This is a genomic window from Roseibium sp. AWQ4_290 (assembly GCF_056160985.1).
The window spans coordinates 57672-115342 of sequence record NZ_JBSWYG010000003.1; the positions used below are offsets into that span (position 1 = coordinate 57672).

General features: G+C 60.6%; 47 protein-coding genes (2 of these 47 cut by a window edge). 35 read left to right on the plus strand and 12 right to left on the minus strand.

The features are described 5' to 3' along the window. From zapE to ACXAH0_RS04045, 10 genes are all read left to right on the plus strand, one after another. A protein-coding gene (gene zapE / locus ACXAH0_RS04000; protein ID WP_475189513.1) for a cell division protein ZapE crosses the window boundary here: on the plus strand, nucleotides 1-203 show its 3' portion. The gene continues 955 nt to the left of window position 1, outside the view; the window shows 203 of its 1158 coding nt (coding positions 956-1158); its start codon lies beyond the left edge, outside the window; its stop codon occupies nucleotides 201-203. Nucleotides 204-376: 173 nt separating this feature from the next. Continuing rightward, on the plus strand, nucleotides 377-1339 hold the full coding sequence (gene mdh / locus ACXAH0_RS04005) for a malate dehydrogenase (RefSeq protein WP_475174193.1): 963 nt from the start codon (nucleotides 377-379) through the stop codon (nucleotides 1337-1339). 75 nt (nucleotides 1340-1414) lie between these two features. Continuing rightward, nucleotides 1415-2614 (plus strand): ADP-forming succinate--CoA ligase subunit beta, encoded by a 1200-nt coding sequence (gene sucC / locus ACXAH0_RS04010; RefSeq protein WP_475174191.1) that lies wholly within the window; start codon nucleotides 1415-1417, stop codon nucleotides 2612-2614. Beyond that, entirely contained in the window at nucleotides 2614-3522 is a 909-nt protein-coding gene (gene sucD / locus ACXAH0_RS04015) for a succinate--CoA ligase subunit alpha (protein ID WP_475174190.1), read from the plus strand. The genes sucC and sucD overlap by 1 nt, the downstream gene beginning before the upstream one ends. Nucleotides 3523-3722: 200 nt before the next feature. Continuing rightward, nucleotides 3723-6710 (plus strand): 2-oxoglutarate dehydrogenase E1 component, encoded by a 2988-nt coding sequence (locus ACXAH0_RS04020; protein ID WP_475174187.1) that lies wholly within the window; start codon nucleotides 3723-3725, stop codon nucleotides 6708-6710. Between the two features lie 70 nt (nucleotides 6711-6780). Further along, the gene (odhB, locus tag ACXAH0_RS04025) at nucleotides 6781-8292 is read left to right on the plus strand and encodes a 2-oxoglutarate dehydrogenase complex dihydrolipoyllysine-residue succinyltransferase (RefSeq protein WP_475174186.1); all 1512 of its coding nucleotides are present in this window, start codon (nucleotides 6781-6783) and stop codon (nucleotides 8290-8292) included. Between the two features lie 145 nt (nucleotides 8293-8437). Next, the gene (locus ACXAH0_RS04030) at nucleotides 8438-9052 is read left to right on the plus strand and encodes a LysE family translocator (RefSeq protein WP_475174184.1); all 615 of its coding nucleotides are present in this window, start codon (nucleotides 8438-8440) and stop codon (nucleotides 9050-9052) included. A 50-nt stretch (nucleotides 9053-9102) separates the two neighbouring features. Continuing rightward, nucleotides 9103-9861 (plus strand): SDR family oxidoreductase, encoded by a 759-nt coding sequence (locus ACXAH0_RS04035; RefSeq protein ID WP_475189289.1) that lies wholly within the window; start codon nucleotides 9103-9105, stop codon nucleotides 9859-9861. Nucleotides 9862-9905: 44 nt separating this feature from the next. Then, nucleotides 9906-11309: a dihydrolipoyl dehydrogenase gene (lpdA, locus tag ACXAH0_RS04040; RefSeq protein ID WP_475174178.1), complete on the plus strand. Its 1404-nt coding sequence runs from the start codon at nucleotides 9906-9908 to the stop codon at nucleotides 11307-11309. A 302-nt stretch (nucleotides 11310-11611) separates the two neighbouring features. After that, complete coding sequence (locus ACXAH0_RS04045) at nucleotides 11612-13117, plus strand: hypothetical protein (RefSeq protein WP_475189290.1); 1506 nt, start codon at nucleotides 11612-11614, stop codon at nucleotides 13115-13117. A gap of 2 nt (nucleotides 13118-13119) precedes the next feature. Here ACXAH0_RS04045 and ACXAH0_RS04050 read toward each other — a convergent pair whose 3' ends face one another. Next, entirely contained in the window at nucleotides 13120-13548 is a 429-nt protein-coding gene (locus ACXAH0_RS04050) for a MerR family transcriptional regulator (RefSeq protein ID WP_475174173.1), read from the minus strand. Between the two features lie 81 nt (nucleotides 13549-13629). Between ACXAH0_RS04050 and ACXAH0_RS04055 the strand changes: the two genes are divergently transcribed. After that, the gene (locus ACXAH0_RS04055) at nucleotides 13630-14298 is read left to right on the plus strand and encodes a cation efflux transmembrane domain-containing protein (RefSeq protein WP_475189291.1); all 669 of its coding nucleotides are present in this window, start codon (nucleotides 13630-13632) and stop codon (nucleotides 14296-14298) included. A 77-nt stretch (nucleotides 14299-14375) separates the two neighbouring features. Here ACXAH0_RS04055 and ACXAH0_RS04060 read toward each other — a convergent pair whose 3' ends face one another. Both ACXAH0_RS04060 and ACXAH0_RS04065 read right to left on the minus strand, forming a co-directional pair. Next, nucleotides 14376-14606, minus strand: coding sequence for a hypothetical protein (locus tag ACXAH0_RS04060; protein ID WP_475189293.1), 231 nt, complete (start codon nucleotides 14604-14606; stop codon nucleotides 14376-14378). A gap of 124 nt (nucleotides 14607-14730) precedes the next feature. After that, nucleotides 14731-15135: a serine/threonine protein kinase gene (locus tag ACXAH0_RS04065; RefSeq protein WP_475174163.1), complete on the minus strand. Its 405-nt coding sequence runs from the start codon at nucleotides 15133-15135 to the stop codon at nucleotides 14731-14733. A 147-nt stretch (nucleotides 15136-15282) separates the two neighbouring features. On the opposite strand from ACXAH0_RS04065, the gene ACXAH0_RS04070 reads away from it, so the two are divergent. After that, the gene (locus tag ACXAH0_RS04070) at nucleotides 15283-15786 is read left to right on the plus strand and encodes a GNAT family N-acetyltransferase (protein WP_475174160.1); all 504 of its coding nucleotides are present in this window, start codon (nucleotides 15283-15285) and stop codon (nucleotides 15784-15786) included. Between the two features lie 13 nt (nucleotides 15787-15799). On the opposite strand, the gene ACXAH0_RS04075 is transcribed toward ACXAH0_RS04070, so the two are convergent. Together ACXAH0_RS04075 and fsa are read right to left on the minus strand one after the other, a co-directional pair. Next, nucleotides 15800-16759: a tyrosine recombinase XerC gene (locus ACXAH0_RS04075; protein ID WP_475189294.1), complete on the minus strand. Its 960-nt coding sequence runs from the start codon at nucleotides 16757-16759 to the stop codon at nucleotides 15800-15802. A 123-nt stretch (nucleotides 16760-16882) separates the two neighbouring features. Beyond that, nucleotides 16883-17536, minus strand: a complete 654-nt coding sequence (gene fsa, locus ACXAH0_RS04080) for a fructose-6-phosphate aldolase (protein ID WP_475174155.1) — start codon at nucleotides 17534-17536, stop codon at nucleotides 16883-16885. A 299-nt stretch (nucleotides 17537-17835) separates the two neighbouring features. Between fsa and ACXAH0_RS04085 the strand changes: the two genes are divergently transcribed. From ACXAH0_RS04085 to ACXAH0_RS04115, 7 genes are all read left to right on the plus strand, one after another. Further along, nucleotides 17836-20031 carry a primosomal protein N' gene (locus tag ACXAH0_RS04085; protein WP_475174154.1) on the plus strand — a complete coding sequence of 732 codons (2196 nt, stop codon included), beginning with the start codon at nucleotides 17836-17838 and terminating at the stop codon, nucleotides 20029-20031. A gap of 346 nt (nucleotides 20032-20377) precedes the next feature. Then, nucleotides 20378-20938, plus strand: a complete 561-nt coding sequence (locus tag ACXAH0_RS04090; RefSeq protein WP_475189297.1) for a F0F1 ATP synthase subunit delta — start codon at nucleotides 20378-20380, stop codon at nucleotides 20936-20938. Beyond that, entirely contained in the window at nucleotides 20938-22467 is a 1530-nt protein-coding gene (gene atpA, locus ACXAH0_RS04095; protein ID WP_475189298.1) for a F0F1 ATP synthase subunit alpha, read from the plus strand. The genes ACXAH0_RS04090 and atpA overlap by 1 nt, the downstream gene beginning before the upstream one ends. Nucleotides 22468-22500: 33 nt before the next feature. After that, entirely contained in the window at nucleotides 22501-23385 is an 885-nt protein-coding gene (locus ACXAH0_RS04100; protein ID WP_475189299.1) for a F0F1 ATP synthase subunit gamma, read from the plus strand. Nucleotides 23386-23510: 125 nt separating this feature from the next. Beyond that, entirely contained in the window at nucleotides 23511-24935 is a 1425-nt protein-coding gene (gene atpD / locus ACXAH0_RS04105) for a F0F1 ATP synthase subunit beta (protein ID WP_475174147.1), read from the plus strand. A gap of 94 nt (nucleotides 24936-25029) precedes the next feature. Then, nucleotides 25030-25437 carry a F0F1 ATP synthase subunit epsilon gene (locus ACXAH0_RS04110; protein WP_475174145.1) on the plus strand — a complete coding sequence of 136 codons (408 nt, stop codon included), beginning with the start codon at nucleotides 25030-25032 and terminating at the stop codon, nucleotides 25435-25437. Nucleotides 25438-25757: 320 nt separating this feature from the next. Then, nucleotides 25758-27668, plus strand: coding sequence for a methyl-accepting chemotaxis protein (locus ACXAH0_RS04115; protein WP_475189302.1), 1911 nt, complete (start codon nucleotides 25758-25760; stop codon nucleotides 27666-27668). A gap of 141 nt (nucleotides 27669-27809) precedes the next feature. On the opposite strand, the gene ACXAH0_RS04120 is transcribed toward ACXAH0_RS04115, so the two are convergent. The 7 genes from ACXAH0_RS04120 to ACXAH0_RS04150 all read right to left on the minus strand — a co-directional run bounded on the left by ACXAH0_RS04120 (nucleotide 27810) and on the right by ACXAH0_RS04150 (nucleotide 36714). Then, nucleotides 27810-30422 carry a PAS-domain containing protein gene (locus ACXAH0_RS04120; RefSeq protein WP_475174139.1) on the minus strand — a complete coding sequence of 871 codons (2613 nt, stop codon included), beginning with the start codon at nucleotides 30420-30422 and terminating at the stop codon, nucleotides 27810-27812. A 673-nt stretch (nucleotides 30423-31095) separates the two neighbouring features. Beyond that, entirely contained in the window at nucleotides 31096-31302 is a 207-nt protein-coding gene (locus ACXAH0_RS04125) for a hypothetical protein (protein ID WP_475174136.1), read from the minus strand. Between the two features lie 304 nt (nucleotides 31303-31606). After that, nucleotides 31607-33232, minus strand: coding sequence for an NTP transferase domain-containing protein (locus tag ACXAH0_RS04130; RefSeq protein WP_475189303.1), 1626 nt, complete (start codon nucleotides 33230-33232; stop codon nucleotides 31607-31609). Further along, on the minus strand, nucleotides 33229-33927 hold the full coding sequence (locus ACXAH0_RS04135; protein WP_475189306.1) for an XdhC family protein: 699 nt from the start codon (nucleotides 33925-33927) through the stop codon (nucleotides 33229-33231). Before ACXAH0_RS04135 ends, ACXAH0_RS04130 begins: the two co-directional genes overlap by 4 nt. Nucleotides 33928-33931: 4 nt before the next feature. After that, complete coding sequence (locus ACXAH0_RS04140) at nucleotides 33932-34561, minus strand: LysE family translocator (RefSeq protein WP_475189308.1); 630 nt, start codon at nucleotides 34559-34561, stop codon at nucleotides 33932-33934. Between the two features lie 15 nt (nucleotides 34562-34576). Next, entirely contained in the window at nucleotides 34577-34942 is a 366-nt protein-coding gene (locus tag ACXAH0_RS04145; RefSeq protein ID WP_475174127.1) for an XdhC family protein, read from the minus strand. Between the two features lie 161 nt (nucleotides 34943-35103). Then, nucleotides 35104-36714: a phosphoenolpyruvate carboxykinase gene (locus tag ACXAH0_RS04150; protein ID WP_475189309.1), complete on the minus strand. Its 1611-nt coding sequence runs from the start codon at nucleotides 36712-36714 to the stop codon at nucleotides 35104-35106. Nucleotides 36715-36839: 125 nt separating this feature from the next. Here ACXAH0_RS04150 and ACXAH0_RS04155 point away from each other — a divergent pair, with 125 nt between their 5' ends. The 16 genes from ACXAH0_RS04155 to ACXAH0_RS04230 all read left to right on the plus strand — a co-directional run. Next, a complete protein-coding gene (locus ACXAH0_RS04155; RefSeq protein WP_475189311.1) occupies nucleotides 36840-37241 on the plus strand; it encodes a hypothetical protein in 402 nt (133 codons plus the stop codon). Between the two features lie 7 nt (nucleotides 37242-37248). Further along, nucleotides 37249-37947: a response regulator transcription factor gene (locus ACXAH0_RS04160; RefSeq protein WP_029064229.1), complete on the plus strand. Its 699-nt coding sequence runs from the start codon at nucleotides 37249-37251 to the stop codon at nucleotides 37945-37947. A gap of 186 nt (nucleotides 37948-38133) precedes the next feature. After that, nucleotides 38134-39951 (plus strand): stimulus-sensing domain-containing protein, encoded by a 1818-nt coding sequence (locus ACXAH0_RS04165; protein ID WP_475174121.1) that lies wholly within the window; start codon nucleotides 38134-38136, stop codon nucleotides 39949-39951. After that, entirely contained in the window at nucleotides 39948-40490 is a 543-nt protein-coding gene (locus ACXAH0_RS04170; protein ID WP_475189313.1) for an HPr kinase/phosphorylase, read from the plus strand. Before ACXAH0_RS04165 ends, ACXAH0_RS04170 begins: the two co-directional genes overlap by 4 nt. Before the next feature lie 117 nt (nucleotides 40491-40607). After that, the gene (locus ACXAH0_RS04175; protein ID WP_475174117.1) at nucleotides 40608-41012 is read left to right on the plus strand and encodes a PTS sugar transporter subunit IIA; all 405 of its coding nucleotides are present in this window, start codon (nucleotides 40608-40610) and stop codon (nucleotides 41010-41012) included. An 8-nt stretch (nucleotides 41013-41020) separates the two neighbouring features. Continuing rightward, entirely contained in the window at nucleotides 41021-41305 is a 285-nt protein-coding gene (locus ACXAH0_RS04180; RefSeq protein WP_475174115.1) for an HPr family phosphocarrier protein, read from the plus strand. A gap of 99 nt (nucleotides 41306-41404) precedes the next feature. Then, on the plus strand, nucleotides 41405-42742 hold the full coding sequence (locus tag ACXAH0_RS04185) for a class I SAM-dependent methyltransferase (RefSeq protein ID WP_475189315.1): 1338 nt from the start codon (nucleotides 41405-41407) through the stop codon (nucleotides 42740-42742). Nucleotides 42743-42944: 202 nt separating this feature from the next. Continuing rightward, entirely contained in the window at nucleotides 42945-44333 is a 1389-nt protein-coding gene (gene ahcY / locus ACXAH0_RS04190) for an adenosylhomocysteinase (protein ID WP_475174111.1), read from the plus strand. Nucleotides 44334-44662: 329 nt separating this feature from the next. Continuing rightward, nucleotides 44663-47086: a PAS domain-containing sensor histidine kinase gene (locus ACXAH0_RS04195; RefSeq protein ID WP_475189317.1), complete on the plus strand. Its 2424-nt coding sequence runs from the start codon at nucleotides 44663-44665 to the stop codon at nucleotides 47084-47086. An 11-nt stretch (nucleotides 47087-47097) separates the two neighbouring features. Further along, nucleotides 47098-48621: a tRNA (adenosine(37)-N6)-threonylcarbamoyltransferase complex ATPase subunit type 1 TsaE gene (tsaE, locus tag ACXAH0_RS04200; protein ID WP_475189318.1), complete on the plus strand. Its 1524-nt coding sequence runs from the start codon at nucleotides 47098-47100 to the stop codon at nucleotides 48619-48621. 41 nt (nucleotides 48622-48662) lie between these two features. After that, nucleotides 48663-49397 (plus strand): nucleotidyltransferase family protein, encoded by a 735-nt coding sequence (locus ACXAH0_RS04205; RefSeq protein WP_475174107.1) that lies wholly within the window; start codon nucleotides 48663-48665, stop codon nucleotides 49395-49397. A 7-nt stretch (nucleotides 49398-49404) separates the two neighbouring features. Beyond that, nucleotides 49405-52548 (plus strand): double-strand break repair protein AddB, encoded by a 3144-nt coding sequence (gene addB, locus ACXAH0_RS04210; protein WP_475174105.1) that lies wholly within the window; start codon nucleotides 49405-49407, stop codon nucleotides 52546-52548. Beyond that, nucleotides 52545-56069: a double-strand break repair helicase AddA gene (addA, locus tag ACXAH0_RS04215; RefSeq protein ID WP_475189321.1), complete on the plus strand. Its 3525-nt coding sequence runs from the start codon at nucleotides 52545-52547 to the stop codon at nucleotides 56067-56069. The genes addB and addA overlap by 4 nt, the downstream gene beginning before the upstream one ends. A gap of 85 nt (nucleotides 56070-56154) precedes the next feature. Continuing rightward, nucleotides 56155-56475 (plus strand): thioredoxin, encoded by a 321-nt coding sequence (gene trxA / locus ACXAH0_RS04220; RefSeq protein WP_475174102.1) that lies wholly within the window; start codon nucleotides 56155-56157, stop codon nucleotides 56473-56475. 247 nt (nucleotides 56476-56722) lie between these two features. Next, nucleotides 56723-57376: a nucleotide exchange factor GrpE gene (gene grpE, locus ACXAH0_RS04225; RefSeq protein WP_475189324.1), complete on the plus strand. Its 654-nt coding sequence runs from the start codon at nucleotides 56723-56725 to the stop codon at nucleotides 57374-57376. Between the two features lie 85 nt (nucleotides 57377-57461). Beyond that, nucleotides 57462-57671, plus strand: partial view of a trimeric intracellular cation channel family protein gene (locus tag ACXAH0_RS04230; RefSeq protein WP_475189515.1) — the beginning only. It continues 402 nt past the right edge of the window; the window shows 210 of its 612 coding nt (coding positions 1-210); its start codon is at nucleotides 57462-57464; the stop codon falls past the right edge of the window.

The window sequence follows — 57671 nt, forward strand, 5'->3', positions numbered from 1 at the left end:
AGGCCAAACGCTTCATCACGCTGATCGATGCGCTTTACGACAACGGCATCAAACTTGTGATCTCGGCCGCGGCCGAGCCGCCGGATCTCTATGTCGCTGAAAGCGGTACGGAAGCTTTTGAATTTGACCGGACGAGTTCGCGGCTGATCGAAATGCGGTCGGAGGCATATCTCGCGGGAGAGAAAAAGGATATACACGCCTAGGTCTGCATTCCCTATACAGGAAGTATGCAGGCGGGAAGAAATGAAAAAATTCGCCGCCTTGCTCGCAATATTCTTTTGGCGAGGTTGCGCGGGGGCGGCAAAGGGAGTAGTGCCATCCGCAGTCATCAGCGGATGGCATCAAGTTCCATCTTACGTAAAGGGAAACTTTCGATATGGCGCGGAACAAAATTGCCTTGATCGGCTCAGGTCAGATCGGTGGCACGCTCGCTCATCTGGCAGGTTTGAAGGAACTGGGGGACGTCGTTCTCTTCGACATTGCGGAAGGTGTTCCGCAGGGCAAGGCCCTGGACCTTGCCGAGTCTTCCCCGGTGGATGGATTCGACGCCAAGCTGGCCGGTGCCAACAGCTACGAAGCCATTGAAGGCTCCGACGTTGTCATCGTGACCGCCGGGGTTCCGCGCAAGCCCGGAATGAGCCGCGACGATCTTCTGGAAATCAACCTGAAGGTCATGGAACAGGTCGGTTCCGGCATCGCCAAACACGCTCCGAACGCCTTTGTCATCTGCATCACCAACCCGCTCGACGCGATGGTCTGGGCCCTGCAGAAATTCTCCGGTCTGCCGAAGAACAAGGTTGTCGGTATGGCCGGGGTGCTCGACAGCGCCCGCTTCCGCTATTTCCTGGCCGAAGAATTCAACGTCTCCGTTGAAGATGTCACGGCCTTTGTTCTGGGCGGCCATGGCGACACGATGGTGCCGCTGACCCGCTACTCCACCGTAGCCGGGATCCCGCTCACCGATCTGGTCAAGATGGGCTGGCTCACGGCCGAGCGCCTTGAGGAGATCGTTCAACGCACCCGCGATGGCGGCGCTGAAATCGTCGGCCTTCTGAAAACCGGCTCCGCGTTCTACGCCCCGGCCTCCTCCGCCATCGCCATGGCCGAGAGTTATCTGAAGGACAAGAAGCGCGTTCTGCCGGCTGCTGCCGCTCTCGATGGCCAGTATGGCCTGAAGGACACCTATGTGGGCGTTCCGGTTGTCATCGGCGCTGACGGGGTTGAGCGCATCATCGAGATCGACCTGCAGGGCGACGAAAAAGCCAATTTCGACAAGTCTGTCGGCGCCGTCGACGGCCTGGTGGAAGCTTGTAAGAAAATTCAGCCGGCACTGGCCTAAGCGCTGGCTGTCTCGGACTAGAAACGGCCGGTGCTTCATCCATGAAGGGCCGGTCCTCCGACAACGGGGAAACACATGAACATTCATGAATATCAGGCCAAGGCGGTCCTCAAGGAGTTTGGTGCTCCGGTCGCCGAAGGTGTGGCGATTTTTTCCGCTGATGAAGCGGAAGCGGCAGCCAAGAAGTTGCCCGGACCGCTCTGGGTCGTCAAATCCCAGATCCACGCCGGCGGGCGCGGCAAGGGCAAGTTCAAGGAACTTTCCGAAGATGCCAAGGGCGGTGTCCGCCTGGCCTTCTCGCTGGAAGAAGTGACGGCCCACGCCAAGGAAATGCTCGGCAACACCCTGGTCACCAAGCAGACCGGTGACTCAGGCAAGGTTGTCAACCGTCTCTATATCGAAGATGGTGCTGATATCGAGCGTGAGCTCTATCTCTCCATTCTGGTGGACCGCAGCGTCGGCCGTCCGGCCTTCGTCGTCTCTACCGAAGGCGGCATGGACATTGAAGCCGTTGCCGAAGAGACCCCGGAAAAGATCATCACCTTGCCGATTGACCCGGACACCGGTGTCACCGAAGCCGATGCTGCCAAGCTGTGCGAGGCCCTGGAGCTGACCGGTGCGGCTGCTGAAGACGGCAAGACGCTGTTCCCGATCCTGCACAAGGCATTTGTCGAAAAAGACATGGCCTTGCTGGAAGTCAACCCGCTCATCGTTATGAAGGACGGTCACCTGCGCGTTCTGGACGCCAAGGTCTCCTTCGACGGCAATGCGCTGTTCCGCCATGACGACATCATGGCCCTGCGCGATGAAACGGAAGAGGACGCCAAGGAAATCGAAGCGTCCAAATACGACCTCGCCTATGTTGCCCTTGATGGCGATATTGGCTGCATGGTGAATGGCGCGGGCCTGGCCATGGCCACCATGGACATCATCAAGCTCTATGGCGCGGAGCCGGCCAATTTCCTTGATGTGGGTGGTGGTGCCTCCAAGGAGAAGGTGACGGCCGCCTTCAAGATCATCACGTCCGATCCGAACGTGAAGGGCATCCTGGTCAACATTTTCGGTGGCATCATGCGTTGCGACGTGATCGCGGAGGGCGTTGTTGCAGCCGTCAAGGATGTCGGGTTGCAGGTTCCGCTCGTTGTGCGCCTGGAAGGCACCAATGTTGAGCTTGGCAAAAAGATCATCAACGAAAGCGGTCTGAACGTGATCGCCGCTGACGATCTCGACGACGCTGCCCAGAAAATCGTGAAAGCCGTGAAGGGGGACGCGTAATGTCCATCCTCGTCAATAAAGACACAAAAATCATCGTTCAGGGCCTGACCGGCAAGACCGGTACGTTCCATACGGAACAGGCGCTTGAATATTACGGCACCAGGATGGTGGCCGGGGTGCACCCGAAAAAGGGCGGCGAATCCTGGTCCTCCGGTCTGGAAAGCGCCGCCGAGCTGCCGATCTTCGCCTCTGTCGGCGAAGCCAAGGAAGCCACCGGGGCCGATGCGTCCGTGATCTACGTTCCGCCGGCAGGCGCAGGCGCTGCCATTATCGAGGCGATTGAGGCGGAAGTTCCGTTCATCGTCTGCATTACCGAAGGCATTCCGGTGGCCGACATGGTCAAGGTGAAGGCCAAGCTGGAGAAATCCAACTCCCGCCTGCTCGGCCCGAACTGCCCGGGCATTCTGACCCCGGAAGAGTGCAAGATCGGCATCATGCCGGGCTCCATCTTCAAGAAGGGCTCGGTCGGTGTGGTCTCCCGCTCCGGCACGCTGACCTATGAGGCGGTCTTCCAGACCTCCAATGCCGGCCTCGGCCAGACAACGGCTGTCGGCATCGGCGGTGACCCCGTCAAGGGAACGGAATTCATCGACGTGCTGGAAATGTTCCTGGCTGATGATGAGACCCAGTCCATCATCATGATCGGGGAAATCGGTGGCTCTGCGGAAGAAGAAGCGGCCCAGTTCCTCAAGGACGAGGCCAAGAAGGGCCGCAGCAAGCCGATGGCAGGCTTCATTGCGGGCCGCACGGCACCTCCGGGCCGCACCATGGGCCATGCCGGTGCCGTGATTTCCGGCGGCAAGGGCGGCGCTGAAGACAAGATCGCGGCCATGGAAGAAGCGGGCATCAAGGTGTCACCGTCTCCGGCTAAACTCGGCGAGACGCTTCTGGAAGTCTTGAAGGGCTAAGGGCAGAGGATTATGTGCCTTTTGCGACGGAAACTGTTTACGTTTCCTATTGCATGATGACAGGATGGGTTGCGGCGCCCCGGGTGCCGTAACCATTTTCGCGGGGCCGGAGATTTTACCGGCCATTGTAGGGAACCGGCCGCGGGTCTTTTGCCGACCCGCCAAAACGAAAAGGGCGGAGCAGCCCTCCGCTAAAGGACATGGCACGGCAGGAAGCGAACAACGTATTCGCACTGACGTCGTTGCTTTACGGCGCCAACGCAGCCTATATCGAAGATCTCTACGCGCAGTACAAGACCGATCCGAATTCGGTCGATGCCGACTGGCGGGATTTCTTTGCAGCCTTTCAGGACGAGAAAGACGCGGTTCTGAAGGAAGCCCGCGGGGCTCCTTGGAAACGCGCGGATTGGCCGATCGAAGCCAATGGCGATCTCGTCAACGCCTTTGACGGCAACTGGGGCCCGATCGAGCAGAAGCTCGGCGACAAGCTGAAAAAGAAGGCCGAAGCCAAAGGCGCGCCGATGTCCGACGCCGAGGTCCATCAGGCTACCCGGGATTCGGTCCGGGCGCTGATGATGATCCGCGCCTACCGCATGCGCGGCCATCTGCATGCGGATCTTGATCCTCTCGGACTGGCCGGCAAGGGCGATCACGAGGAACTGCACCCCTCGTCCTACGGCTTTACGGAAGCTGACTGGGACCGCAGGATCTTCATCGACCATGTTCTGGGTCTGGAATATGCCACCATCCGGGAGATGCTGGATATTCTGAAACGGACCTACTGCTCGACGCTTGGCGTCGAGTTCATGCATATTTCCGACCCGGCGGCAAAGGCCTGGATTCAGGAACGCATCGAAGGTCCGGACAAGCAGGTTGCCTTTACCTCAGAAGGCAAGAAGGCAATCATGAACAAGCTGATCGAGGCCGAAGGCTTCGAGAAGTTTCTTGACGTCAAATACACCGGAACCAAACGTTTCGGCCTGGATGGCGGGGAAGCGCTGATCCCGGCTCTGGAACAGATCATCAAGCGCGGCGGCCAGATGGGCCTGAAAGAGATTGTGTTCGGCATGGCTCACCGGGGCCGCCTGAACGTTCTGTCTCAGGTTATGGGCAAGCCGCACCGGGCCATCTTCCACGAATTCAAGGGCGGCTCCTATGCGCCCGACGAGGTGGAAGGCTCTGGCGATGTGAAATACCACCTGGGCGCGTCCGCTGACCGCACCTTTGACGGCAACAATGTTCACCTGTCCCTGACGGCCAACCCCTCCCACCTGGAAATCGTCAATCCGGTGGTGCTGGGCAAGGCACGCGCAAAGCAGGATCAGCTGGCAGCCGCACAGGACGGGTCGTTCATTGATACGACCGAGATCGACCGGGGTACGGTTCTGCCGCTGCTGCTGCATGGCGATGCGGCCTTTGCGGGCCAGGGGGTGGTTGCCGAGTGTTTTGGCCTGTCCGCGCTGCGCGGCCACCGCACCGGCGGCTCGGTCCATGTGATCATCAACAACCAGATCGGCTTCACCACCAATCCGCGCTTCTCCCGCTCCTCGCCCTATCCGTCTGATATGGCCAAGGTGATCGAGGCGCCGATTTTCCATGTGAATGCGGACGACCCGGAAGCGGTTGTCTTCGCGGCCAAGATCGCCATCGAATACCGCCAGACCTTCCATCGTCCGGTGGTGATCGACATGATCTGCTATCGCCGCTTCGGCCACAATGAAGGCGATGAGCCGGCGTTCACGCAGCCGATCATGTACCGCAAGATCCGCAAGCACGCGACGACGCTGCAGCGCTACTCGGAGCGCCTGATCAAGGAAGGCGTGCTCGGCCAGGAAGACGTTGACCAGATGAAGGCCGACTGGCGCAAGCACCTGGATGGCGAATTCGAGGCGGGCCAGGCATTCAAGCCGAACAAGGCCGACTGGCTGGACGGCAAATGGGCCGGGATGAAACGCGCCGATGACGAGGAAGATCCGCGCCGGGGCGAAACCGGTCTGCCGATCGACGAGTTGAAGAATCTCGGCCGGGCACTGACCCATGTGCCGGACGGCTTCAACATCCACCGCACAATTGCGCGCTTCATGAACCACCGGGAGCGCATGATCGAGACGGGCGAGGGCATCGACTGGGCCACCGCCGAGGCGATGGCCTTCGGCTCGCTGCTGAAAGAAGGCCATCCGGTGCGCCTGTCCGGCCAGGACTGCGAGCGCGGCACCTTCTCCCAGCGCCATTCCGTGCTCTATGATCAGGAAGACGAAAGCCGCTATATTCCGCTCAACCATGTGGGCGAAGGGCAGCAGCGCTATGAAGTCATCAACTCCATGCTGTCGGAAGAGGCCGTGCTTGGCTTCGAATACGGCTATTCGCTGGCAGAGCCGCGCGCGCTGACCTTGTGGGAAGCCCAGTTCGGGGATTTCGCCAACGGCGCCCAGGTCCTGTTTGACCAGTTCATCTCCTCCGGGGAGCGCAAATGGCTGCGCATGTCCGGCTTGGTCTGCCTGCTGCCCCATGGCTATGAAGGTCAGGGGCCCGAACACTCGTCTGCCCGTCTGGAGCGTTATCTGCAGCTGTGTGCGGAAGACAATATGCAGGTGGCGAACTGTTCGACCCCGTCCAACTACTTCCACATCCTGCGCCGCCAGCTGCGCCGAGACATCCGCAAGCCGCTGATCCTGATGACGCCGAAATCGCTTCTGCGTCACAAGAAAGCGGTGTCCAAGCTCGACGAACTGGGGCCGGACACAACGTTCCACCGGCTGTTGTGGGATGATTGGGGGCCGAACCTCAATTCCGAAGGCAAACTGGTGGCGGACGACAAGATCCGCCGGGTCGTGATGTGTTCGGGCAAGGTCTATTACGACCTTCTCGAAGAGCGTGAAAAACGCGGCATCAACGATGTCTACCTGCTGCGTGTGGAACAGCTTTATCCGTTCCCGAAAAAGGCTTTGATGCTGGAACTGGCCCGCTTCCCGCAGGCCGAGATGGTCTGGTGTCAGGAAGAGCCGAAGAACATGGGCAGCTGGTTCTTCGTTGAATCCTATATTGAATGGGTCCTGGAGCAGATCGATGCCAAACACAAGCGCCCGCGTTATGCCGGCCGCTCCGCAATGGCGTCCACCGCAACGGGATTGATGTCCGTACATCTGGCTCAGTTGCAGGCATTCCTAGAAGAAGCTCTGGGGAACTGAGCACATCTTTCTGGAGGGCCTTCGGGCCCTCTTTCAAAAATTGGCCGGGTAATTTTAAGAGAAGGCGACCATGGCAACCGAAATCCGCGTGCCCACTTTGGGTGAATCCGTTTCCGAAGCAACTATCGCGCAATGGTTCAAGAAACCGGGCGACGCCGTCAGCCAGGACGAGCCGCTGGTAGAGCTCGAAACCGACAAGGTGACGGTGGAAGTGCCGGCGCCGACCGCCGGAACCCTGGAAAGCATCGTGGTCAAGGAAGGCGATACGGTTGAAGTCGGCGCCCTTCTCGGCCAGATCGCAGAAGGCGCGGGTGCCGCAGCTGCCGCGCCGGCCAAGAAAGAACCGGCCAAGGAGGCTGCTCCGGCAGCCAAGGCCGCCCTGGTCGATGTGTTGACCCCAAGCGCAGGCGAATCGGTGACTGAAGCTGAAGTCGGCGAGTGGAGCGTCAAGGTTGGCGATGTGGTCAAGGCGGATGACACTCTGGTTGAACTGGAAACCGACAAGGCGGCGCAGGAAGTGCCCGCACCGGTTGGCGGCACGGTTGTGAAGATCGCTGCGGAGACCGGAGCAACCGTCGAGCCGGGTGTCCTGCTCTGTCAGATCGATCCGTCCGGTGCCGCAGCAAGCGCCGCACCGGCCGCGGCCAGCGCACCGGCCCCTGCTGCTGCAGCACCGGCTGCAAGCGGCTCGGCTATGCCACCGGCGCCCTCCGCCTCCAAGATGATGGCGGAGAAAAACCTGTCTGCCGGCCAGGTCGCCGGGTCCGGCAAACGCGGTCAGGTTCTGAAGGAAGACGTGATCAACGCAATTGCGTCCGGCGCAACGGCCTCCGCGTCTGCTCCGGCACCGGCGCTGCGCGGCCCGGTGGCAGCGGAAGACGAAGTGCGCGAAGAGCGTGTGCGCATGACCAAGCTGCGCCAGACCATTGCGCGCCGCCTGAAAGACGCCCAGAACTCGGCCGCCATGCTGACCACCTACAACGAGGTGGACATGGGCCCGGTCATGGAGCTGCGCAAGCAGTACAAGGAGCTGTTTGAGAAGAAGCACGGCGTCAAGCTTGGCTTCATGGGCTTTTTCACCAAGGCGGTGACCCATGCGCTGAAAGAGATCCCGGCGGTGAATGCCGAGATCGACGGCACGGACATCATCTACAAGAATTTCTGCCATATCGGCGTGGCTGTCGGCACCGACAAGGGCCTTGTGGTTCCGGTCGTGCGCGATGCCGACCAGATGTCGATTGCCGAAGTCGAGCAGGAAATCGGCAATCTCGGCCGCAAGGCCCGGGACGGCAAGCTGGGCATGGCCGACATGACTGGCGGCACCTTCACCATCTCCAATGGCGGTGTCTATGGCTCGCTGATGTCCTCTCCGATCCTGAATGCCCCGCAATCGGGTATTTTGGGCATGCACAAGATCCAGGAACGCCCGATGGCTGTGAACGGCCAGGTGGTGATCCGCCCGATGATGTATCTTGCGCTCTCCTATGACCACCGGATCGTTGACGGCAAGGAAGCCGTGACCTTCCTGGTCCGGGTCAAGGAAAGTCTGGAAGACCCGCAGCGTCTGGTCCTGGATCTTTGATCCGCAGGGCAGTTCCGGCAAAAGCGGATCCCGGGTTCGGATGCGGAATTGCCAAATGACAAAATGTTGGAGCAGTCCACAGGCTCTGATCTGAACGGACTGCTCCATCGGATCTGAAACGTGCAACCCAGGGGGGCGCCGGATCATGAGCCTGGAATTTCTGATGACCGCCTTGATCGTGGTGCTGGTTCCCGGAACCGGCGTTGTCTACACGGTGGCGGTCGGGCTCGGAGGCGGGCGGCGGGCCTCAGTTGCGGCGGCTTTCGGCTGCACCCTCGGCATCATTCCGGCCATTCTGGCCGCCATCATTGGCCTGGCGGCCCTGTTGCACACCAGTGCGCTGGTGTTTCAGGCGGTCAAGTTTGCGGGCGTCGCCTATCTGCTCTATCTCGCCTGGCAGACCTTGAAGAACCGGGGCGCGCTGGACCTGAAAGAGGACCGGCAGGCAGGTCGCTCCCTGGCGGCGACGGCGCGGACCGGTTTTCTGATCAATATTCTAAACCCGAAACTGAGCGCTTTTTTTCTGGCCTTCCTGCCGCAATTTATCAGTCCGGCCGCAGCCAATCCGGCCCTCGACATGGCCATGCTCGGAGCGGTCTTCATGGCGATGACCTTTGTCGTTTTTGTGGTCTATGGCCTGTTTGCCTCGCTTCTGGGGGATCATGTTCTCAAAAGCGAGACGGTGCTGGTCTGGATGCGGCGGACCATTGCGGCCACCTTTGCAGGTTTTGGTCTGCGTCTGGCCCTGGCGGATCGCTGAGAGGAGACGGCAGGTGATCAGACCCATATCAAAAAAGGGCCGGGGAGCGCATGTCTGAGAAGGTTGTCATTGTAACCGGCGGCAGCCGGGGAATTGGCGCCAGTGTGTGCCTGAAACTCGCCGCGCCCGGAACAACGGTCCTGGTCAATTACGCGTCCAATGCGGCTGCGGCGGCAGAGGTCGTATCCGGTGTGGAAGGCCGGGGCGGCAAGGCCATTGCTGTTCAGGGCAATGTCGGCTCAGAGGCTGATGTGCTGCGGCTTTTTGAAGAGGCGGACAAACACGGCCCGTTGACCGGGCTCGTCAACAATGCCGGTGTGGTCGATGAGGCGGTTCGTGTGGAAGACATGAGCCTGGAGCGTCTGACCCGGATCTTCAGCATCAACCTGACGGGCTCGTTTCTCTGCGCCCGGGAAGCGGTGCGGCGCATGTCGACCCGCCAAGGCGGGACCGGCGGCAGCATCGTCAATCTGGGCTCAGCCTCCTCCAAGATCGGTTCGCCTGCGCAATATGTCGACTATGCCGCCTCCAAGGGGGCCATCGATACCATGACGGTTGGTCTCGCACTGGAAGTGGCTGGCGAGGGCATCCGCGTGAATGCGGTCCGGCCCGGCATCATCGATACGGACATTCATGCGTCCGGCGGCCAGCCTGACCGGGTTGCGCAAATGGAAAGCAAGTTACCCATGAAACGCGCCGGAACCGCCGAGGAAGTGGCCGACGCGATTGTCTGGCTCATGTCCAGCCAGTCCAGCTACACAACCGGAGCCATTCTGGATGTGAGCGGCGGGCGGGCGATACTCCCGTAATTCAGAAACTGGATTAGAAACAAAAGAGGCAAAGGCGACCTAAAATGTCCCAATATGATCTTGTCGTCATCGGAACCGGCCCGGGGGGCTATGTCTGCGCGATCAAGGCGGCCCAGCTGGGCCTGAAAACCGCGGTGGTGGAAAAACGTTCTACCCTTGGAGGAACCTGTCTCAATATTGGCTGCATTCCCTCCAAGGCCTTGCTCTATGCCTCCGAAATGTTCGAGGAAGCCAGCCACGGATTTGAGAAAATCGGCATCAAGGTATCCAAGCCCAAGGTCGATCTGCCGGGCATGATGAAACACAAAAGCGATGTGGTTGATGCCAATGTCAGCGGCGTCGCGTTCCTGATGAAGAAGAACAAGATCGATGTTCACACCGGCACCGGCAAGATCCAGGGACCGGGCAAGGTGGAAGTTGCCGCCGAAGACGGCACGTCCAGTGTTCTGGAGACGAAGAACATCGTGATCGCCACCGGCTCGGATGTCATGCCGCTGCCGGGCGTTGAGATCGATGAAAAGCAGATCGTGTCCTCCACCGGCGCTCTGGAGCTGGAAAAGGTGCCGGGCAAGCTTGTGGTTGTCGGTGGCGGTGTCATCGGTCTGGAACTGGGGTCTGTCTGGAACCGTCTGGGCTCCCAGGTAACCGTGGTGGAATTCATGGACAAGATCCTCGGGCCGATGGACGGGGACGTCTCCAAGAATTTCCAGCGCATGCTGAAAAAACAGGGCATGGACTTCAAGTTGTCTTCCAAGGTCACCGGCGTTGCGAAGAAGGGCAAGGGCCTGGCTGTCACGGTGGAGCCGGCCAAGGGCGGTGAGCCGGACGTCATCGAAGCCGACATCGTTCTGGTTGCCATCGGCCGCCGGCCTTATACGGAAGGGCTCGGCCTGGAGACCGCCGGTGTGGCACTTGATGAGCGCGGCCGGGTGCAGATCGACGCCCACTACAAGACCAACGTGGACGGGATCTATGCGATCGGCGACGTGGTCGCCGGTCCGATGCTGGCGCACAAGGCCGAGGATGAAGGCGTTGCCATTGCCGAAATCCTTGCAGGGCAGGCCGGTCACGTGAATTACGACGTCATTCCGGGTGTCGTCTACACCCATCCGGAAGTGGCCTCAGTCGGCAAAACGGAAGAAGAGCTGAAAGCAGCCGGGGTTGAGTACAAGACCGGCAAGTTCAACTTCTCCGCCAATGGCCGGGCCCGTGCCATGAACCAGACCGACGGCTTTGCCAAGGTTCTGGCCGATGCAAAGACCGACCGGGTGCTCGGCGTTCACATTGTCGGCTTCGGCGCCGGGGAAATGATCCACGAAGCGTCGGTTCTGATGGAATTCGGCGGCTCGTCTGAAGATCTCGGCCGCACCTGCCACGCGCACCCGACCATGTCGGAAGCGGTCAAGGAAGCCGCCCTGGCCACTTTCGCCAAGCCGATCCATTCCTGATCTTCGGTCCTCGCGGATCGGAATGTCTTGAAAGGCGCTGCAAGTCTCTGGCTTGCAGCGCCTTTGCCTTGTAAAGGGAAAGCGAACGGAAGCCATCAGACTCAGGTCTTTCGACGGAGGTGATCAGATCGGTTCCAGTTGTACTTTCCTGGCGTTTAAGCGGGATCTACCTTCGCTTTGAAAGTCTCCTTTTGCCGGAAGTCATCCAATGCGATAGACCGCTAAAACGTCTTGTCCTTTTTCAGCCTCTTTGGCCGAGGGCCATGGCAGTTCTTTAAAGATGCGTGGGGCGCGCAATGCACATGAAATCAAACGGACGTATGACCGCACACATGGCGGGTCTTTGGGGGCTGTTCTGTATCGGATCAGCCTTGGTGTTCTTCTGGCCGAGCCATACGATTGCCAATATAGATGACCTGTTCTTTGTGCCCTGGGCCACGGAATATGCAGCCACAGGTGAGCATATCAATCCGTTGCTGGCCATACAGTTTCCAGGGCTGGAGAATTATCATCTCTACACCCGGTTTCATCTGATCCTGTCCGGCTTGTTCCTGGAACTTTTCGGGGTCAGCAGGCTGACAGTGATTGCCTATGAGTATGTGTGTTTTTTATCGACCGCCCTTGCCTTTTCAGGCTTGTGTCTGGCAATCCGGTTGCCCAAAGCGGCCATAATGGCCCCCCTGCTCTTCGCGCCAATGTATGTGGTGGCAGGTTTTCGGCTCGAGACCACCGCCTGTATTTTTTGGATGTTTGGCCTGTTTATGCTGTTTCTCGCAGCCCGCTTGCAGGATCACGGAGAAACAGAGCTAAGGGTCTCCGGTGTCAGAACGCTCGGCAAATTTATGCTTGCGTTTGCACCCTTGGCCTCACCGGCTGTCTTCGCCTGGAGCCTCGGCGCTATCTTGGCGCATGATTTGTGGCAGCTTTATTCCCGCAAGCTCGGGTTTGGCCGCTTCATTCTTGAAAATGGGATCGCCCTCCTTCTGGGCCTGCTGGTCTTTTCGCTCAGCATTGAGTTTCAGTATCGCGACTTTTTTGGTCAGCTTGTCTTCCATGCGGCGAGGTCAACCGGGCACGGCATCAATGACGAGGCGCTGCTCCGGGCTGGGATTTTTGCCGCGACAGGACTGATCCTCACAAGGTGGTCGCGTGCGGCAGCGCTGCTTTGCCTGATGCTGGCGGCAGGGCAGGGGCTGGGAGCGTTCCTGCATGACAAGGCACTGGCCAGGAACCTTGCGGCCAGTGCCGTCTTTCTGGTGGCGCTTGATGCGGTCACGGCAAAGCGCTTCCAGGCGCTCGCCTATGGGATTTACGGTCTGGTTATCCTCGTGGTGTCAGCCAACTTCCTGCTGTTTTACCTGCTGTCCGGCACCGCCCCGGGCCGGGACCTTGCGCTCAAGGATTATCAGCATGATGTCGCGGCCCACAAGCGCGTGTTCATCGATGAAACCATGGCGCATCACTATCTGGACCATCAGACCCGCGATGCAATTGCCTGGACATGGGGACGCAAGTTTCCCCTTGCCCGGGCCGAAAAGCTGAGCGAACTGAACCCTGGGGAGGTCTGGTATCTCAGCCCCTATACCTTGTTCGGATATCTCAAGGGGCATACGGCCATTGCCGATGCGGTCAAGGCCGGCGGTATAAGCTACCGGCATACCCCGCAGTTGCCCTGTGTCATGGGCCGTCAGTCCTGCCGGCTTCCGGCCGAAGGCTGGACCATGCTGCGGCTTGAGCGCACCGGCGGCAGTGTGCAATTGAAGGACTATTCAACAGGCCGCACCATTCAGCTTCCCGAAGGGTCCTGACCTCAGGTTTTGTTGTGGTTATGGCGGCACAAGCTGTGATCGCCGAAGGCCTTGAGCACGTTGCAATCTGTCATGGTGTGTGTGCCCTTGCAGCTGGCTGCGATGCGCTCAAGTTCGGCTTCCAGCTTTTTCAGATAGGCAATACGTGCCCGCACCGCCACCAGCTGATCGAGCGCAATGCGGTCTGCCTCCTGGCACGGCATATCTGGGTGCCGGGAAAGGTCAATCAGCTCCCGGACAGCTGGCATAGGCAGGCCGAGATCCCGGCAATGTTTGATAAAGCCGAGCCGGTCCCGGTCTGCCTCCCGGTAGCGCCGCTGGTTGCCTTCGGTCCGCACAGGCGTGTCAATCAGGCCTTCTTTTTCATAATAGCGGATCGTGGGGACCTTCACTCCGGTCTGTTTCGACAAGTCTCCGATTGAAAAATCCATAAAAGCCTCTTGAACCTCTAGCCACTATAGGGATTAGAAGGCCTGGCAGACAGGAAATCAAGATGTTTCAAGGAGACGGACATGGGCGCCTGCTGCGCAAAATCCCACGGGTCATTTGATGGAATGTCCAGGGACTACCGCCGCCGTTTGTGGCTGGTGATTGGCTTGAATGCGGTCATGTTCGCAGTGGAGATGGCTGCCGGTCAGGCTGCCGGCTCAAAAGCGCTGCAGGCGGATGCCCTGGATTTCTTCGGCGATGCGCTGACCTACGGGGTATCCCTTGCGGTGATTGGGACCTCGCTGAAAACCCGGGCAACGGCTGCTCTGGCCAAAGGGGTCAGTCTGCTCTTGATGGGGGCATGGGTCGCCGGTTCCACGCTCTATCAGGTTTTTGTCCTGGGCGTGCCCCAGGCCGCAGTCATGGGATCCATCGGTTTTCTCGCCCTTGCGGTCAATCTGGCCAGCGTGGTGCTGTTGATGCGCTACAAGGACGGGGATGCCAATGTGCGCTCTGTCTGGCTCTGCTCGCGCAATGACGCCATCGGCAATGTGGCAGTGATGGCTGCGGCCATGGGCGTATGGGGCACGGCAACGGCCTGGCCGGATCTCATCGTGGCAGGCCTAATGGCAGCATTGTTCCTCTCCTCCGCGCTCCAGATTCTCGGTCAGGGACGAAAGGAATACCGGTACAAGGCCGATCATCCGGCGCCTCTTGAAGACCAGGAGATCATCCCATCGGGGCCGATCTGACAGTGTCTTTTTGAGAGGCACAAAAAAGAACCGCTGCCGAAGCAGCGGTCAATGGATTGGAGCGTTAGAAACTTGGATTACTCGGCAGGCGGCCCGGAAGGCGCCTGCAGAATGGTCTGTTCCTCCACGACCGCCTGACTGAGGTCATTGGTCGCGATGGAAATGTCCGTTTCGACGTTTGGAACTGGAGCCGTTTCCGCAACGGTCATGTTCTTGTCGGCCTTGGCAGTTTTGTCCCATGGGCACGCAGTTGCCGGAGCAATGGCAAAGGCGCTCAGGGTGAGGACTGCCGTAAAAGTGCTGGTCATGCGCATCTTAAGCCTCCATCGAATGTCGCGGGGTACTGTCGCGACACTGATAAAGGTAAAGCAAAACTGAAATCCGGCAAGGAAAAACCGGGTGAAGATTGATACCAAGGTTAAGATCAGTGCTTCACTGGCGGTTAAGGTTAAAGGTTTGTTGCGTATTTGGCTCTGACAAGTCGTTGATTACGTTGACGACATGGGTGTCCAGAACGTCGCCGAAAGCTCTGAGCGTGATCTTTTTGCTGCTCAGGAAGCCGATCAGAAGAACGACGATCGCGCCGTCCGAACGCAGCTCCGCATCGGTCCAGCCCCATTTGCAGTCCCGTGGAATACAGGCGGTAAACGCCCGGACCTTGATGTAAACCCGCTCGTTCTCACATTTGCTGCGCACTTCCACCCGGCTGATTTCCTTGGGCTTGGCCTCCGGATTGACCCAGACCCCGTCTTCGGGAAGCGGGCAATAGATGCGTTCGGCCTGGGAGGGGGCCACAAGGAGGAAGAACAGGCTGGCTGCAAGGATCACGATACGCATTGAAGGTCTCCAGCGAAAGCTTGCTTGCGGTGCCTGTCCGAGGCGCTTTTTCCGGTCCTCTGCGGGATCCGGTTGCAGGTATTTTATATACTTGCCGATGGAATATTCGCCTTTAGCGATTCGCATTCAATCGAAAGTGTCCCGGTCATGCACTCACTCACCACGGAGCAGCTTGTGCTGCGCCCGCCAGAGCATAGCGACTTTGAGGTTTACAAGTCGTTTTTTTCCGATCCGGACGCCTCGCGCTTTTATGGCGGTCCGTTGCGGGCCGACCAGGCCTGGCGGGGTCTGGCGGCACATCTGGGGCACTGGCAGTTGCGCGGCTATGGCATATGGATGATTGTCCTGAAAGACAGTGGCGATCCGGTCGGCGGCTGTGGCTTTGTCTGGCCGCAGGGGTGGCCACGGCGCGAACTGACCTGGTGGTTGCTGCCGCAAGCGCGGGGCCGGGGTATTGCCGTGGACGCCTCGCGCGCCGCCATCCGCCATGCTTATGACCAATATGGCTGGGCGCTTGTGGAAACCCATATGAAGGACAGCAATATCGCCGCGAAAAAACTGGTGCAGAAGCTGAACGGCCGGGAGATTGCGCGCGAAACCTTCCCCGATGGCGAGATCCGCTCTGTTTATGCGCTGCCACGGCCTGACTGAGACCCGCAGCTCCTTACCGTCTCGGATGCGCCTTGTCATAGGCGGCCAGCAAGTGGGCGGAATCGATTTCAGTATAAATCTGTGTCGAGGAGAGGCTTGCATGACCGAGCAGCTCCTGAATGGTGCGCAGATCCCCGCCACCGGCCAGAAGATGCGTGGCAAAGGAATGGCGCAGGGCATGCGGGGTCGCAGTGTCGGGCAGGCCGAGCGCGCCGCGGAGCTTTTCCATGGCCAGCTGGATCATGCGCGGGTTGAGCGCTCCGCCCCGGGCGCCCAGGAACAGCGGCCCGTCCGCAGAGACCGCATAGGGGCAATGTTTGAGGTAAAGGGCAATGGCCTCGCAGACGGCGGGCAGGATCGGCACGATGCGCTCCTTGCGGCCTTTGCCGAGAATGCGCAGGGTCTTTGTGCCAGGCGTTGGCGCCATGCGTCCGGTCAGCGAAAGCGCCTCGGAGATCCGCAGGCCACAGCCATAGAGCAAGGTCAGCACTGCGGCATTGCGCGCTTCAATCCAGGTCTCGCTTTCCAGGGCCAGATCGCCGCTGGTCACGTCCAGTGCATCCTTGGCCGACACCGGCTTGGGCAGCGAGCGGGCCTGGCGCGGCGGTCGCACCGCATCGGAGGCAGCCGCATTCACCTCGCCGCGCCGCTCCAGAAACTTCAGGAACGAACGGATGCCGGCAAGCCCCCTGGCAAGTGACCGGCTTTGCACCCCTTGTCTGCGGCGGGACGCCAGAAACCCCCTGAAATCGGCAGGCCGGAGTGCAGCAATGTCTTCCAGGCCGGGGGCACCGCCGAGATGCATAGTCAGGAAGCGCAGAAACTGCCGCAGGTCCCGGTCATAGGCGAGCAGCGTCTTGTCCGACAGGCGGCGTTCATCCGACAGATGATCCAGCCACAATCCGACCCGGTGGTTCAGGTCCGGCAGAGCGGTCACAAGAAGATTGGACATGTCGGATGCAGTCGGGCTCATGAGGGGAGTTTAGGACACCGGCCTGTACCGATTGGTTAACCGGCCCACCATAGCAAGACTGCCCACAAAAAACGGCCCGGATATGGTCCGGGCCGATCCTGTTCTGTTGGTCTGATGACAGACTTAAAGAATGCTCTGCCCGGTCTTGGCCCAATCGGCCAGGAAGGCGTCCAGGCCCTTGTCTGTGAGGGGGTGCTTAACGAGGCCCTTCAGGGTCGCTGGTGGGACCGTTGCCACATCTGCGCCGATGATCGCGCATTCCTTCACATGATTGGCGGTGCGGATCGAGGCGGCCAGGATCTCGGTATCAAAGCCGTAATTGTCATAGATCACGCGGATTTCGCGGATCAGTTCCAGGCCGTCGATGTTCATGTCGTCAAGGCGCCCGATGAACGGCGAGATGTAGGTCGCGCCAGCCTTGGCCGCCAGAAGGGCCTGGTTCGCGGAGAAGCACAAGGTAACATTCGTCTTGGTGCCGTCTTCCGTCAGCAGCTTGCAGGCTTTCAGTCCGTCGAAGGTCAACGGCAACTTGATGACCACATTGTCGGCAAGTGCCTGAAGCACTTCGGCTTCTTTCATCATGGTGTCGAAATCGGTGGCGGCCACTTCAGCCGAAACATCACCGTCTGTGATCTCGCAGATCTCGGCAATCACTTCCTTGAAATCGCGGCCCGACTTGGCAATCAGGGACGGATTGGTGGTGACGCCGTCAAGGAGACCGGTGGCTTCCAGTTCCTGGATTTCGGCGGTGTCGGCCGTGTCGACGAAGAATTTCATGCCTGTCTACTCCTTGTAAGGCACCCGTATCAAAGCACCCGTCCGGTCTGCTGCCGTCTGCCGGTCTTGCCCGGTCAGGCGGAAGCAAAAATTTGCGCGGTGAGCCGCGCTCTCTTTACCCTAGGATGATGACAAGAAGAACCCCTGATTCTCCGGTGGATGAAATTCCTGTGGTGCGTCCCGCAAATGCCGCAGGGCTTGATTGCTGGTCCTTGCCGGGCAAACCTGCACCGGATTATGAAACCAGCCTGCCGGATGGCACCGGGACCTGCCCTGACATTTTGGAGACCTGAAAATCCGTGCTGTTTGACGATCCCGATCCTCAGGAAACGATTGCCAGCGTGCTGGTGCCCGTCGCCATTGCGGGAGCCTATACGTATAAAGTGCCGGCCGGCCAGACGGTGGTTCCGGGGACAATAGTCAAGGTGCCGCTAGGGCCCCGTGAAGTTATCGGGGCCGTTTGGGACATTGAGCCGGATGCGGCGATCAACCCGCAAAAGCTGAAAACGATTTCCCGCATCTATCAGGAGACGCCGCCGCTGGATAAGGATCTGCGCCGGTTTGTCGACTGGGTGGCCAACTGGACCCTCGGCGCGCCCGGCATGGTGCTGCGCATGGTGCTGCGCTCAGAAGAGGCCCTGGCGCCGGAAGCGCCGGTGCCCGGAGTGCGCCGGATCGAAGGGGCTGAGCCGGACCGGCAGACGGCGGCGCGCCGGAAAGTGCTGGAGACGATGGCGGACGGCATGGCCTGGACCAAAAGCGGCCTGGCCCATGCGGCCGGGGTGTCGGCTTCCGTGATTGACGGTTTGATCCAGCAACAGGTGCTGGAGGTGATCTCCATGCCTGCGGCCCCGCCGCCGCCCAGGCCTCAGATCGATTTTGCGAAGAAAGACTTGACGCCAGCCCAGCAGGCGGCCGCCGGAAGCCTGATCCGCAGTTTTGACGCAGGCGCAGGCGTGTCGCTGATTGATGGCGTGACAGGGTCGGGCAAGACCGAGGTCTATTTCGAGGCGATTGCAGAAGCTCTGCGCCGGGACCAGCAGGCGCTGGTCCTGATCCCGGAAATTGCCTTGACCGAGCAGTTCCTGCGCAGGTTCGAACAGCGGTTCGGGGTCTATCCCGCCGAGTGGCATTCTGAAATCACGCCAAAAACCCGGGCGCGGGTCTGGCGTGGTGTCGCTTCCGGCGATGTGCGGGTGGTGATCGGCGCCAGATCGGCCTTGTTCCTGCCCTTCCGCGAGCTGGGGCTCATCATTGTTGATGAAGAACATGATGCGGCCTTCAAGCAGGATGACCGGGTGCCCTATTCGGCCCGGGACATGGCAGTGGTGCGCGGTCATATTTCCAGGTTTCCTGTTGTTCTGGCGTCCGCAACCCCTTCTGTTGAAAGCCATGTCAATGCGGAAACGGGCCGCTACAGCCTGGTTGAATTACCGGAGCGGGCCTCCGGGGCGGAGCTGCCGGATTTGAAGGCCATCGACATGCGCATGGACGGTCCGGAGCGGGGGCGCTGGCTGGCGCCGCAGCTGGTCCATGCGATCAAGGAGACGTTTGCGGCTGGCGACCAGTCCCTGCTTTTCTTGAACCGGCGCGGCTATGCGCCGCTGACCCTGTGCCGGACCTGTGGCCACCGGTTTCAATGTTCGCATTGCAGCGCCTGGCTGGTGGAGCACCGCTTTCAGAAGAAGCTCGTTTGCCACCATTGCGGCCATGTGGAGCCGGTGCCCCAAAGTTGCCCGTCCTGCCAGAGCAAGGACAGTCTGGTGGCCTGCGGTCCCGGGGTTGAGCGGGTGGCGGAGGAGGTCTCCGATCTTTTTCCCCAGGCGCGCACGCTGGTCCTGTCCTCCGACCTGCCCGGAGGGCCGGAACGGCTGAAACGGGAAATGAAGATCGTGGAAGAGGGCGGTGCCGACATCGTCATCGGCACCCAGCTGGTGGCCAAGGGGCATAACTTCCCGAAAATGAAACTGGTCGGTGTCATCGATGCGGATCTGGGCCTGGCCCATGGGGATCCGCGCGCGGCGGAAAAGACGTTTCAATTGCTGGGGCAGGTGACCGGCCGCGCAGGCCGGGTCACCGGCGGCGGTGTCGGTTATTTGCAGACCTATAACGCAGAGCATCCGGTCATCAAGGCTCTTCTGTCGGAAGACAAGAAGGCCTTCTATCAGGCGGAAGTCGAGGCCAGGCGCGCGGCCGGCCTGCCGCCATTTGGACGGCTGGCCGCCTTGGTGGTGTCCGGGCCGGACAAGGGCTTTGCCGAAGGGTTTTCCAGGGCCCTGGCGCGGGCGGCGCCGCATGATCCGGCGGTCACCTTGCTGGGGCCGGCGGAAGCCGCCCTAGCCATGGTCCGGGGACGGCATAGATACAGGCTGCTTGCCATGGCCCCACGCCAATTCGATCTTCAGTCCTATTTGCGCCATTGGCTCAGCGCAGGTCCGAAGCCGTCTAAAGGTCTGCGGGTTCAGGTCGACATCGACCCGCAGCATTTTTTGTAAAACCGGTTTGAACGCTACGGAATCAGGTGTCCCACCGCTCGGTTTTGAGGGCTGCAAGCTGGAAAGACACGGGCTTTCTGGCGAAGTTTGGCGCGATTTCGCAGCCAGGGCGGCAGGCCCGCAAAGGGGATTTGAGGCGTGGGCTGCAAAAAACTCCCAAAAATCGGCCAGAACAGTCTTTTGGCGAAGTTGCACACGGTGAAACCCTGTGCTAATTGAGGCGCGGCTTTGGGGGGATCGGCTTAACCGTCATACCTTCTGACCTTGAAAAAGATCATTATTTTCAAAGTTTTGCGGGCGATTGCCGTTCCGTGGGCTTGAAAAAACGTCAGAGAGCACGGACCTGGTGACTGATAACGTATCTCTCGTATCCGGTGTGGCACAGCGTTACGCGTCCGCCCTTCTCGACCTTTCGGAAGGCGATGGCGTCACGGCTGACGTGGAGCGGGATCTGACTGCTTTCGAAGGCATGTATGCTGAAAGTGAGGATCTCGTCCGTCTCGTGAGAAGCCCGGCATTCAGTGCAGAAGAGCAGCTTGCGGCGCTCACAGCACTTCTTGACAAGGCAGGCATCTCAGGTCTTGCCGCAAATTTTGTGAAGCTGGCCGCCCGCAACCGGCGCCTCTTCGTTCTTCCCGACATGATCAAGGCATTCCGCGCGCTGCTTGCAGACAAGCGCGGTGAGGAAACTGCAGAGGTCACCTCCGCAGCCGCCCTGTCCGACGAGCATGTCGCTGCCCTGAAAGAGGCTCTCTCGGCTTCAACGGGCAAAACCGTAAACATCGCAGCGAAGGTTGATCCTGCCCTGATCGGCGGCCTTGTGGTCAAAGTCGGGTCCCGCATGGTCGACACGTCTCTGCGTACCAAGCTCAATTCACTCAAGTTCGCGATGAAAGAGGTCGGCTGATGGATATTCGGGCCGCGGAAATCTCCGCAATCCTCAAGGACCAGATCAAGAGCTTTGGCCAGGAAGCCGAAGTTTCTGAAGTTGGTCAGGTGCTCTCCGTCGGTGACGGTATCGCCCGTGTGTATGGTCTGGACAAGGTCCAGGCCGGTGAAATGGTTGAATTCCCGGGTGGCATCAAGGGCATGGCCCTGAACCTGGAATCCGACAATGTCGGCGTCGTGATCTTCGGCTCCGACCGTGACATCAAGGAAGGCGACACCGTCAAGCGGACCGGAGCCATCGTGGAAGTGCCGGTCGGCAAGGGCCTTCTGGGCCGCGTTGTTGACCCGCTCGGCAACCCGCTGGACGGCAAGGGCCCGATTGAGGCCACCGAAAAGCGCCGTGTGGACGTGAAGGCGCCAGGCATCCTGCCGCGCAAATCCGTGCATGAGCCGATGTCAACCGGCCTGAAGGCAATTGATGCGCTGATCCCGGTTGGCCGTGGCCAGCGTGAGCTTGTGATTGGCGACCGCCAGACCGGCAAGACCGCAATCATTCTGGATACGTTCCTGAATCAGGCGCCGCTGCACAAGTCCGACGACGAAGATGTGAAGCTGTACTGCATCTATGTGGCTGTCGGCCAGAAGCGGTCGACCGTTGCCCAGTTCGTGAAGACCCTGGAAGATGCCGGTGCGCTGGAATATTCCATCGTCGTGGCCGCGACCGCTTCCGATGCCGCCCCGCTGCAGTTCCTGGCACCGTTTGCCGGCTGTGCGATGGGTGAGTTCTTCCGCGACAATTCGATGCATGCTGTGATCGGCTATGACGATCTGACCAAACAGGCCGTGGCCTATCGTCAGATGTCCCTCTTGCTGCGCCGCCCGCCGGGACGTGAAGCTTTCCCGGGCGACGTCTTCTACCTGCACTCCCGCCTGTTGGAGCGCGCCGCGAAGCTCAATGAGGATCATGGCAAAGGATCCCTCACGGCGCTCCCGGTCATCGAGACCCAGGGCAACGACGTGTCGGCGTTTATCCCGACCAACGTGATCTCGATCACCGACGGTCAGATCTTTCTGGAAACGGACCTCTTCTACCAGGGTATCCGCCCGGCCGTGAATGTTGGCCTGTCGGTGTCCCGCGTAGGCTCGTCCGCCCAGATCAAGGCCATGAAGCAGGTTGCCGGTCCGATTAAGGGGGAACTGGCCCAGTACCGCGAAATGGCTGCCTTTGCCCAGTTCGGCTCTGACCTTGATGCCACCACCCAGCGTCTGCTGAACCGTGGCGCCCGCCTGACCGAACTCCTGAAGCAGCCGCAATTCTCACCGCTGAAGACGGAAGAGCAGGTCGCGGTCATCTATGCCGGTGTGAACGGGTATCTCGACACCTATCCGGTGGACCGGGTGAAGGACTTCGAAGAAGGCCTGCTGCTGTTCCTGCGTGGCGAGCACCAGGATTTGCTGAACGCCATCTGGGAGAAGAAGGCTCTGGACGACGACCTGACGGCCAAGCTGAAAGCGGCCATCGACGCGTTCGCCAAGAACTTCGCCTGAGACCACACGCCGGGATAAGGAGCAGGGGCGGCCATGCCGAGCCTGAAGGACTTACGAAACCGCATCGCTTCCGTTAAGGCGACGCAGAAAATCACCAAGGCCATGCAGATGGTGGCCGCGGCGAAACTGCGTCGTGCCCAGGAAGCTGCGGAGGCCGCGCGCCCCTATGCGGAACGCATGGACGCCGTGCTGGCCAATCTCGCGGTGGCTTTTGAGGGCCGCGACGATGCTCCGAAGCTGATGTCCGGGACGGGCAGGGACCAGGTGCATCTCCTGGTGGTTGCTACGGCCGAGCGCGGACTGTGCGGGGGCTTCAACACCAACATTGCCAAGCTGGCCCGTGAGAAGGCCCGCAGCCTGATCGCGGACGGCAAGACCGTAAAGATCATGTGTGTTGGCAAGAAGGGCTTCGATGCGTTGAAGCGCGAATTCGGCCAGCATGTGATCAAGACAGTCGATCTGCGCAGCGTTAAGAATGTGGGTTATGCCAATGCCGATGAAATCGGCCGGGATGTCCTTTCGATGTTCACCGATGGCGAGTTCGACGTCTGCACCCTGTTCTATTCGACTTTCAAGTCGGTCATTGCGCAGGATCCGACGGCCCAGCAGCTGATCCCGGCTCATTTTGAGGCCGGAGAGGGCGAGCAGGCCAGCGGCGCGCAGGCGGTTTACGAATATGAGCCGGATGAGACGGAGATCCTTGAGGATCTTCTGCCGCGCAACATTTCCGTTCAGATTTTCCGGGCGCTTCTGGAAAATGCTGCTTCTGAGCAGGGCGCGCGCATGTCCGCCATGGACAACGCGACCCGCAACGCAGGCGAGATGATCGACAAGCTGACGATCAACTACAACCGCCAGCGTCAGGCCCAGATTACGACGGAACTGATTGAAATCATCTCGGGCGCCGAAGCGCTCTAGAGCAGTCTGCGCCCGGGAAAGGGCGCAGACTGCCAGACTGGTATTAATGTCGATCAACCGGCTGTTTCCTCATGAAAGCTCAGGAAACAGGTTGATCAAACGGGATCGAGACGAGGATTAGGGATATGGCTGACAAACAGGTCGGACGGGTCACCCAGGTCATCGGCGCCGTTGTCGACGTCAAGTTCGATGACCACCTGCCGTTGATCCTGAACGCTCTTGAAGTAGACAATCAGGGTGTGCGCCTGGTGCTTGAGGTTGCCCAGCACCTCGGCGAAAACACGGTGCGCACCATCGCCATGGACTCCACCGAAGGTCTGGTGCGCGGTCAGGACGTGGTCGACACCGGCGCACCGATCGCCGTTCCGGTCGGCGACGGCACCCTGGGCCGCATTATGAACGTCATCGGGGAGCCGGTGGACGAAGCGGGCGACATTCCGCATGAAGACAAGCGCGGCATCCACCAGGAAGCTCCGACCTTCATCGAACAGTCCACGGAAGCTGAAATCCTGGTGACGGGCATCAAGGTCGTCGACCTTCTGGCGCCTTACGCAAAGGGCGGCAAGATCGGCCTGTTCGGCGGTGCCGGTGTCGGCAAGACCGTTCTCATCATGGAGCTGATCAACAACGTTGCCAAGGCGCATGGCGGTTACTCCGTGTTTGCCGGTGTGGGCGAGCGGACCCGTGAAGGCAACGACCTTTACTGGGAAATGATTGAATCCGGCGTGAACAAGGAAGGCGGCGGTGAGGGCTCCAAGGCGGCGCTCGTCTACGGCCAGATGAACGAGCCTCCCGGAGCCCGTGCCCGTGTTGCTTTGACCGGTCTGACGGTCGCCGAGCATTTCCGTGACCAGGGCCAGGACGTGCTGTTCTTCGTGGACAACATCTTCCGCTTCACCCAGGCCGGGTCCGAAGTGTCCGCGCTTCTCGGCCGTATCCCGTCCGCTGTGGGCTATCAGCCGACCCTGGCGACCGACATGGGCGCGATGCAGGAGCGGATCACGACCACGACCAAGGGGTCGATCACGTCCGTTCAGGCCGTTTACGTTCCGGCCGATGACTTGACCGACCCGGCGCCGGCTTCGACCTTCGCCCACCTGGACGCTACGACCGTTCTGAACCGCTCGATCGCTGAAAAAGGCATCTACCCGGCTGTGGACCCGCTGGACTCCACGTCCCGCATGCTGGACGCCCGCATCATCGGTGAAGAGCACTACAACACGGCGCGCGCCGTGCAGGGCACGCTGCAGCGCTACAAGGCTCTGCAGGACATCATCGCCATCCTGGGCATGGACGAATTGTCTGAAGAAGACAAACTCACCGTTGCCCGCGCCCGCAAGATCGAGCGCTTCCTGTCCCAGCCGTTCTTCGTGGCAGAAGTCTTCACCGGGTCCCCGGGCAAGCTGGTGGCTCTGGAAGATACCATCAAGGGCTTCAAGGGTCTGGTGGAAGGTGAATATGACCATCTGCCGGAAGCTGCTTTCTACATGGTTGGCTCCATGGAAGAAGCCATTGAGAAAGCACAGAAACTGGCTGCGGAAGCTGCCTGATCCGACCAGCAGGACCGGACGCCCGGAAGGTGTCCGGTCTCTTCAAGTCTGATGGCGCAGCCATCTGAAACGTGACTGACAAGGAAGCCGCCAAATGGCCGAACTTTTCCAGTTTGAGTTGGTGTCGCCGGAGCGCCAGCTCCTGTCCGAACAGGTCGCCGAGGTTGTCGTTCCGGGCGCCGAAGGCGAATTTGGCGTTCTGAAGGACCACAGCCCGTTCATGTCCAGCATCGCGCCGGGCATTTTGAAGGTCCGGGCCGATGCAGGCACCTGGACCGAATATTTCGTCCGTGGCGGTTTTGCCGATGTGGCAGGCGGTGGTCTGACGGTTCTGGCCGAGCAGGCCGTGCCGGTCTCCGAGATCAGCAAGGACCAGCTTGATCAGGCGATCCGCGACGCCGAGGAAGATGCGGCCGATGCCAAGGACGACGCAGCGAAACAGAAGGCTGACCGTACCCTGGCGCGCCTGAAAGACGTTGCCGAAGCTCTGAAAGCGGCTTAAGCCAGCTTACAAAGTCCTTTTTATAGCTCTCCAGAACACCGCCTTCATCAAGGCGGTGTTTTTTTTATGTCTATTATTTCAACAACTTACGCAGATCCTATTGCGCGTAACAAGGGAATTACGGAGTTGTAATATTTCATTAACTAAATTAATTAAAATAAATGATAGAGAAAATAACCAATGTATTTTGATTCGACTCGCAAGAATCTGAGTCGGTATTCCGTAAGGAGCGCGATATGACAATACGAAGGAAGATTTTACTTGGATTTTCTTTTGTTGCAATCTTGGTTGCCGTAATTGGAGGCTGGTCTTTCGTCGTTTTGACCAAGTTTGTGAATGACATCGAAGCGATGGGGGACATGAGCGGAGATGCTCTTTTGTCCGCAGAGCTCAATGCGGATATGGCCAAGGTTCTGGTGAACACGAACAAGTATCTGCAGACCCGTTCCGACGAGGCTCTGGGGCAGGCTCATGACTTCATCCGCCAGATGGAGGAGGGCTTGAAGACCGCAGACGCGGAAATCAATAATCCGGCGCGGGTTGAGCTCTTGAAAAAAATCAAGGGCGGTATGGCGAATTTCAAAACGGGGCTCGAGACGGTTGTGCAGTTGTACCGGGAGCGGGATGACCTGGTAACAAACCGTCTGGATGTGATCGGACCGGAAGCGCGCAAGAACCTGTCTACCATCAATGAAAGCGCGACCTGGGCCAGCGACTATGAAACCGCAAATCTGGCGGCCAGAAGCTCCCAGAAATTTCTTCTTGCCCGGCTTTATGTGCTCAAGTTCCTGGCGTCCAACACGGCTGAAGACTTTGAGCGGGCCATGGAGGAAATGGCCAAGGTTCAAAAGGAAGCGACCGCTCTGAGCGAAAGCATTGAAAATGCAGACCGCAAGGACCTGCTGGCAAAGACCCTGCCGATGCTGGAAGACTACAGACAGGCCGCACAGCGGGTTCATGATATCGTCGTGGAGCGCAACGAGATCCGGAACACGGTGCTGGATCATACGGGCACTCAGATCAACGCCTGGGCTGCGGAGATCAAGGAAAGCGCAGTTGCAGACACGGGCGTGATCGCTGACAACACGGTGGAGCGGGCCGTCTTTGCGGAATACCAGATTGCCTTTGTGGCTGCTATTGGCTTCCTGGTGGCCGTTGGCCTGTCCGTGATCATCACCTTCAGCATTACACGCCCTCTCACCCGGCTTGTGGCCGATGCCACGCGCCTGTCGGCGGGAGACACATCTGTCGCTTTCAAGGAAGCTGAGCGCAAGGATGAGATCGGCACGGTAGCCCAATCGGTTGCCGGGTTCCTGGACGGGGTTGTCCAGCGCCAGCAACTGGCGGAGCAGCAAGAGCAGGAGCAAGAGGCCCGTGAGGTCCGCAATGAGAAGATTGCCGCTCTGATCGACACATTCAGCAAACAAAGTGCCGGTCTGCTGGAAGTGGTCGACGGTGCGACAATCGCGTTGCAATCCACTGCGACCCAGATGACCCAGACGGCCCAGGACACCAGCATGCAGTCGGCGGAAGCCGCTAGTGCTGCCGAAGAGGCGACAACCAACGTCCAGACGGTCGCGAGCGCCACGGAAGAGCTGTCCGCCTCGCTTACGGAAGTGAGTTCCCAGGTCAGCCACTCCACCGGTATTGCCGCGAAAGCCTCGTCCGAGGCGAAAAAAACCAATGCCCAGATCGGAAGCCTTGCGACGGTCGCTGAGGATATTGGCGAGGTCATTGGGCTGATCCAGAACATTGCCGAACAGACCAACCTGCTGGCATTGAATGCCACCATCGAAGCGGCACGGGCCGGCGAGGCGGGCAAGGGCTTTGCCGTTGTGGCAGCGGAAGTGAAGGACCTGGCCAGCCAGACTGGCAAAGCGACGGAGGAGATTTCCCAGAAGATCTCCGCTATTCAGGAAGAGACCAAGGATGCCGTGGGCGGTATTCAGGTGATCAGCGAGATCATCGATGAAATGAACAGCGTTGCCACAACCATTGCCTCGGCCATCGAGGAGCAGTCAGCGGCGACGGGCGAAATTGCAACCAATGTGGATCAGGCCGCCGGGGGAACCGGGGTTGTCAGCAGCAATGTTGCCCGTGTCTCCCAGGCCGCCAGCGAGACCGACGCGGCCGCCAAGGGGGTGTTGGACGCTTCGGAAAAGCTGGCCCAGCAGGCGGAAGAGATGCGGTCCACGATTGAGACCTTCTTGACGGAAGTCCGGGCCGCCTGACGCAAGGTGATATGATGGCGCCTATTTGATGGGCTTTGCCCCGGATGTCTTGTCATCAAAATTAGGGTGAGAGAATTGAGACCTTCTGGACCGCGACCTGGAAACAGGCCGCGGTTCGCTCTTGGAAAGGGTTGGGGCTGGTCAGGCCTGTTCCTCGAAATGCTGGAAGCCGTCCCGGCCTGCATTTTTAACCGCATAAAGGGCAACGTCTGCTTTCTTAAGAAGGGGGCTGGCGGCATCTCCAGCCCCTTGGATGGCGGCAATACCGACACTGGCACTGATCAAGATGGAGTTGCCTTCGATCTGGTAGGGCCTTTTGAGTTCGGTGACGATGCGTTGAGCGATGCGCGTGGCCAGCCCCCGTTCGGCTTCGGTGTTGCGCACGATCACTGCGAATTCATCGCCCCCCAGACGGGCGACTGTGTCCTTGGAACGCACACAATCCTTCAGCCGCGTGGCAACAAGCGTCAGAAGCTCATCCCCGACATGGTGCCCATAGGTGTCATTTACCGGCTTGAACCGGTCGAGATCGACCATCAGAAGGTCGCTGGCTTCGCCATAAAGCTGTGAGCGCGTGATTGCATCTTCCAGCTTGAGATTGAACAGCGTGCGGTTGGCAAGTCCCGTAAGGGTATCGTGATGGGCGGCGTGGGTGATCTTCTCGGTGGCCCGCTCGCGCAGGGTGACGTCTTCATGAGTGCCGATCCAGCCGCCATCGGGCAAGGGGGTGCGAACAATGCTCAGGACCTTGCCATTCGGATGCCTCAGGGTTGTCCGTACGACCTCTCCCGCATCCAGCCGGTCCCGAAGGGCCAGGTAATAGGCGATGGAGTCGCCGTCAAAATGGTTGCGCGATTTCTCAAGCTCAAGCACGTCAATCAGATGCATGCCTTTTTGGACTTCCCCTTGCGGTTTGTCGAAGAGGTCCAGGAATTGTTTGTTCCAAAGAGAAATGCGGCCTTCATTGTCGAAGACGCAGACCCCTTGGCGCATATTGGCGATAACCGCTTCCAGCTCGTTCAACCGCTTGGTGGCCAGGCGTTCCTTTTCCACCAGCTGCTCTTCCATCCGTTTGCGGTCGGTGATGTCCATGATGCTGGTGACATTGCCGCCATTGGCAAGGGTGGTGCCACGCACCTCAAGCACGCGGCCTTCCGACGTTGTGCGTTCATAGATATGGGTGTTGGAAGAGCCGTATTTCCGGATACGCTCTTCGGCGATCTCGTCCGGTTTGCCCGGGCCGTAATCCCCCCGTGCGGCGAGGAAGGCGACTGTGTCTTGCAGTGTTGGGGGCGGGTCCTTCTGCAGGAACTCTTCCGGTATGTTGAACAGGCGCACAAATTCCGAGTTCCAGGACGACAGGATCTGGCCGCTGTCGTGATGGACAAGACCACCCGGGAAGTTGTCAAAAAAGACCTGCAGCGTTTCTGCCTGCTGTTTCAGCTTGGTGATATCGGCCAGGGAGATCACAGCTCCGGCCAGATCATGCTCACCACTTGGTTCGATGCTTTGCGCATTCATGCGCAGCCAGCGCAGGCGGCCGCTGGGTTCATCCCGGACCTGAAGTTCCACGTCCCGTATTCTGCCGGGATCCCGGATTGCGAGTTTGAAAGGATTGACGGACGAACCGTCAACGAGACTGGGCATCTGAAACGACACTGGCAGGTCGTGCGCGCATTTCCCGGTCAGGTCCGTGTCTGCCAGGTTCTGTCCGGTCAGGCCCAGCAAATCCATGGCGGCGGAGTTGAGGGAGCGGATGCAGCCTTCCGGGCAAACCAGCAAAATGCCTTCCTGAAGCGCTTCAAAGGTGGAGCGGCGCACGGCTTCGGCCGCCCGGGCTTCCTGGTCTTTTTGGCGGGCCCGGGTGATATCCAGCAGCACGCCGACAAGCCGGCGCACCGATCCGTTTTCGACGACTGCATGGCCGGCCAGCCGGACCCAGATCTCCTGGCCTTTGGCATTGGTCAGTTGCAGATCCCTGTCCCAGCTGACGCCATCGCGGAGGCCCTCGTGGAAGGCGCTTTCCAGGACGTCCCGGTGTGAGGGACACAGGAACGCCAGAAGGGTATCCAGGTCAGGCTCGAAAGCGGCATCCACGCCCAGAATGTCCCGTGTCTTGTCGGTCCAGGTCATCAGGCCGGTGCGGGGGTCATAGTCCCAGCCGCCAACTCCGGACACTTGGGCGATTTCGGTCAGGAGACCCTGGTGTCTGTCGGCCTTTGCCTGTTCCTGCTCTGCTTTTTCAAGGGCCTCCCGCGTTTCGTAGCCCGCCTTCAGCGATTTGATCAGACCTTCGACCACTTTGGCTGTATTGCGCAATTGCGTCACTTGGACGTCTGTAAGCTGGCGGGGCTTGTGGTCAATGACACAGATTGTGCCAATGCAGTTCTGTCCATCCAGGGAGATTGGGCAGCCGGCATAGAAGCGGGCCCCGAGAGGTCCCGTGACCAGCGGGCTGTCCTGGAAGCGCGGATCTTCCAGAGTGTCGGGAACAATCAGGATATCCTGACCGAGAATGGTGTGGGTGCAAAAGGAATTTTCCCGGCGGGTTTCAGGGGTGTCCAGGCCCACAGCCGCCTTGAACCAGACCTTGGTCCTGTCCACGATCGATATCAGGGCAATCGGGCATTCCAGCATATGAGACAGGTTGGAAACGACCGCATCATATTCTGGCAGATGCTCAGAATTCAGAATGGCTAGCTTCCGTAAAGCTTCCAGCCTTTCATTTTCATTCTGTACCCTTGCCAGCGCCATTTCCGATATAGACTCCGTATTCGCACGTCTCCGGACTCTGGTATGTTATAGTATCAATTTAATAATCATATCAATGCAATAAACTGAATAGAGAAATATATAAACGCAATGAAGATATTTGTATGCATCTGCCATTTTTCATTTTCATTTGGAATTTTAATTCTCTGATTTTTCTTTATTGTTAAACTTAACTAGGATTTTGTAGCGCGTTCATTTTGGTTTATTCACAGAAAAGACATGGCCAGAGACCATCTCGTTGCTTCGATCAACTTTATTGCGAGAAGACATTCAGACCATCCTCACCAAATAAGACCCTGTTTGACCGTGACATGAGAGCGTTCAGCAAGGAGCCTGTCACAGGGCGATGTGGGGCATCGTCCAAGACGCGCGACACGGCGGAACGCTTCCATGTCGTGGACTTCGATGGGTTTTTGAATGCGCCGGGCTGCATCACGCCGCTTGCCCGGCCGCCCAGGCCGATCTGCGCGCGCTTCCTGGTTGGCGAACCTGAAAAACATCCAATAGGGTCTTTTTTGGTGAGCGTGGTGTCAGCCATAGGTTCTTGAGAAAGTTCCCAAGGGGCAGACAAAAGAAAACCCGGCACGAGGCCGGGTTTCAAGGAGTGTGGGGAACCCCACGATATGTCTGCTTTTGTTGCGAGCAGCTTTATCAATCACGCAGCGCGGCGGAATGACAGGCTCATGCCACCACCGGACCGGTTGCGGCGGCGTTCTTCCGGCGGAATGTAGACAATTGCGCTGTGTTCTTCGCAATAGGATACGCCCGCTTCAACACGGGTGTTGCACGGGAACGTATAGTTTCCAGCGTCACCTTCAGCCCATTTGCAGCAGCCCGGGCGCGGGAGGGACAAGTCAGCCATCTTGTTTTCCTTCTCAGTCAAGCAGCAAAAGCGCTCGAGCATCCTCTGGAGAAGAGGATCCGAACAGCTTTCGACAGAAATCGGATATTACAGCGCCCCGGACTGCGTCCGGTGGTTGACCCGGTCAAGGGCTCCTCAGTAAGCGCAGGATTTAAATAAGCGGGGTGTCACAAAATTGCAATAGAATACCTGACATTTCCGTCCTGCACTCAGTGCATACCGGGTTAATCGGGCGTTAAAGCGTCGTGCGCCGGAAGGCGGAAACCACTTTGTCTTTTGAGGTGAGTTCTGTTCTCTCAAGAAGTTATCCGGGTGTGCCGCGGTCCTTGAAATGCCCACCAGCCGCTTCCAGGGCTTGAGGTGTATCCAGATCAAGCCGGGCCGCCGGGCCAATTTCAACTTCGGTCACGAAGCCTGGATTGCCGGCAATGACATGCCGTGCCCCCACATCTCCGCTCAAACTGCGCAAGGCGTCGAAAAAGCGCCGGTCCCACAGAACGGGATTGCCGCGTTTGCCGTCCGCTGTCGCCGTTACGATCAGGTTATTGCCGCCCGCCCGGTAGGCGGCAATCAAAGCGGTGAGGTCTGAGGCCTGAATGCGAGGCATGTCCCCGAGCAGAATGAGAACGGCCTCCGTATCCGGCGCGATGGCCTTCATGCCGGTGGCGATGGACCCGGCCATGCCGTCCGCAAAATCGGGATTGCGTACACATAAAATACCGAGATCTGCGACATGCGCTTCCACCTCTTCGGCCAGGTGGCCTGAGACCAGGATGGTCTGGGAAAGCTCCGCGCCGCAGGCGGCTTCCGCCACATGGCGTATCAGCGGTTTGCCGTCCAGCTCAGCCAGCAGCTTGTTGGGCCCGCCCATGCGTGTCGACTGTCCGGCCGCCAGAAGAATGGCGGCGATTTTGGGCGGTGACGCCCCGGGGCGTTTGACCTCGCGCGGCTGCGGCCGGGTTCCGATTTCCATCAAAAGACCTCCAACGCCCATGGCGGTGATGTCGTCTGGACCGGTCTCGATACCGGCCAGAAGCCGGTCGAGTACCCAGTCGAAGCCATTTTCCTTCGGGCTTCTGGCACAGCCCGGCGCGCCAAGAACGGGCACACCGGCAAGGTCTGCCAGCATCAGCAGGTTACCCGGATCGACGGGCATGCCCAGATGGGTGACGGTGCCTCCGGCCAGATCGACTGCCGCGGGCAGAACATCGTGCCTGTCTACGACCGCCGAGGCGCCAAAAAGAATGAGACAGTCCGCCCCGTCCCGGATCAGCCGGCCCATAGCCGCGCTCACGGCTTCGCTCGCATGTGCCACTCTTTCTTCCTGAAGCACATGGCTGTTGCTGGCCCGGAGCCGGTCCTCCAGAACCCGCCGGGTCTTGTCCATGGTGCTGTGTTTCAGATGGGGCAGTTCGGTGGCGACAAGACCGACTTTCCGGCTGCGGAACGGCGCGATGCGGACGGCCTTTTGCAGGGCGGTCTCGGCCTGATGCAGGGCGGTGCCGGTCACGGCAAAGGAAATGATCTTTGCTGTGGCGACCATGCGGCCTGGCACCACTTTTGTGTGGTTCGCCAGCGTGGCAAAAGTAATCGCTGGGTCGACCCGGTTGGCCGCCGTGACAGCGTCTTCGTCAAGACACAAAAGACCCGGCGTTGCCGCATAAAGGTTCAGGCGCCCGGTAAAGGCGGTATCGGCTTCAAGGCCTTCTCCCATGGCGGCTCTGCCCAGACGGGTGGCGGCGGCATCTTCATTGATATCGCCAGGGTCCAGCCGTGCGGCAATGACCGAGGTCTCTCCCTGGGCTGCCAGAAGACGGCAGTCTTGTGCGCTCAGCACATGCCCTTTTGTCAGCACCTTGCCGGCAAGCCGGGTTCTGTGAGCCAGCAGACAGCCTTCGGCGTCCTGAAGCGGAACAGCGCCGAATTTCATCCGGCCGTCTCCGGATCTCCCTGTCTCAGGGCCTTGAGGATGGCCGCCAGAACGGCGACGGCAATCTCGGCCGGAGACGCGGCGCCGATATCCAGTCCGATGGGGGCGTCAATGCGCTCAAACAGCGCCGGGTCGGCCCCCGCGGCAGCGAACCGCTCCAGCCGTTTGGAATGGGTCTTCCGGCTGCCCAGGGCGCCGACATAAAAACAGCCCGTCTTCAGGGCTTCCAGAAGCGGTGTGTCGTCGATCTTTGGGTCATGGGTGAGGGCGGCGACGGCGGTATAGGCGTCAAGCGGTGTTGCCTTCAGAACATCCTCCGGCCACTCGGCTTTCAGGTCCGTGCCCGGAAACCGGTCCGGCGTGGCAAAGGCGGTGCGCGGATCAACGACCGTGACATCGAGCCCGGCGATCCGGGCCATCGGCACCAGCGCCTGGCTGATATGCACAGCGCCGATGATCATCAGCCGGGGGGCGGGCACGCTGACGGTTAGAAAGACGTTGCCGGCTGGTGTTTCCACCAGACCGGATTTGCCCGACCGGAACCGTTTTTCAAATTCTGCGGCAAGCGGGTGGGCAGAATAGTCATCGGCGGCGCGCACCAGTTCCTGCGTGCCGTCATCCAGCCGGGTGACCAGCAGGGCGGCCCGGCGGGCCTGCCGCTCCGTGTTCAGGGCTTCAAGACGCGAAAGATCCATGGTGTCAGGCTTTGTCCGTCGCCAGCTTGAGCCCAAGCCCGACCAGAAGGGACCCGCCGATCCAACGGCCCAGATCCTGGAACCTTGAGGTTGAGGTGATACGCTTCTTGACCTCGGAGGCAAACAGCACGGTGATGATATCGGCTGAGGCAAAGGCGCAATTGACGATCGTGCCCAGGACTAGAAATTGCGCCCAGATCGGCAGTCCAACTTCGGGGGAGACAAACTGGGGCAGGAAGGCGATGAAGAAGATCGCGGCCTTGGGATTGAGAACCTCCACAAGGATACTGTCGACAAAGGCTCTGCGGCCGGACTTCTGCGGCAGTTCGGGAAGCGGCGCTGCTGTGAGACGGGTGCGGATCATTCGCCCGCCCAGATAGATCAGATAGAGTCCACCCACCAGCTTCAGGGCCACATAGAGCGCCGGCACGAGCGCGAAGAGGGCAGAAAGGCCAAACGCGGCTGCCACGACATGGGCATAACACCCCAGATGGATGCCGGCGGCTGCCATGAAGCCAGCCCGCCTGCCCCGGGAAATCGTCTGCGCGGCGGTGTAGAGCACTGCGGGACCGGGCATATAGGCGAAAAGGGCGGTTGCTGCGAGAAAGGCAAGGAAGGTTTCAAGCGAATACATCAGCTATGTCTCTCATCAAACAACGGGTTCAACATAGACACGGATCCGGCCGCCACAGGAGAGTCCCACGCGCCAGGCCGTTTCATCGGCGACACCGAATTCCAGCGTTGCCGGGCGTCCCGTTTCGATGACATCGATGGCCTCGGCCACCACAGCCCCTTCCACGCATCCGCCTGACACGGAGCCTTCAAACTGGCCGTCCGCGTCAATCACCAGATGGGAGCCGACCGGCCGGGGGGCAGAGCCCCAGGTCTCAATCACTGTAGCCAGCGCAACCTTGCGTCCCGCCCGGCTCCAGTTTTGGGTCGTGGTCAGTACATCGGTGATGCCGTCGGGACCTTGCCCGGATGCGGCAAGGTGAGGGCTGTCGGTTGTTGTCATATGTTTGGTCCTCCCAAAAGGGTTTTTCCCACGCGAACGTGGCAGACGCCGGTTCAACTATAGATTTTTCTGGGGCAGAGAAAAGCTTTTCTCAAACAGAAACGGCGCCCGGGGGGCGGGCGCCGTTTCAAAAACGTGAATGTGAGATTGCTATGAGCCGGTTACTCGGCAGCGCTGCGCAAGGAGGGGGCTGCGCTCAGAACGGCTCCGTCCACATGGGCTTCGAAGGTCTCGAAATTGTCGACGAACATCTGTACCAGCTTGGCAGCCTGTGCATCATAGGCCGCCTTGTCCGCCCAGGTGTCCCGCGGGGTCAGGATGGCAGTGTCCACGCCCGGCACGGCGACCGGAACCTCAAACCCGAAATTCGGGTCGGTGCGGAACTCCGCATCGCTCAGCGCGCCGGACAGGGCCGCCTGAAGCAGGGTGCGGGTCGCCTTGATCGGCATGCGGTGCCCGGTGCCATGGGCGCCGCCGGTCCAGCCGGTGTTAACCAGCCAGCAATCCACATTATGCTTGGCGATCAGGTCCTTCAGCAGGTTGCCGTATTCGGACGGGTGGCGCGGCAGAAACGGCGCGCCGAAGCAGGTGGAGAAGGTGGCCTGCGGCTCGGTCACGCCCTTTTCGGTTCCAGCCACCTTGGCCGTATAGCCGGACAGGAAGTGGTACATGGCCTGGGCCGGGGTCAGCCGTGCCAGCGGTGGCATCACACCGAAGGCATCGGCCGTCAGCATGATGATTGTCTTCGGCATCGGTGCGCAGCCGGTGGCACTGGCATTGGAAATGAAGTGAATCGGGTAGGCCGCCCGAGTGTTTTCCGTCTTCGAGCCGTCATCGAAATCTGGCACCCGTGTGTCGTCCAGAACGACGTTTTCCAGCACAGTCCCGAAGCGCTGGGTGGTCGCGTAGATTTCCGGTTCCGCGTCGGCCGACAGTTTGATGGTTTTGGCATAGCAGCCGCCTTCGAAGTTGAAGACACCTCGTTCGCTCCAGCCATGCTCGTCGTCGCCGATCAGCGTGCGTGCAGGGTCGGCGGAGAGCGTTGTCTTGCCGGTGCCTGACAGGCCGAAGAACACGGCCGTGTCTCCCTCATGTCCCACATTGGCGGAGCAATGCATGGACATGATGCCCTTGGCAGGCAGCAGGTGGTTGAGCATCGTGAAGACCGATTTCTTCATCTCGCCCGCATAGGACGTGCCGCCGATCAGGACGATCTTGCGGGTCAGGTCGCAGGCAATAACCGTTTCGGAGCGGCAGCCGTGGCGCGCCGGATCTGCCTTGAAGCTCGGCAGGTCAACAATGGTCATGTCCGGTGCGAACCCGGCCAACTCGCTGGCGGCCGGGCGCAGCAGCAGATTGCGGATGAACAGCGAGTGCCAGGCAAATTCTGTATAGACCCGCACAGGCAGGCGGTGAACCGGATCGGCACCTCCGTAAAGATCCTGGGCGAACAGCTCCATGCCGTCCGCGTGTGCCAGGAAATCCGACAGCAACAGATCGAACTGCTCTTTGGACATCTGGGCATTGTTGTCCCACCAGACCGTATCTTTGGTCTCGTCATCCAGAACAACAAACTTGTCTTTCGGGGACCGGCCGGTGTGGATGCCGGTCTCGGCGACGAGAGCGCCGCCGGCTGCCAGCCGGGTTTCGCCGCGGGAGAGGGAATACTCATAAAGAGCAGGCTCGTACTGGTTCCAATAGAGCGCCTTCAGGCCTTTGAAGCCGAAGAGTTCACTGCCTTGGGCTAGGTTCCTGATGCCTGTTTCTTTCATCTTCCCGCATTCCTCGTGATGGGAGCTTTTCCATGCCGGACCCTGGATCGAAACGCGTCGATCCGGCTTTGAGGGCTGCGAAGCTAGTGGATTGACTTCACGGCAGCAAGACTCGCCGAGGGGCTATGTCTTTGTTTAATCGATTAAAATACTTGGCAAATCCGCCGATGATTAATTTGAGCGGCGAAGTAAAAAACGAAACCTTCGGATCGGGCGATGTATTGCTCAAGGTGAAAGAAAGCGCGTTTAAAACGAAGATGAGCTCACATCCTCAGCAGCGATGGCGCGGCCGCAAGCAGTTTGGAAACCGTACAAAGAGAAACCGATGGTTGCTGAAAGAGAAACTGCCTGCCGCTATTGCATTTCCCTTGCCGCCGCCCCATCAACGCAGACTTCAGGGCCTCATTTGGGGCCAGGAAGCGTGTCTTCGGGCCGTCTGCCTTAATTTATGCGCATTTAGCGGGCCAAAGGCTCTATGTTACAGTAAGACCGGTGCCAAAGCATCGTGGACTGCCGAAAATGGATAAATAGAGAATGCCGACAATTGCTCTGGTCGATGACGACCGCAACATTTTGACTTCGGTGTCAATTGCTCTGGAAACGGAAGGCTACCGGGTTCAAACCTATACGGACGGAACCTCCGCGCTGGACGGGTTGCAAAGTGACCCGCCTCAACTGGCCATTTTCGATATCAAGATGCCGCGCATGGACGGCATGGAGCTGCTGCGGCGACTGCGCCAGAACTCCGACTTGCCGGTGATCTTCCTGACTTCCAAGGACGATGAGATCGACGAGCTGTTCGGCCTGAAAATGGGTGCGGACGATTTCATTCGCAAACCCTTTTCCCAGCGTCTTCTGGTGGAACGTGTGCGCGCGGTGCTGCGCCGCGCCCAGCCCAAGGATGCCAGCGCGCCGCGCGAGGATGCGGACAAGTTGCTGGAGCGGGGCCAGCTGGTCATGGACCAGGAACGGCACACTTGCACCTGGAACAACAAGCCGGTCACCCTGACCGTCACCGAATTCCTGATCCTGTCCGCGCTGGCCCAGCGTCCGGGCGTGGTCAAAAGCCGCAACGCGCTGATGGATGCGGCCTATGATGACCAGGTCTATGTGGACGACCGGACCATCGACAGCCACATCAAACGCCTCCGGAAAAAGTTCAAGGTTGTTGACGACGACTTCGACATGATCGAAACACTCTATGGTGTGGGCTACCGCTTCCGGGAAGTCTGATCCAACCCAAGGCCCGTTTGGGCGCATTGGAGATGCAGGTTGTGCGAACAGAGGCGAGAGACGGCGGTCAGAAGGGCAACGGGCGTATCGGTGATAGGCTCAAGCTTCTTTTGGCGGCGGCCCGAACCGTCTGGTCTTGCGCAACATGCATCCCCTGCGCCAATACGGCCTAGAGACAGCATATAGATGGCGGTTGACAGCGAGAATGCCGAAACAGGTGCGGGCTCTGATCCGTTAAACGGGTCTGAGAAGTCCCGGCTGCGACGTCTCGGCAACAAGCGGATCCGCCGCCGGCTTCTCAATCAGCTCGGCCGCCTGTTCGGCACCTATGTGCTGTCGTCCCTGACCCGGCGGATCATTGCCATCAATCTGGTTGGCCTGCTCGCCCTTGTGATCGGCATTCTCTATCTCAACCAGTTCCGGGCCGGGCTGATCGACGCCAGGGTTCAGAGCCTGCTGACTCAGGGCGAAATCATTGCCGGGGCCATCGCCGCCTCCGCGACCGTGGACACCGGCACCATCACGATTGATCCGGAGCGCCTGTTGCAGCTTCAGGCCGGGGAAAGCATCACCCCGACGGCCGAGGATCTCGACAGTCTGGATTTCCCGATCAATCCGGAGCGGGTGGGGCCCGTCCTCCGGCGCCTGATTTCGCCCACCAAGACCCGGGCGCGGATCTATGATCCGGAGGGCATTCTCATCCTGGATTCACGCCACCTTTATTCCAGCGCGCAGATCCTGCGCTTCGATCTGCCGCCGCCGTCCGGCGAGGAAACCGGGTTCTGGGACACGGCCTGGCAATGGGTCAAGCGCTGGCTTCAGCAGGGCGATCTGCCGCTGTACCAGGAAGTGGGCGGGGGCGACGGGCGCACCTATCCGGAAGTGGAAGCCGCTCTGTCCGGCTCTCCGGCCAGCGTGACCCGGATTTCCCAGCGCGGTGAACTGATTGTCTCCGTTGCCGTGCCGATCCAGCGGTTCCGTGCGGTTCTGGGCACGTTGCTGTTGTCGACCCAGGGCGGCGATATCGATGCCATCGTGCGTGCGGAGCGCATCGCGATTATCCGGGTCTTCCTGTTTGCCGCAACAGTGGTGGTGCTTCTGTCGATCCTGCTGGCTGGCACCATTGCAGGGCCGGTGCGCCGGCTGTCTTCGGCTGCAGACCGGGTGCGGCGCGGGTCCAATTCCCGCCAGGAGATCCCGGACTTCTCGGACCGGCAGGACGAGATTGGCCATCTGGCCCGGGCGTTCCGGGAAATGACCAACACGCTTTATAACAAGATCGACGCCATCGAACGCTTTGCCGCCGATGTGGCTCATGAACTCAAGAACCCATTGACCTCCCTGCGCAGCGCGGTGGAAACCCTGCCACTGGCAAAGACCGCGGAATCCCAGGGACGGCTGATGGAGGTGATCCAGCATGATGTGCGCCGTCTGGACCGGTTGATCAGCGACATTTCCGACGCCTCCCGTCTGGATGCGGAATTGGCGCGCATTCAGGCCGAAACCATCGACCTGGCCGAGCTGCTGCGCAACATGGGCGATGCGGTCAACCAGCGCACTGGGATCGATGATCCCAAGGTGAAGCTGACCGTGGCCGATGCTCAAGGGCCCAAACCCTATGTGGTTCAGGGGCATGACATCCGGCTGGGCCAGGTGATCTCCAATCTTCTCGACAATGCCCGCTCCTTCTCGCCCCAGGGCGGCACTGTACGTGTGGATCTGGCGCGTGAAAACCGGCGCATCCGCATCGTTGTGGATGATGATGGCCCGGGCATCCGGGCGGAAAACACCGAACGGATCTTCGAACGGTTCTATACCGACCGTCCGGACGGCGAAGGCTTCGGCAACAATTCCGGCCTTGGCCTGTCTATTTCGCGACAGATTATTGAAGCTCATGGCGGTACGATCTCCGCCACCAACCGCAAGGAACAGGGACCGGACGGAACCATCAAAACCGCAGGTGCCCGCTTTACGATCCTGCTTCCGGCCGGGTCTGCCAAGTGACGGCGGCGGGGCGCGGGACAGGCGGCCGCGTCACGGGCGGCAGCGGGAGCAGCGAGGCCGGGAGCGGGATTGGGGCCAGCGAAGCCCTCCATGCCAATTGCCTTGTGATTGGAACCGCGGGGCTTCTTGTGCGCGGCCGGTCCGGCAGCGGTAAATCCGGTTTCAGTGACCATCTGATCGAGGCGGCCCGCACCAGGGGCAGCTATGCAAATCTGGTGTCCGACGACCGGGTGCATCTGGCCGCAGAGGCCGGGCTGCTGATTGCCCGTCCGCCCAAGTCTATTTCGGGTCTTTTGGAAGTGCGCGGCGCGGGATTGATGCGCACCGGCTATCAGCCTGTGGCGGTGATCACCCTGCTGGTGGATCTGGAACCAGCCGAAACGCTGGAGCGTTTGCCCGAGCGGGCCTTTGCCACCAAAAAAGTCGGAGATGTGCTTGTGCCTTCGATTTCGTGCCCGGAAAACCGGCCGGACACCGGACTGCGCCTCGTCCGCTGGGCGTTGCGTAGTGTTCTGGCTGGGACACCCGACTATATTTAGAGCATAGCGGTCGTTTTTTGCTTGCAACTGGTCAAACGGTTGCAGAGAGTGCATCAGACTGATAAACGCCCGGATCCGCCCAGAGCCAACACACACGATAGTCAGGCTGAAGACTGAATGATCGGACTAGTTCTCGTTACGCATGGACGACTCGCTGAAGAATTCAAAGCGGCGCTGGAGCATGTGGTCGGTCCCCAGGAACAGGTTGAAACCATCTGCATCGGACCGGATGACGATATGGAGCAGCGGCGTCAGGACATTCTGTCCGCCGTGGAGGCTGCAAACTCGGGCAAGGGCGTTGTCCTTTTGACGGACATGTTCGGGGGCACCCCCTCCAATCTCGCCATTTCGGTGATGGACGGAAAATCCGTGGAAGTGGTGGCCGGGGTCAACTTGCCGATGCTGATTAAGCTGGCCAGCGTACGCGGCGACCGGCAGCTGACGGATGCGGTCGATGAGGCCCGGCAGGCCGGCCAGAAATACATATCCGTGGCGAGCCAGGTGCTGTCGGGGCAGAACTGATCACGGATATGACGGCGACCCATCTATTTGAGAAGGACCTGACCATTGTCAACCGCCGGGGGCTGCATGCCCGCGCCTCGGCCAAACTGGTCAAACTCGTCGAAACATTTCAAGCGGACGTGACCGTCTCCAAGGACGGCCAGACCGTCGGCGGCACGTCGATCATGGGGTTGATGATGCTGGCCGCCAGTCCGGGCTGCTGCATCAAGGTTCAGGTCAGCGGCGAGGAAGCGCAGGCGGCCCTGGACGCAATAACGGATCTTGTCGAAAACGGGTTCGGCGAAACCGACTGAGGCCAGCTTTCCCTCAAGGGGCCTGCCCGCAGCGCTGGGGGCACTTGAGACGGGCCAGGCGCGATTCGGGCCGGCTTCCGGGTTCAGTGGGGGATTTTCATGGCTGGCCAGTCTGGTGACCGTACGTTTTCTGCCGCGCATGCGGCCCTGTCCCATTTGCATCAGGGCCTGGATCTTCAATTTGCCTTTGAATTGTGGGACGGGACCCGCATTCCGCAGGACAGTCCTGCTGAGGGTCTGCGGCTTGCCCTGTCCGCCTCCGCGCTCACCCGGCTGCTGAGACGCCCATCGCTCAAGACGGTCATCGAGTTGTATTCCACCGGTGACATTGACCCCAGGGGGGGCAGTATTTTCGATTTTGCGGAAAAGCGGCCGAAGCTCAAAAGCCGCGAGATCCGCAAGCGTTTGAACAAATGGCTGCTTCTGAAGAGCGCCTGGCCGCTTCTGCGGGGGGCCGGTAAAGGCTTGGCGGGGCCTGAACAGGGTCTGGACGCGGGCAGGGCGGCGGACCGCAGTTCGGGGAGCCGCAAGGCTGACATCGCGTTTCACTATGATGTCTCCAACGCGTTCTACCGGCTCTTTCTTGATCCGGAAATGGTCTATACCTGCGCTTATTTCCGGGACTGGTCCAACGATCTGGCCACCGCCCAGCAAGACAAGCTGGATATGATCTGCCGCAAGCTGCGGCTCAAGCCCGGCGATCGCATGCTCGATATCGGCTGCGGCTGGGGCGCGCTCATCTGCCATGCAGCCGAACATTACGGGGTGAGCGCCGTTGGCGTGACCTTGGCCGAAGAACAGCTTAAGCTCGCCCGCGAGCGGATCGCGGCGCGGGGGCTGGAGGGCAAGGCCTGGGTGGAACTGATCGACTACCGGGACATGACCGGCCAGTTCGACAAGATTTCCTCCATCGGCATGTTCGAAGCCGTCGGGCTGGACAATTACGATAATTATTTCCAGAGCGTTCACCGGCTCTTGAAGCCGCGCGGCCTTTATCTGCACCACGCCATCACCCGGCGGGGCAAGAAGGATCTGACGGCGTTCCGGCGCAAGAAGCCGGAATATCAGGCACTCGTGCGCTACATTTTCCCGGGCGGGGAAGTCGACCATATTGGCTGGACCCTGACAAATCTGGAGGCCCACGGCTTTGAAGTGCATGACGTTGAAGCCTGGCGGGAGCACTACGCCCGCACCACCCGGCTTTGGGCGGAGAACCTGACAGCGGTTCGGGACGACGCCATCGCCGAGATCGGCGAGCAGAAATATCGGCTCTGGCTTGCATATCTTTGCGGTGTTTCCCTCGGCTTTGAACGGGGCTCCATCGGGATTTTCCAGACGGTTGCCTCAAGGCGCACCAAGGGCCCATCCGGAATGCCTCCCTCGCGCGAGGACCTTTACCGGCCCGGGAACGGCGAGCGCACAGTCAGTCTCGATTAATCATATAAAGAATTCTTTATATCTTTATTGCGTTAAGTCGCGCCGGGGGCTATAACCCTGCCAACGGTTTCCGGCCTTGCCGGAATCGGCTGGCGGCCGCCCCGAATGCGCGTGCACTGGCATGCGGAAGGGCGGCGGCATCCTTCAGGGCCGGCAGTGGCCCGGACCCGATTTAACGCTGGACCAACAGCAGGACACTTCAATGACCGACTATATCGTCAAAGACATCGCGCTCGCAGACTGGGGCCGCACCGAGATCGAAATCGCCGAGCACGAAATGCCGGGCCTCATGGCCTGCCGTGCCGAATTCGGCGATGCCAAGCCGCTCACGGGCGCGCGGATCGCCGGCTCGCTCCACATGACCATCCAGACCGCCGTCCTGATCGAAACGCTGGTGGCGCTCGGAGCCGAAGTCCGCTGGGCTTCCTGCAACATCTTCTCCACCCAGGATCAGGCGGCAGCTGCCATTGCTGCTGCGGGTATTCCGGTTTTCGCCGTTAAGGGGGAGACCCTGGAAGAATATTGGGACTATGCCGACAAGATCTTTGATTTTGACGGTGGCGCCAACATGATCCTGGACGATGGTGGCGATGCGACGCTCTATATTCTCATGGGCGCCCGCGTGGAAGCCGGGGAAACCGGCCTGATCGAAAACCCGCAGTCGGAAGAAGAAGAATGCCTGTTTGCGCAGATCAAGAAGCGCATGGCATCCCATCCGGGCTGGTTCACCAAGCAGCGTGATCTGATCCAGGGCGTTTCGGAAGAGACCACCACCGGTGTTCTGCGTCTTTATGAAATGCAGAAAAACGGCCAGCTGCCGTTCCCGGCCATCAACGTCAATGACAGCGTGACCAAGTCCAAATTCGACAACCGCTATGGCTGCCGCGAATCCCTGGTTGACGGCATCCGCCGCGGTACCGACGTGATGATGTCCGGCAAGGTGGCCGTTGTCTGCGGCTATGGGGATGTGGGCAAGGGCTCTGCCCAGTCGCTTGCCGGGTCCGGCGCCCGGGTGATTGTCACCGAGATCGATCCGATCTGCGCTCTGCAGGCCTCTATGGACGGGTTCGAGGTCAAGACCATCGAAGAGGCACTTCCGGAAGGCGATATCTACGTCACGGCCACCGGCAACAAGGACATCATCACCCTGGACCACATGCGCGGCATGAAGGACATGGCGATTGTCTGTAACATCGGCCATTTCGACAACGAGATCCAGGTCGCGTCGCTGAAGAACTTCAAATGGCGCCCGGTCAAGGATCAGGTCGACATGATCGAATTCCCCGATGGCAAGCGGATGATCCTTCTGTCCCAGGGCCGTCTTGTGAACCTGGGCAACGCCACCGGACACCCGAGCTTCGTGATGTCCGCCAGCTTCACCAACCAGGTTCTGGCGCAAATCGAACTCTACACCAAGGGCGATGCCTACAAGAACGAAGTCTATGTGCTGCCCAAGCATCTTGACGAGAAGGTTGCCCGCCTCCACCTGGAAAAACTCGGTGTGACGTTAACCGAATTGACCGACGCCCAATCCGATTATCTGGGGATTAATAAGGCCGGTCCGTTTAAGGCGGAACACTACAAATACTGATCTTTCTGATTCGGGTCACTACATCTGGTGATGGCCCGGAACGCCACATGTGAACAAAAAAATGCAGAACCCTTCAATTTGAAGGGTTCTGTTAACTTTTCGGTTACGGACTCTTCTGCGTGATTCTCAAAAAGGTTATGGTTTAAGCGAATCAAGGGCCAGAAGGCGGATGTCTTTGATTTGCTCCCGAAATCCGGGGGTTCTCCCGCATAGCGGGGAAGGCGGCACAAGGGGATCGTAACATGCCGATAGGCGGCAAGAACGGCGCGCAAAATAGCGCGGCGTGGCGAGAATGGAGTCTGAAAACGGTGACGCTCGGCAGCGCCTCAATGGCGAGCTATGGGCTGTCGGCCGGTCCGGCTTTTGCCAATATTCTTGCAGACACCACAGAGGCCATCAATCCGGGTGCCATGATCCTTGTGGGCGCGATGGGCGGTATGTGCGCCTTTGCAGTGACCGCAGCCGTTGCGCTATTAAGGCACCGCAAGCAATCATCCCAAATCACTGTCGCTCTGGAAAAGGAAAAAAGCGATCTGAAACTCCGGGTCGACCGCCTGGAGGCTATGCTCAACACCGATGAGCAGCGCGTGATCGTGTGGACCGGAAACGGAGCCGTGCCCCAGATCTGGGGCGTTCTGGCGGAAAAGTCCGGCGTGCCGCGCCCGCCTGCCCAGCTTCTGGCCTTTGGCAGCTGGCTGACGGTGAAATGCGCCGGGGATCTGGAACGGCATCTGGATATGCTGTTCCGCACCGGTGAGGCCTTTACCGCGACATTCAAAACCCGTGCGGGCACCTATGTGGAAGCTCTGGGGCGCACCACAGGCGGCGCCGTCGTGCTGCGGCTGAGGGACCTGACCGGCGAGCGCCAGATGCAGGCCGAGCTTGCAGCCCGCAATGCGCGGATTTCCGGCGAATTGCATATGCTTCATGCCTTGCTCGATGCCATGCCGGCCCCGGCCTGGCAGCGGGATGCGGAGGGCAATCTGACCTGGGCCAATGCGGCCTATGCGGAGGCGGTGGAGCTTGGCGATGCGGAAAGCGCCGTCAAGACCGGTGCGACCTTCCTGGACGCGGCGGCACGCACCGCCATGGCCGTGCAGCGGACCGAGGATGGCTGTTTCAGCGCCAGAATTCCGATTGTGGCCTCCGGCGACCGCCGGGTCTTCGAGGTGACCGATGTCAACGCGAGTGTCGGCGGCGCCGGCATTGCCGTTGATATCAGCGACCTGGAACAGGCCCGCAAGGAACTGGGCCGCGCCGAAGATTTCCATGGCCGCACCCTGGACCAGCTGGCCGCCGCCGTGGCGATCTATGGCAGCGATCGCAAGCTTCAGTTTCACAATGCGGCCTTCCGACAGCTTTGGGACCTTGACGATGCGTTCCTGGGGGGCAGGCCGGAAGATGGCGCCGTGCTCGACGCTCTGCGGGCCGCGCGCAAACTGCCCGAACAGGCCGATTACAGGGTCTGGCGCAACAAGATGCTGGAAAGCTACCAGTCCCTGGAAGCCCGCGAAAGCTGGTGGCATCTTCCGGACGGGCGGACCTTGCGCGTCATTGCCAATCCGCACCCCCAGGGCGGCGTGACCTATATTTACGAGAACTTCACCGAGCGCCTCGACCTGGAAAGCCGCTACAACGCGCTGGCACGGGTGCAGGGCGAAACTCTCGACAATCTGTCGGAAGCCGTGGCCGTGTTCGGGTCCGATGGCCGCCTGCGCCTGTGGAACCCGGCCTTCGGCAAGATCTGGAACATCGAGGAAGAGCAGCTTGCCGAACTGCCCCATGTGAACGAAGTTGTCTCTGCCTGCACGCTCAGCGAACAGGAAGAAGACGCCTGGAAGCAGCTGGCGGGCAATGTCACCGGCCTGCTCGACAACCGCACCCACAAGGTCAGCCGCCTGGAACGGCACAATGGTGATGTGCTCGACTATGCCACCGTGCCCCTGCCTGATGGTGGCACGCTGGTCACCTTTGTGGACGTGAGCGACAGCGTGAATGTAGAGCGCGCACTTCTGGAAAAGAACGAGGCGCTGCAGCAGGCCGACCAGATCAAGAACGCCTTCATCCAGCATGTGTCCTACGAGCTGCGCTCGCCCTTGACCAACATCATCGGTTTTGCCCAGTTGCTCTCGGATCCGAAATTCGGTGATCTGACGGACAAGCAGGGCGAATACGCGGAATACATCCAGTCGTCCTCGTCGGCGCTTCTGGCCATCATCAACGACATTCTCGATCTGGCGACCCTGGATGCGGGCATCATGGAACTGGACCTGGGCGAGGTCGATGTGGCCTCCACAGTCTCGGCGGCGGTCGAGGGCCTGAAAGACCGGATCGCAGATGCCAAGATCACGCTGCGCACCCATGTGCCCGAAGATATCGGGAATATGGTGGCCGACGAGAAGCGGTTGCGTCAGGTACTGTTCAACCTGATTTCCAACGCCGTGCGGTATTCAGAAGAAAACGGCGTCGTCGATGTCAGCTGCAACCGGAATGACGGCCAGGTTGCCTTCGTGGTGCAGGATCATGGCTACGGCATCCCGGCGGAAATCCTGACCCAGGTTTTCAACCGCTTTGTCGGCCATGACACGGGCACACGGCGCCAGGGCGCGGGCCTGGGCCTCGCGATCGTCAAGAGCTTTGTCGAGCTCCATGGCGGCACCGTCGAAATCGATTCGGTTGAAGGCAAGGGCACTACAGTTACTTGCGTCTTTCCTGCGCGCCCGGAGCAGCCCGGTCAGGTGGCCGCTGAATAACGGACCCGCCCATGGCAGACCACCGGCTGCGGCAGCTTCCAGCCTCTTTCCTGACACGGAATCTTCCCGACGAGGGCGCTACGGCCCGCCTGGCCGGGGACATTGCCATGATCCTCAAGCCGGGCGATACCGTGTGCCTGTCCGGAGATCTGGGCGCCGGAAAATCCACCTTCACCCGGGCGCTGATCCGGGCCTTTGCCGAAGAGCCGGAGCTGGAAGTGCCCAGCCCGACCTTCACACTGGTTCAGACCTATGCCTTGCCCCGCTGTGAACTCTCCCATTTCGACCTTTACCGGCTGGAAGAGCCGGAAGAGTTGGAAGAACTTGGTCTTGAGGACCTGCTGGAGACGGGCGCGGCGCTGATCGAGTGGCCGGAAAAGGCAGAGGCATTGCTGCCGGAGACCGCGCTTTGGATCCAGATCATCCAGCCGGATGCGGACAGCGAAGAGCGGGCCCTTACGTTCGTTTCCTCCGATCAGGACTGGCAGACACGCGTCACCCGGACGCTGGAGATGCGGGATTTTCTGGAAACAGCAGGATTTGGTGGCGCATCCCGGGCCTATCTGGCTGGAGATGCGTCCTTACGGAGTTTCGAAACAGTGACTGGTGACGGGCGCACTGCCATTTTGATGAACTGGCCTTTCCGCGACGGGGCAGTCTCAGAAGAGGTCCGCACCTATATGGCAAAGGTTCATCTGGCACAGGACTGCCGTTCGGTTCTGGCGATCGGGTCCGAGCTGCGCAAACGGGGGTTCCGGGCGGCGGAGATCTATGCGGCGGCTCCGGACCAGGGGCTTGTCCTGTCTGAGGATCTGGGCCGGGAAACCGTTCTGGTGGATGGCAAGCCGGATCCGGACCGGTATCTGGCGGCGGTGGAGCTTCTGGCCAGGATGCATAGTGAAAGCTGGCCTGAACAGGTCAGCCTTCCCGGCGGCAGCGTCTATCCCGTTCCGGACTATTCCCAGGAGGCACTGATTGCAGAAGCCTCTCTGTTTCTGGACTGGTATGTGCCCCATGTGACCGGGGCGGACGCGACACAGGAGACGCGGCAGGCCTTTGAAAGCCTCTGGCAGCATGCTCTGGACGGGATCGCAGAGGCCCAGCAGGGCTGGGTCCTGCGGGACTTTCATTCTCCCAATCTTCTGTGGCAGCACGGCGCCAGCGGCCTTGACCGCATTGGCCTGATCGATCTGCAGGACACGGTAAGAGGGCCGGTGGCCTATGATGTCGCCGCCCTGTTGTTCGATGCGCGCACAGATGTGGATGCCGCACTGGAAACAAGGCTCTACGAGGCTTATCTGATGGCGAGGCAGAGAGAGCAAGGGCCCGATAGAGACCTGTTTGCGAAAGCCTACGGGGTCATGGCCGCCCAGAGAATTTCGAAGATCCTCGGCATCTTCGTGCGTCTGGCGAAGCGGGATAATAAGCCGGCTTATTTGAGCCATTTGCCGCGTATGCTAGGCTATCTCGACCGGGTGCTTGACAGGCCGGGAGTGACGGATTTGAAAGAAGGCTATGCACGCTTCCGGCGGTGAGATTTGATTGGCCGGGCGCAGGGAAGCATTTGAGTGAGCGTATGACAACATCGCGGTTCCGACCCACAAAAGCAATGATCCTGGCCGCCGGAATGGGCAAGCGCATGCGCCCTCTGACCGCCACCACCCCGAAGCCGCTGATCGAGGTCAACGGCCAGGCGCTGATCGACCATGGCATGGACCGTCTGGCGGCTGCGGGCGTGAAAACCTGCGTGGTCAATGTCCATTATCTGGCGGATCTAGTGGAAGTCCATGTGCGCCGCCGGAGCGATATGGACATCCTCATTTCCGATGAGCGGTCCCGCCTGTTGGAAACCGGCGGCGGCATCCGCAAAGCGCTGCCGCTTTTGGGCGACGAGCCGTTTTTCCAGCTGAATTCGGACACCTGTTACTGGATAGAAGGCGTCAAGCCCAACCTGGAACACATGATCGATGCCTGGGACGAGGCGCGCATGGATGCGTTGCTTCTGGTGGCCGAAACGGTCAAGTCCGTCGGCTATTCGGGCCGGGGCGATTTCGAAATGGCCAAGGATGGCAGTCTGACCCGCCGTCTGGAAAAAGGGGTCACACCCTTTGCCTATGCGGGGGCGGCCCTGTTGCATCCGCGCCTGTTTGAAGGCACGCAGGACGAGCCATTCTCCATAAATATGCTGTTCAACAAGGCCATTGCAGCGGGCCGTCTGTTCGGGGTTCAGATGGAAGGGCTTTGGCTGCATATCGGCACGCCCGATGCCATTCGCGCAGCGGAATATGCGGTGCGCGAGAGCGCGGCCTGAGACCGCGATGCACCCGCCGCGCGCAGGCCTGTTCTCCGTTCCGCCCTCCGTCCCGTTTCTGAAGACCCTGGTCGATACGCTCGCCGACGGTTCCCTGATCCCCGGCTTTTGCCCGCTGCAGACGCCGCAGCTTCTGCCCACTGTGACGCTCTACGTGCCGACGCGCCGCTCCGCGCGCTTGTTGCCCCAGGTGTTTCAAGAGCGTTTTGGCGGCCGCCCGGTGCTGCTGCCGGCTATCCGGCCGGTGGGCGATGCGGACGAGGATGTGCAGGCCCTGAGCGGGGAGGCGGATCTGGAGGCCCTGCCGCCTGCCATGCCCGTTCTGGAGCGGCATCTGGCCATGACCCGGCTGGTGAAAGCCTGGAAGGGCACCTTGCGCCGGGAAGCCTTGAGCCTGCGCACCGACGAGCCCCTGGGCGTGCCCGCCTCAACAGCGGATGCGGCCTGGCTGGCCTCTGATCTGCTGGCCCTGATGGATGAGGTGGAGACCGAAGAGGCGAACTGGTCGGACCTGACCGCGCTGGTGCCTGAAGATTTTGCCCGCTATTGGCAGATCACGCTGGATTTTTTGAAGATTGTCCAGGAGGCCTGGCCTGCCCATCTTGCCGAATGCGGCCGGATGGACCCGAAGGCGCGCCGCTCCGCCCTGATCCGGAGGGAAGCGCAGCGCCTTGTGGCCACCCCACCGAAGGGGCCTGTGATTGTCGCCGGGGTGACCGGCTCGGTTCCGGCCACAGCCGCGCTGCTGAAAGCGGTCGCCGGGCTGGAGCAGGGGGCCATTGTGCTGCCCGGTCTCGACCGGCATCTGGATGACCGGTCCTGGCAATCTCTCGGCCTGCGCAGCGCCCCTGCAAAGGCTGCGCCGGGCCAGCCAGCCCCGGCAACGCTGCCGTCCCATCCGCAATATTCGCTGAAGCAACTGCTCGACCGGCTTGGGGCGGACCGCTCCGCGATCCGGGAACTCGGTCCGCAGCCTCCCGCCGCTCTGGCGCAGCGGGAAGTTCTGGTGTCTGAAGCCCTGCGCCCGGCTGATACCTCCGACGGCTGGACGGGCTTCTTGAGCGAGACCGGAACGGAAATGAGGGCGGAGGCCCTGAAAGATGTGTCCCTTCTTGTGGCGCGGAACGAAGCGGATGAAGCGCTCAGTCTTGCCATTGCCTTAAGGGAAAGCGTGGAGCGCGGTGAGACCGCAGCCCTGATTTCGCCCGACCGGATGCTGACCCGCCGGGTAGCGGCGGAGCTGTCGCGCTGGTCCATTCAGGTGGATGACAGTGCGGGCCGCCCGCTCGATCAGACCGCCCCGGCCATTTTGACACTGCTATCGGCCAAACTCGCGTTGGGCGGCTGTGATCCGATTGACCTTCTGTCCCTTTTGAAACATCCCCTGGCCCGCCTTGGGCTGCCCTTCAAGGATATCCGCTCAGCCGCCCGGGCGCTGGAGCGGGGGGTGGTGCGGGGCCCACGCGCCCGGCCGGGCACGGAGGGGCTTCTGGAGGCGATCGAGGCCAGCCGTTTGGAGGTGGGCAAGGCCCATACGCCGCGCTGGAAAAAGATCCATGACGGCGACTGGGAGGTCATGGCCGCTCTGGTGGAGCGGCTTGGCAAAGCCCTTGCGCCGCTGGAGGCGCTGGCGGGTCAGGCCGACCCTGTGTCCGTTTCCGAGCTGGCCCGGTGTCAGGTCGAGGTTGTTCAGGCCGTTGCCTGTGACGAAACCGGGTCCATGTCGGAATTGTATGCCGGGGAAGCGGGCGAGGCGCTGGCCCAGTTCTTTTCCGCACTGCTGGACGGCGAAACCAGTGGCCTGTCCTTTCCGGCGGGGGAATGGCCAACCGTTCTTCCGGCCCTGATGGCGGGCCAGTCTGTGCGGCGGCGGCTGCCGGGAGACCCGAGGGTGCAGATCCTCGGCCCCATGGAAGCCCGGCTGCAGAGCTTCGATGTCGCAATCCTGGGCGGCTTGAATGAAGGCACATGGCCCCAGCGCACGCGTAATGATCCGTGGCTGAACCGGCCCATGAAACGGGATATCGGCCTGGAACCGCCGGAACGCCGCCTCGGGGCAGCGGCCCATGACTTTGCGCAAGGGATGGGTGCGCAGCGGGTGCTCTTGTCCCGGGCTGGCCGTGTCGATGGCGCGCCGACTGTGGCCTCCCGCTGGCTGCAGCGTCTGACAACGCTTGCAGGGCCTGAGATTTCAGAGGCCATGGTGGCGCGCGGGGCGGTCTATGCGGAGCTTGCAGCCCGTCTGGACCAGCCTTCCGGACCCGTGCGTCCGGCGCTGCGGCCATGCCCGAAGCCGTCTTTGGCCGCGCGCCCGCACACCCTGTCGATCACGGAAATCGAGCGGCTGATCCGCGACCCCTATGCCATTCACGCCCGTCACATTCTGGAATTGCAGCCGGTCGACCCCATTGGCGGCGAGCCGGGTGCTGCCGACAAGGGCAACCTCATTCATGATGCGCTCGCCGAGTTTCTGGCCACCTGGACCGGGCCTTTTGATGACACGGCTGTGGCCGCCCTGACCGGGATTGGCGAAGAGCTTTTTGAACCGCTCGACGCCTTCCCGGCGATCCGGGCGCTATGGTGGCCCCGTTTCCAGAAGATCGCTGCAGGCGTTGTGGCGTTTGAGGCTGTTCGTTCTGCTGCGGTGGAGCAGCGGTTTCTGGAAATCGGCGGCGGGGTGGACCTTGCCCTGCCGGGCTTTCCGTTCCGCCTGCGCGGGCGGGCCGACCGGATTGACCGTCTCACATCGGGCAGCCTGTCCGTGGTCGATTACAAGACCGGACAGGTTCCCTCGCAAAAGCAGGTGGATGCTTTGCTCTCCCCGCAGTTGCCGCTGGAAGCAGCCATGATCAGGCGGTTCGGCTTCAAGGATGTTCCGGCGGACCGACCGGTGAGTGAGCTTTTGTATCTGCAGCTTAAAGGCGGTGTGGAGCCGGTGGTGGAAGCGTGCCGCAATCCCAGGGAAACGGAACTGGAAGAGCTGATCGAAGATGCCTGGCAGCGGCTGGAACAGCTGATCGCCCACTATGCCAGGGAAGACACCGGCTATCTGTCCCGCGCCCGCGTCCTGCAGGAGCGCATGATGGATGGCGACTATGACCATCTGGCGCGGACCCAGGAATGGGCCTTGTCCGGGGAGGAGAGCGGATGAGCGGCTTTCAGATCCCCGAGCTGACCCGGCAAAGGCAGGACCTCGCGTCGCGTCCGCGTGCATCGGCCTGGGTGAGCGCCAATGCGGGCTCGGGAAAGACCTTTGTCCTGTCGCGCCGGGTCGTTCGCCTGCTTCTGGACGGCACGGACCCCGGCCGCATTCTGGCGCTGACCTTCACCAAGGCGGCGGCTGCGGAAATGGCCACCCGCGTCTTCCGTATCCTGGGCGGCTGGGTGACCCTGGAAGACGAGGCCCTGGCCGCCGAATTGCAGGATATCGAGGGGCGGCGGCCGGATGCGTCCCGCCTGGCCATGGCCCGGCGTCTGTTCGCCCGGGCACTGGAAACCCCCGGCGGGCTGAAGATCCAGACCATCCACGGCTTTTGCGAAGCGCTGCTGCACCAGTTTCCCCTGGAAGCCAATGTGGCCGGTCATTTTTCCGTTCTGGATGACCGGGTGGCGGCCGAGCTGATGGCCGAAGCCCGCGCCAGTGTGTTGCACCGGGCCGAAACGGAGCCGGACAGCCTTCCGGGCCACGCGCTGACTGCCGTCATTGAGCTGATGAGCGATGGCGGGGCGCAAAAGGCGCTGGAAGAACTCATCCAGAACCGCGATGCCTTCCGCCGCTGGACAGTGGATGCGGGCGGGTTGGAGGGCGCCCTGACGGATCTTGCCGCGCTGCTGGAGGTCACGCCGGGAGAGACCCTGGCGGAGTTTGATCTCAGGTTCAAGGCGGACTGCCCAGTCGACCTGCGTCTGGCCCAGGCTTATGCCGAAGCCCTCAACACAGGCACGAAAACGGACCAGCAGCGCGCGCTGGATCTGGTGGAAGCGGTCAGGATCAGCGATCCGCTGGCGTTCCGCACCGCATGGCAGGCGGTCTTTCTGACCTCGAAACTGGAACCGCGCAAAGCGCTGGCCACCAAGAAGGTTGCCGCCAGCTTTCCGGAGATGGTCGAAGCGCTGCAGGCGGAACAGGTCAGGCTGCTGGATCTGCTCAGCGCCCGGCGGAAGATCGCGACCTTTGAGGGCACGGCTTCGCTGCTGCGCCTCGCTGACGGGGTCATCCGCCACTATGAGAAAGCCAAGACGGCCAGAGGCTATCTCGACTTTGAGGATCTGGTCGTGAAGACGGCCACGCTGTTGCAGAAATCGGATGCGGCCCAATGGGTCCAGTACAAGCTGGATCAGGGACTGGATCATATACTGGTGGATGAGGCCCAGGACACCAGCCCGCGCCAGTGGGAGGTGGTCACTTCGCTGGCCTCCGAGTTCTTTGCCGGGACCGGTGCCAATGAGCGCATCCGCACCCTGTTTGCGGTCGGCGACGAAAAACAGTCCATCTATTCGTTCCAAGGCGCGGTTCCAGCCTATTTCGACGCCATGCGCCGGGCGTTTTCCAGTCAGGCCGAGGCGGCGGACCGTGAGTTTCATTCGGTCAATCTGCAGCTGTCCTTCCGCTCCACACCGGATGTGCTGGGGGCGGTTGACCGGGTGTTCCGGGACGAGGACGCCTACCGGGGCCTGTCCCAGGAGCTTGCCGCACCGGTTCATGAGGCGATCCGGCGGGATCCGGGCATCGTGGATCTGTGGCCGCTGGAAGCGGAGGCGGAAACCGACGCGCCTGATGACTGGCGGCTGCCGATAGATCATGTCGGCTCCGGCAGTCCGATGCTGAAAGTGGCCAGGCGCATTGCCCGGGAAATTGCCCGCTGGATGCGCGAGGGAACTGCCGATCCGGGCGATGTCATGATCCTGGTGCGCAAGCGCGGCCCTTTTGTGGAGGCGCTGAACCGGGAACTCAAGGAGCTGGATGTTCCAGCGGCCGGCAGCGACCGGCTTGTGCTGACCGATCATATCGCGGTGCAGGACCTGGCTGCCCTTGGCCGTTTTCTGCTGCTGCCGGAAGATGATCTTTCCCTGGCCGCCGTCCTGAAAAGCCCGCTGTTTAATCTGGATGACGACCAGCTTCTGGACGTGGCCCGGGAGACGCCGGACAAGGCCCGTCCCGGAACTTTGTGGCAGATGCTGGTCAAACGTTCGGAAACGTCCGGGCTATGGCAGGGCGTACGGGCGAGGCTGGAAGACTGGCGTGCACGCGCCGACTTCGTACCGCCTTATGAATTTTATGCCCGGCTTCTGGGGGCTGATGGTGGCCGCAAGGCCTTCCGGGCCCGGCTCGGGGTTGAGGTGAATGACGTGCTGGACGAGTTTCTGGCGCTGACCATTGCCTATGAACAGGCCGGACCCCCGGGGCTGGAAGGCTTTCTGGCCTGGATCGCCGCAGCGCCCACGGAAATCAAGCGCGAGCTGACCAATACCAAGGGCATGGTTCGGATCATGACCGTCCACGGGTCGAAGGGGCTGGAGGCCAGGATTGTGATTCTGGTGGATCCGGGTGCCGCTCCGGTCAGCGCGCTCCATGATCCGTCTTTCCTGCCGCGTGCACGCCTTGAAAACGATCTTCTGCCGCCCGCGCTGGTTTGGTTGCCGCCCAAGGCAGACCGCATGGACTGGCACGAGGAGGCCGTTGCCAGGCTCCGGGACGATCAGGCGGAAGAATACCGCCGCCTTCTCTATGTTGCGCTCACCCGTGCCGAGGACCGGTTGATTGTGTGCGGCTGGGAGCCGAAGCGCGGGGCCCATGCAGAATGCTGGTATTCCCTGGTGGAACGGGCCCTGAAGCCCGAGGCGCAGGAGATCATCACGGCGGATGGTCAGGTGCTCGCCTGGCGCTGGCAGAAAAGCGGCGCAGAGGCAGACCCGCACAGCGCGGCCGAAAGCGAAGGGCGCCCGGCCCCGTCCGGCGGTGCCGGGCCAGAGGCGGAAAAAACCATGCCGGGCTGGCTGGCAGAGCCGGTGGCGCCGCTGCCAAAGAAAAAGCGGCTGCAGCCCTCCAAGGCCTTTGAAGAGATGGAGGAAAAGGACGGGGTTGATCCGGTGCCGGCAGTCTCGCGGCTGGAAGCGCGCACCCAGCCCGCATCCTGGCCACTGGAGCGGGGGCGGCTGGTGCATCGGCTTTTGGAACTGCTGCCCGATCTTCCCGACAGCGAGCGCCTTCCGGCGGCCGGGCGGTTTTTGGATCAGGAGCTTGCCCCCGCGTTTTCCAGCTACCGTGCCGCGCTCTTGAGTGAAATCGAAGCGGTTTTGACGGCCCCTAGCTTCGCGCCGCTGTTTGGAGAGGGCGCGCTGGCGGAAGTGCCGCTGGTTGGAACGATTCGGGCCGCTGACGGCACCGAGGTGGAAGTCTCCGGCCAGATCGACCGCCTGCTTGTCGATGGTCACCGGGTTGTGATTGTCGACTACAAGACCAACTTGCGCCCTCCGGAGACCGCTGAGGCCGTGCCGCTGGAATACCGGGCGCAGCTTGCCGTTTACAGGGAATTACTGGCCCAGATCTATCCGGAGCGGGAGATCGAGGCCTATCTCCTGTGGACCTCTACACCTGCCTTGATGCAAATCCCGTCCGATATTCTGGACCGGACGTTCTCCGGACTGAAGCCGGATGGCCGTCCGGCTTGACGGCGGGCCTGCCGCTACCTACGTTCTGGCCAACTGGCACGCTTACATCGGGTAGGCGTCTGAACGCAAACCACGAGATCTTGATATGGCAACAACTCAAGTCACCGACGCCTCCTTCGAAACAGAAGTTCTGAAATCCGACGGTCCGGTGGTCGTCGACTTCTGGGCCGAATGGTGCGGCCCGTGCAAGATGATTGCTCCGGCTCTGGAGGAAATCTCCGAGGAAATGGACGGTGCGGTGAAGATCACCAAGCTCAACATCGACGAGAACCAGGACATGCCGATGAAATACGGCGTCCGCTCCATCCCGATGCTGATCCTGTTCAAGGATGGCGAGCCGATGGCAACTCAGGTTGGCGCGGCTCCGAAGGGCAAGCTCTCCGACTGGATCAAGAGCGCTCTTTGAGGTCGTTCTGCTGCCGCTGGCCGGCTGCGGAGCAAATGATTGCATCCGGCGGACGGGCTTTGCGCCCGCCCGCCGATTTGCTTTGAATTCTTTGCAACCGGTCTTATAAGCATTCGCATACAGATTTGAGCAAATCACGTTTGATTGGATTTGTCTTTCGCTGCCTGACATCAGAGATTTGAACGCAAAAGACAAGCAGTTTGCAATCCGATGAACGCGACACGCTCTAGAGCCAAACGGATTACCCATGAGTGACGAGACCCAAACTCCGCAAAACCAGCCGTCTGACGCGACCCCGGAAACGGACACTGCGGCCTCTCAGCCCGAAGCGGCGGAGATGGCAGCAGCCGATCCGGCCGAGGCTCTGAAAGCCGAAAATGCCGAGCTCAAGGACCGGGCTCTCAGAACCATGGCGGAGATGGAAAATCTGCGCCGCCGGACGGAAAAGGAAGTTAAGGACGCGCGCCAATATGCGGTGTCCGGGTTTGCCCGCGACATGTTGACCGTCTCCGATAACCTGAGACGGGCTTTGGAAGCGCTGCCCGAAGAAGACCGCAAGAACGCCGATGCGGGCGTGGCCGCGCTGATTGAAGGCGTGGAAATGATCGAACGGGACCTGCTCAACCAGCTGGAAAAGAACGGCGTGCGCAAGCTGGACCCGGAAGGTCAGAAATTCGACCCGAATTTCCACCAGGCCATGTTTGAGGTGCCGAATACCGAAGTGCCGAACAACACGGTCGTGCAGATCGTTCAGGCGGGCTATGTGATTGGCGAGCGGGTGTTGCGCCCGGCCCTGGTCGGGGTCTCCAAGGGCGGCCCGAAAGAGGCGCCAAAAGAGGCCGGACAAGCCGAGGACACGACCGCTGGCGACGCAGGGCAGACGGTCGACAAGAGCGCTTGACGGAGCGCCTTCCCGAAGACTTCTATAAAAGCCGCCCGGAGTTAAGCTCCGGGCGGCTTTTATGTTTTCGCCCAAGGAGACGATGATGCTGCTACAGGTGCTGGATTATCTGGGCGTGGCCGTCTTCGCCATGACCGGCGGTATTGTCGCCTCCCGAAAGAAGCTCGATTTCATTGCGCTTTTGTTCTTTGCAACAATGACCGGCATTGGCGGCGGCACTTTGCGGGATCTGCTTCTGGGCGTGCCGGTCTTCTGGGTGGAAAATGAGGCCTATCTGCTGGTCTGCCTTATGGTC

Bases quoted from the DNA above. Each gene is read 5' to 3' on its own strand.
- ACXAH0_RS04165 (WP_475174121.1), top strand. From the start codon at position 38,134: ATGGCGGTTGACAGCGAGAATGCCGAAACAGGTGCGGGCTCTGATCCG.
- ACXAH0_RS04145 (WP_475174127.1), bottom strand. From the start codon at position 34,942: ATGACAACAACCGACAGCCCTCACCTTGCCGCATCCGGGCAAGGTCCC.
- ACXAH0_RS04180 (WP_475174115.1), top strand. From the start codon at position 41,021: ATGACGGCGACCCATCTATTTGAGAAGGACCTGACCATTGTCAACCGC.
- ACXAH0_RS04140 (WP_475189308.1), bottom strand. From the start codon at position 34,561: ATGTATTCGCTTGAAACCTTCCTTGCCTTTCTCGCAGCAACCGCCCTT.
- fsa (WP_475174155.1), bottom strand. From the start codon at position 17,536: ATGAAATTCTTCGTCGACACGGCCGACACCGCCGAAATCCAGGAACTG.
- ACXAH0_RS04185 (WP_475189315.1), top strand. From the start codon at position 41,405: ATGGCTGGCCAGTCTGGTGACCGTACGTTTTCTGCCGCGCATGCGGCC.
- ACXAH0_RS04130 (WP_475189303.1), bottom strand. From the start codon at position 33,232: ATGAAATTCGGCGCTGTTCCGCTTCAGGACGCCGAAGGCTGTCTGCTG.
- ACXAH0_RS04065 (WP_475174163.1), bottom strand. From the start codon at position 15,135: ATGCGTATCGTGATCCTTGCAGCCAGCCTGTTCTTCCTCCTTGTGGCC.
- ACXAH0_RS04070 (WP_475174160.1), top strand. From the start codon at position 15,283: ATGCACTCACTCACCACGGAGCAGCTTGTGCTGCGCCCGCCAGAGCAT.
- ACXAH0_RS04155 (WP_475189311.1), top strand. From the start codon at position 36,840: ATGTCTTTGTTTAATCGATTAAAATACTTGGCAAATCCGCCGATGATT.
- sucC (WP_475174191.1), top strand. From the start codon at position 1,415: ATGAACATTCATGAATATCAGGCCAAGGCGGTCCTCAAGGAGTTTGGT.
- atpD (WP_475174147.1), top strand. From the start codon at position 23,511: ATGGCTGACAAACAGGTCGGACGGGTCACCCAGGTCATCGGCGCCGTT.
- grpE (WP_475189324.1), top strand. From the start codon at position 56,723: ATGAGTGACGAGACCCAAACTCCGCAAAACCAGCCGTCTGACGCGACC.
- atpA (WP_475189298.1), top strand. From the start codon at position 20,938: ATGGATATTCGGGCCGCGGAAATCTCCGCAATCCTCAAGGACCAGATC.
- ACXAH0_RS04195 (WP_475189317.1), top strand. From the start codon at position 44,663: ATGGCGAGCTATGGGCTGTCGGCCGGTCCGGCTTTTGCCAATATTCTT.
- ACXAH0_RS04150 (WP_475189309.1), bottom strand. From the start codon at position 36,714: ATGAAAGAAACAGGCATCAGGAACCTAGCCCAAGGCAGTGAACTCTTC.
- ACXAH0_RS04055 (WP_475189291.1), top strand. From the start codon at position 13,630: ATGGGCGCCTGCTGCGCAAAATCCCACGGGTCATTTGATGGAATGTCC.
- ACXAH0_RS04075 (WP_475189294.1), bottom strand. From the start codon at position 16,759: ATGAGCCCGACTGCATCCGACATGTCCAATCTTCTTGTGACCGCTCTG.
- ACXAH0_RS04135 (WP_475189306.1), bottom strand. From the start codon at position 33,927: ATGGATCTTTCGCGTCTTGAAGCCCTGAACACGGAGCGGCAGGCCCGC.
- ACXAH0_RS04175 (WP_475174117.1), top strand. From the start codon at position 40,608: ATGATCGGACTAGTTCTCGTTACGCATGGACGACTCGCTGAAGAATTC.
- addA (WP_475189321.1), top strand. From the start codon at position 52,545: ATGAGCGGCTTTCAGATCCCCGAGCTGACCCGGCAAAGGCAGGACCTC.
- ACXAH0_RS04125 (WP_475174136.1), bottom strand. From the start codon at position 31,302: ATGGCTGACTTGTCCCTCCCGCGCCCGGGCTGCTGCAAATGGGCTGAA.
- ACXAH0_RS04160 (WP_029064229.1), top strand. From the start codon at position 37,249: ATGCCGACAATTGCTCTGGTCGATGACGACCGCAACATTTTGACTTCG.
- lpdA (WP_475174178.1), top strand. From the start codon at position 9,906: ATGTCCCAATATGATCTTGTCGTCATCGGAACCGGCCCGGGGGGCTAT.
- ACXAH0_RS04060 (WP_475189293.1), bottom strand. From the start codon at position 14,606: ATGACCAGCACTTTTACGGCAGTCCTCACCCTGAGCGCCTTTGCCATT.
- trxA (WP_475174102.1), top strand. From the start codon at position 56,155: ATGGCAACAACTCAAGTCACCGACGCCTCCTTCGAAACAGAAGTTCTG.
- mdh (WP_475174193.1), top strand. From the start codon at position 377: ATGGCGCGGAACAAAATTGCCTTGATCGGCTCAGGTCAGATCGGTGGC.
- ACXAH0_RS04020 (WP_475174187.1), top strand. From the start codon at position 3,723: ATGGCACGGCAGGAAGCGAACAACGTATTCGCACTGACGTCGTTGCTT.
- ACXAH0_RS04205 (WP_475174107.1), top strand. From the start codon at position 48,663: ATGACAACATCGCGGTTCCGACCCACAAAAGCAATGATCCTGGCCGCC.
- ACXAH0_RS04100 (WP_475189299.1), top strand. From the start codon at position 22,501: ATGCCGAGCCTGAAGGACTTACGAAACCGCATCGCTTCCGTTAAGGCG.
- addB (WP_475174105.1), top strand. From the start codon at position 49,405: ATGCACCCGCCGCGCGCAGGCCTGTTCTCCGTTCCGCCCTCCGTCCCG.
- ACXAH0_RS04050 (WP_475174173.1), bottom strand. From the start codon at position 13,548: ATGGATTTTTCAATCGGAGACTTGTCGAAACAGACCGGAGTGAAGGTC.
- ACXAH0_RS04110 (WP_475174145.1), top strand. From the start codon at position 25,030: ATGGCCGAACTTTTCCAGTTTGAGTTGGTGTCGCCGGAGCGCCAGCTC.
- sucD (WP_475174190.1), top strand. From the start codon at position 2,614: ATGTCCATCCTCGTCAATAAAGACACAAAAATCATCGTTCAGGGCCTG.
- ACXAH0_RS04120 (WP_475174139.1), bottom strand. From the start codon at position 30,422: ATGGCGCTGGCAAGGGTACAGAATGAAAATGAAAGGCTGGAAGCTTTA.
- ACXAH0_RS04030 (WP_475174184.1), top strand. From the start codon at position 8,438: ATGAGCCTGGAATTTCTGATGACCGCCTTGATCGTGGTGCTGGTTCCC.
- tsaE (WP_475189318.1), top strand. From the start codon at position 47,098: ATGGCAGACCACCGGCTGCGGCAGCTTCCAGCCTCTTTCCTGACACGG.
- ACXAH0_RS04035 (WP_475189289.1), top strand. From the start codon at position 9,103: ATGTCTGAGAAGGTTGTCATTGTAACCGGCGGCAGCCGGGGAATTGGC.
- ahcY (WP_475174111.1), top strand. From the start codon at position 42,945: ATGACCGACTATATCGTCAAAGACATCGCGCTCGCAGACTGGGGCCGC.
- ACXAH0_RS04045 (WP_475189290.1), top strand. From the start codon at position 11,612: ATGAAATCAAACGGACGTATGACCGCACACATGGCGGGTCTTTGGGGG.
- odhB (WP_475174186.1), top strand. From the start codon at position 6,781: ATGGCAACCGAAATCCGCGTGCCCACTTTGGGTGAATCCGTTTCCGAA.